The organism is Thioalkalivibrio sp. ALgr3, assembly GCF_000377325.1.
In the GTDB taxonomy this organism is placed as follows: Bacteria; Pseudomonadota; Gammaproteobacteria; order Ectothiorhodospirales; family Ectothiorhodospiraceae; genus Thioalkalivibrio.
Window position 1 is genome coordinate 113,609 of the sequence record NZ_KB897977.1, and the last position, 55,710, is coordinate 169,318.

The 55,710-nt window shown below is 67.2% G+C and carries 57 protein-coding genes and 1 tRNA gene (2 of these 58 only partly in view); 33 read left to right on the forward strand and 25 right to left on the reverse strand.

Annotated features, from left to right (window positions below; translation table 11 throughout):
* The 8 genes from acpP to C998_RS0103180 all read left to right on the forward strand — a co-directional run.
* On the forward strand, positions 1 to 176 hold the 3' portion of the coding sequence (gene acpP / locus C998_RS0103145; protein WP_018869396.1) for an acyl carrier protein. The gene continues 64 nt to the left of window position 1, outside the view; 176 of the gene's 240 nt are visible here — the last part of the coding sequence; the start codon falls outside the window, past its left edge; the stop codon is at positions 174 to 176.
* A gap of 111 nt (positions 177 to 287) precedes the next feature.
* Positions 288 to 1,508, forward strand: a complete 1,221-nt coding sequence (gene fabF, locus C998_RS0103150; RefSeq protein WP_018869397.1) for a beta-ketoacyl-ACP synthase II — start codon at positions 288 to 290, stop codon at positions 1,506 to 1,508.
* 18 nt (positions 1,509 to 1,526) lie between these two features.
* A complete protein-coding gene (locus C998_RS0103155) occupies positions 1,527 to 2,882 on the forward strand; it encodes an aminodeoxychorismate synthase component I (protein ID WP_018869398.1) in 1,356 nt (451 codons plus the stop codon).
* Positions 2,879 to 3,685 carry an aminotransferase class IV gene (locus C998_RS0103160; RefSeq protein WP_196799371.1) on the forward strand — a complete coding sequence of 269 codons (807 nt, stop codon included), beginning with the start codon at positions 2,879 to 2,881 and terminating at the stop codon, positions 3,683 to 3,685. The genes C998_RS0103155 and C998_RS0103160 overlap by 4 nt, the downstream gene beginning before the upstream one ends.
* Positions 3,672 to 4,715, forward strand: coding sequence for an endolytic transglycosylase MltG (gene mltG / locus C998_RS0103165; RefSeq protein WP_026279456.1), 1,044 nt, complete (start codon positions 3,672 to 3,674; stop codon positions 4,713 to 4,715). Before C998_RS0103160 ends, mltG begins: the two co-directional genes overlap by 14 nt.
* The gene (tmk, locus tag C998_RS0103170) at positions 4,715 to 5,350 is read left to right on the forward strand and encodes a dTMP kinase (protein ID WP_018869401.1); all 636 of its coding nucleotides are present in this window, start codon (positions 4,715 to 4,717) and stop codon (positions 5,348 to 5,350) included. Before mltG ends, tmk begins: the two co-directional genes overlap by 1 nt.
* Positions 5,347 to 6,372: a DNA polymerase III subunit delta' gene (locus C998_RS0103175; RefSeq protein WP_018869402.1), complete on the forward strand. Its 1,026-nt coding sequence runs from the start codon at positions 5,347 to 5,349 to the stop codon at positions 6,370 to 6,372. The genes tmk and C998_RS0103175 overlap by 4 nt, the downstream gene beginning before the upstream one ends.
* A gap of 40 nt (positions 6,373 to 6,412) precedes the next feature.
* On the forward strand, positions 6,413 to 6,751 hold the full coding sequence (locus tag C998_RS0103180; RefSeq protein WP_018869403.1) for a PilZ domain-containing protein: 339 nt from the start codon (positions 6,413 to 6,415) through the stop codon (positions 6,749 to 6,751).
* A 6-nt stretch (positions 6,752 to 6,757) separates the two neighbouring features.
* Here C998_RS0103180 and C998_RS0103185 read toward each other — a convergent pair whose 3' ends face one another.
* Positions 6,758 to 7,888 carry an aminotransferase class V-fold PLP-dependent enzyme gene (locus tag C998_RS0103185; RefSeq protein ID WP_018869404.1) on the reverse strand — a complete coding sequence of 377 codons (1,131 nt, stop codon included), beginning with the start codon at positions 7,886 to 7,888 and terminating at the stop codon, positions 6,758 to 6,760.
* A gap of 265 nt (positions 7,889 to 8,153) precedes the next feature.
* Between C998_RS0103185 and C998_RS0103190 the strand changes: the two genes are divergently transcribed.
* From C998_RS0103190 to C998_RS0103230, 9 genes are all read left to right on the forward strand, one after another.
* Positions 8,154 to 9,524, forward strand: a complete 1,371-nt coding sequence (locus C998_RS0103190; protein WP_018869405.1) for a KamA family radical SAM protein — start codon at positions 8,154 to 8,156, stop codon at positions 9,522 to 9,524.
* A gap of 3 nt (positions 9,525 to 9,527) precedes the next feature.
* Positions 9,528 to 10,886, forward strand: coding sequence for an adenosylmethionine--8-amino-7-oxononanoate transaminase (locus tag C998_RS0103195; RefSeq protein ID WP_018869406.1), 1,359 nt, complete (start codon positions 9,528 to 9,530; stop codon positions 10,884 to 10,886).
* 251 nt (positions 10,887 to 11,137) lie between these two features.
* Positions 11,138 to 11,827 carry a LuxR C-terminal-related transcriptional regulator gene (locus tag C998_RS0103200; RefSeq protein WP_018869407.1) on the forward strand — a complete coding sequence of 230 codons (690 nt, stop codon included), beginning with the start codon at positions 11,138 to 11,140 and terminating at the stop codon, positions 11,825 to 11,827.
* Positions 11,824 to 12,360 (forward strand): CsgE family curli-type amyloid fiber assembly protein, encoded by a 537-nt coding sequence (locus tag C998_RS0103205; protein ID WP_019022055.1) that lies wholly within the window; start codon positions 11,824 to 11,826, stop codon positions 12,358 to 12,360. The genes C998_RS0103200 and C998_RS0103205 overlap by 4 nt, the downstream gene beginning before the upstream one ends.
* A gap of 154 nt (positions 12,361 to 12,514) precedes the next feature.
* On the forward strand, positions 12,515 to 12,949 hold the full coding sequence (locus C998_RS0103210; RefSeq protein WP_018869409.1) for a hypothetical protein: 435 nt from the start codon (positions 12,515 to 12,517) through the stop codon (positions 12,947 to 12,949).
* 18 nt (positions 12,950 to 12,967) lie between these two features.
* Positions 12,968 to 13,384: a curli assembly protein CsgF gene (locus tag C998_RS0103215; protein ID WP_018869410.1), complete on the forward strand. Its 417-nt coding sequence runs from the start codon at positions 12,968 to 12,970 to the stop codon at positions 13,382 to 13,384.
* Between the two features lie 24 nt (positions 13,385 to 13,408).
* Entirely contained in the window at positions 13,409 to 14,251 is an 843-nt protein-coding gene (locus C998_RS0103220; protein WP_018869411.1) for a CsgG/HfaB family protein, read from the forward strand.
* A 272-nt stretch (positions 14,252 to 14,523) separates the two neighbouring features.
* Positions 14,524 to 15,267, forward strand: coding sequence for a hypothetical protein (locus C998_RS0103225; protein WP_018869412.1), 744 nt, complete (start codon positions 14,524 to 14,526; stop codon positions 15,265 to 15,267).
* A gap of 176 nt (positions 15,268 to 15,443) precedes the next feature.
* A complete protein-coding gene (locus C998_RS0103230) occupies positions 15,444 to 15,725 on the forward strand; it encodes a hypothetical protein (protein ID WP_018869413.1) in 282 nt (93 codons plus the stop codon).
* Positions 15,726 to 15,829: 104 nt separating this feature from the next.
* Here the strand turns inward: C998_RS0103230 and C998_RS0103235 are convergent, their stop codons facing one another.
* The 5 genes from C998_RS0103235 to uvrB form a co-directional block, all read right to left on the reverse strand.
* Entirely contained in the window at positions 15,830 to 16,582 is a 753-nt protein-coding gene (locus tag C998_RS0103235) for an S-methyl-5'-thioinosine phosphorylase (RefSeq protein WP_018869414.1), read from the reverse strand.
* A gap of 12 nt (positions 16,583 to 16,594) precedes the next feature.
* Positions 16,595 to 17,146, reverse strand: a complete 552-nt coding sequence (locus C998_RS0103240) for a hypoxanthine-guanine phosphoribosyltransferase (protein ID WP_018869415.1) — start codon at positions 17,144 to 17,146, stop codon at positions 16,595 to 16,597.
* A gap of 131 nt (positions 17,147 to 17,277) precedes the next feature.
* Positions 17,278 to 17,646 carry a DsrE/DsrF/DrsH-like family protein gene (locus C998_RS0103245; protein WP_018869416.1) on the reverse strand — a complete coding sequence of 123 codons (369 nt, stop codon included), beginning with the start codon at positions 17,644 to 17,646 and terminating at the stop codon, positions 17,278 to 17,280.
* 129 nt (positions 17,647 to 17,775) lie between these two features.
* Positions 17,776 to 18,819, reverse strand: a complete 1,044-nt coding sequence (nagZ, locus tag C998_RS0103250; RefSeq protein ID WP_018869417.1) for a beta-N-acetylhexosaminidase — start codon at positions 18,817 to 18,819, stop codon at positions 17,776 to 17,778.
* Positions 18,820 to 18,859: 40 nt separating this feature from the next.
* Positions 18,860 to 20,941: an excinuclease ABC subunit UvrB gene (gene uvrB, locus C998_RS0103255; RefSeq protein WP_051076715.1), complete on the reverse strand. Its 2,082-nt coding sequence runs from the start codon at positions 20,939 to 20,941 to the stop codon at positions 18,860 to 18,862.
* 62 nt (positions 20,942 to 21,003) lie between these two features.
* Between uvrB and C998_RS0103260 the strand changes: the two genes are divergently transcribed.
* The 13 genes from C998_RS0103260 (at position 21,004) to C998_RS0103320 (ending at position 31,848) form a co-directional block, all read left to right on the forward strand.
* The gene (locus C998_RS0103260) at positions 21,004 to 22,194 is read left to right on the forward strand and encodes a pyridoxal phosphate-dependent aminotransferase (protein ID WP_018869419.1); all 1,191 of its coding nucleotides are present in this window, start codon (positions 21,004 to 21,006) and stop codon (positions 22,192 to 22,194) included.
* A gap of 36 nt (positions 22,195 to 22,230) precedes the next feature.
* Positions 22,231 to 22,306 (forward strand) — tRNA-Asn (locus C998_RS0103265).
* Between the two features lie 408 nt (positions 22,307 to 22,714).
* A complete protein-coding gene (locus tag C998_RS0103270) occupies positions 22,715 to 23,245 on the forward strand; it encodes a Na+/H+ antiporter subunit E (protein WP_018869420.1) in 531 nt (176 codons plus the stop codon).
* A complete protein-coding gene (locus tag C998_RS0103275) occupies positions 23,238 to 23,525 on the forward strand; it encodes a monovalent cation/H+ antiporter complex subunit F (protein ID WP_018869421.1) in 288 nt (95 codons plus the stop codon). The genes C998_RS0103270 and C998_RS0103275 overlap by 8 nt, the downstream gene beginning before the upstream one ends.
* Positions 23,522 to 23,821, forward strand: a complete 300-nt coding sequence (gene mnhG, locus C998_RS0103280) for a monovalent cation/H(+) antiporter subunit G (protein ID WP_018869422.1) — start codon at positions 23,522 to 23,524, stop codon at positions 23,819 to 23,821. Before C998_RS0103275 ends, mnhG begins: the two co-directional genes overlap by 4 nt.
* A complete protein-coding gene (locus C998_RS0103285; RefSeq protein WP_018869423.1) occupies positions 23,822 to 24,766 on the forward strand; it encodes a hydrogenase subunit MbhD domain-containing protein in 945 nt (314 codons plus the stop codon).
* A complete protein-coding gene (locus C998_RS0103290; protein ID WP_018869424.1) occupies positions 24,763 to 25,065 on the forward strand; it encodes an NADH-quinone oxidoreductase subunit K in 303 nt (100 codons plus the stop codon). Before C998_RS0103285 ends, C998_RS0103290 begins: the two co-directional genes overlap by 4 nt.
* Positions 25,062 to 26,531, forward strand: coding sequence for a complex I subunit 5 family protein (locus C998_RS0103295; protein WP_018869425.1), 1,470 nt, complete (start codon positions 25,062 to 25,064; stop codon positions 26,529 to 26,531). Before C998_RS0103290 ends, C998_RS0103295 begins: the two co-directional genes overlap by 4 nt.
* Positions 26,528 to 28,375 carry a complex I subunit 5 family protein gene (locus C998_RS0103300; RefSeq protein WP_018869426.1) on the forward strand — a complete coding sequence of 616 codons (1,848 nt, stop codon included), beginning with the start codon at positions 26,528 to 26,530 and terminating at the stop codon, positions 28,373 to 28,375. The genes C998_RS0103295 and C998_RS0103300 overlap by 4 nt, the downstream gene beginning before the upstream one ends.
* Entirely contained in the window at positions 28,372 to 29,052 is a 681-nt protein-coding gene (locus tag C998_RS0103305; protein WP_026279458.1) for a class II aldolase/adducin family protein, read from the forward strand. Before C998_RS0103300 ends, C998_RS0103305 begins: the two co-directional genes overlap by 4 nt.
* 73 nt (positions 29,053 to 29,125) lie before the next feature.
* Positions 29,126 to 29,446: a heat shock protein HspQ gene (gene hspQ, locus C998_RS0103310; protein WP_018869428.1), complete on the forward strand. Its 321-nt coding sequence runs from the start codon at positions 29,126 to 29,128 to the stop codon at positions 29,444 to 29,446.
* A 7-nt stretch (positions 29,447 to 29,453) separates the two neighbouring features.
* Positions 29,454 to 31,139, forward strand: coding sequence for a dihydroxy-acid dehydratase (ilvD, locus tag C998_RS0103315; RefSeq protein ID WP_018869429.1), 1,686 nt, complete (start codon positions 29,454 to 29,456; stop codon positions 31,137 to 31,139).
* Between the two features lie 22 nt (positions 31,140 to 31,161).
* On the forward strand, positions 31,162 to 31,848 hold the full coding sequence (locus C998_RS0103320) for a rhomboid family intramembrane serine protease (protein ID WP_018869430.1): 687 nt from the start codon (positions 31,162 to 31,164) through the stop codon (positions 31,846 to 31,848).
* 18 nt (positions 31,849 to 31,866) lie between these two features.
* On the opposite strand, the gene galU is transcribed toward C998_RS0103320, so the two are convergent.
* The 17 genes from galU to C998_RS0103405 all read right to left on the reverse strand — a co-directional run bounded on the left by galU (position 31,867) and on the right by C998_RS0103405 (position 51,392).
* Positions 31,867 to 32,754: a UTP--glucose-1-phosphate uridylyltransferase GalU gene (galU, locus tag C998_RS0103325; RefSeq protein WP_018869431.1), complete on the reverse strand. Its 888-nt coding sequence runs from the start codon at positions 32,752 to 32,754 to the stop codon at positions 31,867 to 31,869.
* Between the two features lie 59 nt (positions 32,755 to 32,813).
* Entirely contained in the window at positions 32,814 to 33,056 is a 243-nt protein-coding gene (locus C998_RS0103330) for a helix-hairpin-helix domain-containing protein (protein ID WP_051073616.1), read from the reverse strand.
* 122 nt (positions 33,057 to 33,178) lie between these two features.
* Positions 33,179 to 33,919, reverse strand: coding sequence for an orotidine-5'-phosphate decarboxylase (gene pyrF / locus C998_RS0103335; RefSeq protein WP_018869433.1), 741 nt, complete (start codon positions 33,917 to 33,919; stop codon positions 33,179 to 33,181).
* Positions 33,920 to 35,146 (reverse strand): tetratricopeptide repeat protein, encoded by a 1,227-nt coding sequence (locus C998_RS0103340; protein WP_018869434.1) that lies wholly within the window; start codon positions 35,144 to 35,146, stop codon positions 33,920 to 33,922. It abuts the gene before it with no gap.
* Positions 35,147 to 35,152: 6 nt separating this feature from the next.
* Positions 35,153 to 35,470, reverse strand: a complete 318-nt coding sequence (locus C998_RS0103345; RefSeq protein ID WP_018869435.1) for a lipopolysaccharide assembly LapA domain-containing protein — start codon at positions 35,468 to 35,470, stop codon at positions 35,153 to 35,155.
* A gap of 13 nt (positions 35,471 to 35,483) precedes the next feature.
* Positions 35,484 to 35,780, reverse strand: coding sequence for an integration host factor subunit beta (locus tag C998_RS0103350; RefSeq protein WP_018869436.1), 297 nt, complete (start codon positions 35,778 to 35,780; stop codon positions 35,484 to 35,486).
* Between the two features lie 85 nt (positions 35,781 to 35,865).
* Positions 35,866 to 37,536 carry a 30S ribosomal protein S1 gene (rpsA, locus tag C998_RS0103355; RefSeq protein WP_018869437.1) on the reverse strand — a complete coding sequence of 557 codons (1,671 nt, stop codon included), beginning with the start codon at positions 37,534 to 37,536 and terminating at the stop codon, positions 35,866 to 35,868.
* A gap of 55 nt (positions 37,537 to 37,591) precedes the next feature.
* The gene (gene cmk, locus C998_RS0103360; RefSeq protein WP_018869438.1) at positions 37,592 to 38,317 is read right to left on the reverse strand and encodes a (d)CMP kinase; all 726 of its coding nucleotides are present in this window, start codon (positions 38,315 to 38,317) and stop codon (positions 37,592 to 37,594) included.
* Positions 38,314 to 39,618: a 3-phosphoshikimate 1-carboxyvinyltransferase gene (gene aroA, locus C998_RS0103365; protein ID WP_018869439.1), complete on the reverse strand. Its 1,305-nt coding sequence runs from the start codon at positions 39,616 to 39,618 to the stop codon at positions 38,314 to 38,316. The genes cmk and aroA overlap by 4 nt, the downstream gene beginning before the upstream one ends.
* Positions 39,619 to 39,622: 4 nt before the next feature.
* Positions 39,623 to 40,504, reverse strand: coding sequence for a prephenate dehydrogenase/arogenate dehydrogenase family protein (locus C998_RS0103370; RefSeq protein WP_018869440.1), 882 nt, complete (start codon positions 40,502 to 40,504; stop codon positions 39,623 to 39,625).
* The gene (gene hisC / locus C998_RS0103375; RefSeq protein ID WP_018869441.1) at positions 40,501 to 41,652 is read right to left on the reverse strand and encodes a histidinol-phosphate transaminase; all 1,152 of its coding nucleotides are present in this window, start codon (positions 41,650 to 41,652) and stop codon (positions 40,501 to 40,503) included. The genes C998_RS0103370 and hisC overlap by 4 nt, the downstream gene beginning before the upstream one ends.
* Positions 41,653 to 41,661: 9 nt before the next feature.
* Complete coding sequence (gene pheA, locus C998_RS0103380) at positions 41,662 to 42,747, reverse strand: prephenate dehydratase (RefSeq protein ID WP_018869442.1); 1,086 nt, start codon at positions 42,745 to 42,747, stop codon at positions 41,662 to 41,664.
* Between the two features lie 3 nt (positions 42,748 to 42,750).
* Positions 42,751 to 43,914, reverse strand: a complete 1,164-nt coding sequence (locus tag C998_RS0103385; protein ID WP_018869443.1) for a phosphoglycerate dehydrogenase — start codon at positions 43,912 to 43,914, stop codon at positions 42,751 to 42,753.
* 13 nt (positions 43,915 to 43,927) lie between these two features.
* Entirely contained in the window at positions 43,928 to 45,010 is a 1,083-nt protein-coding gene (gene serC, locus C998_RS0103390; protein ID WP_018869444.1) for a 3-phosphoserine/phosphohydroxythreonine transaminase, read from the reverse strand.
* A complete protein-coding gene (gene gyrA, locus C998_RS0103395; RefSeq protein WP_018869445.1) occupies positions 45,007 to 47,655 on the reverse strand; it encodes a DNA gyrase subunit A in 2,649 nt (882 codons plus the stop codon). The genes serC and gyrA overlap by 4 nt, the downstream gene beginning before the upstream one ends.
* A gap of 77 nt (positions 47,656 to 47,732) precedes the next feature.
* On the reverse strand, positions 47,733 to 48,821 hold the full coding sequence (gene mtnA, locus C998_RS0103400) for an S-methyl-5-thioribose-1-phosphate isomerase (protein ID WP_018869446.1): 1,089 nt from the start codon (positions 48,819 to 48,821) through the stop codon (positions 47,733 to 47,735).
* A 312-nt stretch (positions 48,822 to 49,133) separates the two neighbouring features.
* A complete protein-coding gene (locus C998_RS0103405; RefSeq protein WP_018869447.1) occupies positions 49,134 to 51,392 on the reverse strand; it encodes a ComEC/Rec2 family competence protein in 2,259 nt (752 codons plus the stop codon).
* Between the two features lie 95 nt (positions 51,393 to 51,487).
* On the opposite strand from C998_RS0103405, the gene C998_RS0103410 reads away from it, so the two are divergent.
* Complete coding sequence (locus C998_RS0103410) at positions 51,488 to 52,165, forward strand: DUF2062 domain-containing protein (RefSeq protein ID WP_018869448.1); 678 nt, start codon at positions 51,488 to 51,490, stop codon at positions 52,163 to 52,165.
* A gap of 18 nt (positions 52,166 to 52,183) precedes the next feature.
* Here the strand turns inward: C998_RS0103410 and C998_RS0103415 are convergent, their stop codons facing one another.
* Together C998_RS0103415 and C998_RS0103420 are read right to left on the reverse strand one after the other, a co-directional pair.
* Positions 52,184 to 52,885, reverse strand: a complete 702-nt coding sequence (locus C998_RS0103415; protein WP_018869449.1) for an ABC transporter ATP-binding protein — start codon at positions 52,883 to 52,885, stop codon at positions 52,184 to 52,186.
* Positions 52,878 to 54,128 carry a lipoprotein-releasing ABC transporter permease subunit gene (locus C998_RS0103420; protein ID WP_018869450.1) on the reverse strand — a complete coding sequence of 417 codons (1,251 nt, stop codon included), beginning with the start codon at positions 54,126 to 54,128 and terminating at the stop codon, positions 52,878 to 52,880. The genes C998_RS0103415 and C998_RS0103420 overlap by 8 nt, the downstream gene beginning before the upstream one ends.
* A 243-nt stretch (positions 54,129 to 54,371) precedes the next feature.
* Between C998_RS0103420 and C998_RS0103425 the strand changes: the two genes are divergently transcribed.
* On the forward strand, positions 54,372 to 54,653 hold the full coding sequence (locus C998_RS0103425) for a hypothetical protein (protein WP_018869451.1): 282 nt from the start codon (positions 54,372 to 54,374) through the stop codon (positions 54,651 to 54,653).
* Between the two features lie 7 nt (positions 54,654 to 54,660).
* Positions 54,661 to 55,710, forward strand: partial view of an agmatine/peptidylarginine deiminase gene (locus tag C998_RS0103430; RefSeq protein WP_018869452.1) — the 5' portion only. The gene runs 30 nt beyond the window's last position; only the first 1,050 of its 1,080 coding nucleotides appear in the window; it begins with the start codon at positions 54,661 to 54,663; the stop codon falls past the right edge of the window.

The following is a 55,710-nucleotide window of genomic DNA, read 5'->3' on the forward strand; positions in this document are numbered from 1 at the left end:
ATGTCACGAACGCCGCCGCTTTCGTCGACGATCTGGGCGCGGACTCGCTTGACACCGTCGAACTCGTGATGGCGCTCGAGGAGGAATTCGAAACGGAAATCCCCGACGAGCAGGCCGAAAAGATCACCACCGTGCAGCAGGCGATCGACTACATCAACGAGCACGCCAAGGACTGATCCGGTCCATGGTCGCGGCGATGGGGTGCGCGCCCGCGCCGGGCGCCCCCTTTTCGTCGTCTGCGTGCAGCCGTCTTTCGAGGGAGAACATCATTGGCTAAGCGACGTGTTGTGGTCACCGGCCTCGGCATCGTGTCCCCGGTCGGATCCACCATCGACCAGGCCTGGTCCAGCATCAAGGCCGGGAAGAGCGGGATCACGCCCATCGACGTGTTCGATGCCTCGGACATGCCGGTCAAGATTTCCGGCGCGGTGCGGGACTTCAATGCCAATGACTATGTCCCGGTCAAGGACCAGAAGAAGATGGACACGTTTGTCATCTATGGTCTGGCGGCGGGGCTCCAGGCCCTGGATGATTCCGGTCTGTCCGCGGACAGTTCCGATCCGGAGCGGATCGGTGTCGCGATCGGTTCCGGCATCGGGGGACTGCCCTACATCGAGCGTTCCTACGGTGCCTACCTGAAGGGCGGGGCCCGCAAGATCTCTCCGTTCTTCGTGCCCAGTGCCATCATCAATATGGTGGCGGGGAATCTCTCCATCATGCGGGGACTGGAGGGGCCGAACATCTCCATCGTCTCCGCCTGCGCCACCGGCACCCACAACATCGGCGACGCCGCGCGCATGATCGCCTATGGCGATGTCGACGCGATGGTTGCAGGCGGGGCCGAGATGGCCACCACGCCGCTGGGCATTGGCGGCTTTGCCGCGGCGCGCGCGCTGTCGACCCGCAACGACGATCCCGCCCGCGCCTCGCGGCCATGGGACGCCGACCGGGACGGTTTCGTACTCAGTGACGGGGCCGGGGTGATGGTCCTGGAGGAGTACGAGCACGCGAAGGCCCGCGGCGCGAACATCTACTGCGAGATCGGCGGCTTCGCCTGGAATTCCGATGCCCATCACATGACCCAGCCGGTCGAGGATGGCAGCGGGGCATCCAAGTGCATGGTCCGGGCCATGAAAGACGCGGGCGTTGAGCCGGAGGAAGTGGGGTACGTGAACGCCCACGGAACCTCTACCCCGGCCGGGGATCTGGCCGAGACCGAGGGGCTCAAGCGGACCTTCGGCGATCATGCGAAGAACCTTCTGGTCAATTCGACCAAGTCCATGACCGGGCACCTGCTGGGTGCCGCGGGCGGGATCGAGGGTGTGTTTACCGCGCTGGCCCTGCGTGATCAAGTCTCGCCGCCAACCATCAACCTGGACAACCCGGGCGAAGGCTGCGATCTGGATTATGTCGCCAACGAGGCCCGTGACATGAACACCCGCGTGGCCCTGTCCAACTCCTTCGGATTCGGCGGCACCAACGGAACCCTGGTGTTCCGCGCCATCTGACGCCGGCCTCGCGCGGGCATGGCCGTCGAAAGGCTGCCCTCGGGGATCGATCTGGCGGTCCTCGCAGGGCGTTTCCCCCAGCGTTATCCGCATCTGCTGGAGTCGGCCCTGATCGGGCAGGCGCCGGCGCGCTTTTCCATCCTGTTTGCGTTCCCCGGGCGCACGCTGGACGCCGGCGATGGCGACGCATTGCTGTCGGCGGCCGATGTCGATCTGGGGTCTCCGCCGACGGCGTACACGCCGGCCCCCGAACATGCCCACCTGCCGTTCTTCGGGGGCTGGTTCCTGTATGTGGGCTACGAATTCGCCTGGTACCTGGAACCGGCGCTGGGACACTGCGCACCGGATCCGTGGTTGCCGACGGCCGTTGCGACGCGGTTTCCCGCCGCGCTGATCCGCGATCATCACGAAGGGGTCACCTGGTGGGTGGATGCCGGGGATGATCGCGCGCGACGCGAGCAGCTGGAGGCCGATCTGGCGGTGGTGGCGGCGGATGCCGCGGCGGGCCCGGGTGGCGGCCACCTGCCGGCGCTGCAGATCGAGGAGGACGATCCCGAATATTACCGCGCGGCGGTGCGCGGGGCGCTGGAGTACATCCGCGCCGGGGATACCTTCCAGGCCAACCTGTCACGCGAATGGCACGCGCGTGCGAACCGGCCCCTGGATACCGGCGAGCTCTATCGGCGCCTGCGGGGTGCCAACGCTGCGCCGTTCGCGGCCTGGCTGCGGCTGCCGGGAGCGGAGGTGATCAGCTCCTCGCCGGAACGCCTGGTGTCGGCGCAGGACGGTGTGGCCGAAACCCGGCCGATCGCCGGGACCCGCAGGCGCGATCCGGATGCGCGGGCCGATCGTGAGCTGTATGGCGAACTGGAGGTCAACCTCAAGGAGCGCGCCGAGCACGTCATGCTGGTGGACCTGGAACGCAACGATCTGGGTCGTGTGGCACGCACTGGCAGCGTGCGGGTCGCCGAGCTGATGACCATCGAGAGCTACCGCCGGGTCCATCACATCGTCTCCAGCATCACGGCCCGGCTGCGGCCGGGGACGCGCGCGGAACAACTGCTGCGCGCGACCTTCCCCGGCGGGACGATCACCGGATGCCCCAAGATCCGCTCCATGCAGGTGATCCAGGAACTGGAAGGCCGTGTGCCGCGCGGCGCCTACACCGGATCCTGTGGTTATGTCAGTGATCATGGTCGCATGGATACCAATATCCTGATCCGTACCCTGGTGGTTCGGGGTCGGGAACTGCGTTTTCGCGCCGGTGCCGGGATCGTCGCCGATTCGGACCCCGACCAGGAGCTGGAAGAGACGCGGCACAAGGCGCGCGGGCTCCTGGATGCACTGGGTGCCGATGTGGAGCGCGCGGGGTGAGTCGGGCGAACGGTGGTTCCGGATCGGAGGTGACGGCCGACGATCGCGGCCTGCTGCTGGGCGACGGGCTGTTCGAGACGGTGCTGGTACGTCGGGGGCATGCCTGCCTGTGGCCCTGGCATCGGGCGCGCCTGGAGCTGGGGCTGCAGCGCCTCGGCTTTCCCGCACAGGACCCGGAACGGCTGCGCGAAGAAATCGAAGCGGCGGCGGGGCCGGGGGAACGGCTGGTGCGTCTGACGCTCACCCGGGGCCGCGGCCCGCGGGGCTATGCGCCTCCGGCGCAGCCGGCGGTCACCCGGCTGGTCCGTGCCGGGCCGGAGCTGTCGCGTCCGGACCCGGCGGAGGCGACGCCGCTGCGCATCGGGTTTTCGACGATACCGGCCAGCGTCAATCCGGCCCTCGGCGGGATCAAGCACCTGGGACGCCTGGAAAACGTGCTGGCGCGCATGCACTGGCGCGAGGGCGAGGACGAGGCGATCCTGCAGGACGCGGTCGGCCGGATTACCTGCGCCACGCAGGGGAACCTGTGGTTGCGCGAGGGGACTCACCTCGTGACACCGCCGGTCGACGAGGCCGGAATCGCCGGCACGCGGCGTGCCTGGGTGCTGGAAAACGCCGAGGCATTCGGCGTCAGCACCGAGGTCGCCTGGCCGACGTACGAGCGTCTGGAGGCCGCCGACGGACTGTATGTAAGCAACGCGCGGCTGGGGCTGGCCGCGGGCGTGTTGATCGGGGGCGGGGCGGCGAGGACCGAGCCTGCGGCCCTGCAGGCGCTCAGGAGGGCACTGCATGAAACGGATTAGGAAGATCATGGCGGTAACGGGCGTACTGACGCTCGTTGCGGTCGCGGCCGGGGCGCTGTGGCTGGCCGACTGGTATCGGGGCCAGCTGGAACGGCCACTGGCCCTGGAGGAGTCGCAGCGCTTCGAGCTGCAGCCGGGGACCGGGTTGCGCAGCCTCAGCCGGGAGTTCGAACGCCGCGGCTGGGTGGAGTCGGCGCGGGTGGTCGAGGTGTATGCGCGGCGACAGGGTGTGGCGGGCCGGCTCCAGGCCGGCGAGTACGCGGTGGATGCCGGGATGACCCCGGCGGAACTGGTCCAGGCCATGGCACGTGGCGACGTGGTCCGGCACCGTCTGACACTGCCGGAAGGCTGGACCGTGCGCCAGGCACTCGCTGCGGTGCGCGGGCATGATGAACTGGACCCGCCGGCGGAGTCGGTAGGGGTCCATAATCTGCCGGATGTTCTGGGCCTCGACGACATCGAGCATCCCGAAGGCTGGTTCCTGCCGGATACCTATTTCTTCGGCTCCGGGACCGACTCGCTGGACGTCCTGCGGCGTGGCCACGAGGCAATGCGGGCCACGCTGGATGCGGCCTGGGCGGGGCGTTCCGAGGATCTGCCGCTGGAGGATCCGTACGAGCTGCTGATCCTGGCCTCGATCGTGGAACGCGAGACCGGGCGCGGCGACGAGCGTGATCGGGTGGCGGCCGTGTTCGTGAATCGCCTGCGCGAGGGGATGCGGCTGCAGACCGATCCCACGCTGCTGTATGTGCAGGAGACCGGCGTGCAACGACTGACGGGCGCGGAGCTGGAGCGGGATCATCCGTACAACACCTATACCCGGCCAGGGCTTCCGCCGACGCCCATCGCACTGCCGGGCCGGGCCGCCATCGAAGCGGCCGCGCGGCCGGCGGACACCCGGGAGTTCTTTTTTGTCTCGCGCAATGATGGAAGCCACCATTTTTCCGAGACCTATCGCGAACATCGCGAGGCCGTGATTCGCTATCAGCTGGATGGCGACGCGAGCCGCTACGGCCGAAGGGGACGTTGATGACGGGGCAATTCCTGACCCTCGAGGGCATCGAAGGGGCCGGCAAGACCACCCAGATGGGAACCCTGGTCGAGGCACTGGAGGCGGCCGGCCAGCGGGTGTGCGCGACCCGCGAGCCCGGGGGCACCGGGCTGGGCGAACGCCTGCGCGGCCTGTTGCTGGATCCGGACCTGCCGGAGATGATCCCTGAAGCGGAGCTGTTGCTGATGTTCGCGGCGCGCGCGCAGCATCTCGCCGAAGTGATCCGCCCGGCCCTGGATGCGGGACAGTGGGTGGTCAGCGACCGTTTTACCGATGCGAGCTTTGCCTACCAGGGCGGCGGGCGCGGTCTGGGCGACACTCGGGTTGCAGCACTGGAGGACTGGGTGCAGGGCGATCTGCGCCCGGATCTGGTGATCCTGCTCGACATCGACCCGGCAACCGGGCTGGAGCGGGCCGTGCAGCGGGGACGTCGGGACCGCATCGAGCGCGAGGCAGAGGAATTTTTCGAACGTGCCCGCGCGGCTTACCGGCGCCGGGCCGATGCAGAACCGCAGCGCTACCTGGTGGTGGATGCCTCGGCGGATGCCGCCACCGTGGCACAGCGGATGCTCGAGGGGCTGCGCTGCCGCGGTCTGCTGGAGGCGTCCACGTGAACGAGCCGGGCGCGGTGCCGCCGTGGCTCGCGCAGCCCTGGGAGACGCTGGTGCAGCGTGCGGCGGCCGGGCATCTGCCCGGTGGCCTGCTGGTCACCGGCGCCGAGGGCGTGGGCAAGGGCCTGCTGGTTACGGCCCTGCTCCAGCGCCTGTTCTGCGAACGGGCTGCGGGCACGCAGCCGGCCTGCGGGGAATGTGGCGGGTGCCGCAGTTTTGTCGGGGGCGTGCATCCGGAGCTGCACGACGTGATGCCGCCGGAGTCGGGCAAGGACATCCCGGTGGATGCCGTGCGCGAAGCCGGTGAGTTCCTGGCGCTCAGCGGCTCCGGTGACTGGCGCGTGCTGCGGCTGCATCCGGCGGACGCCATGAACGCGAGTGCGGCCAATGCGCTGCTCAAGACACTGGAAGAGCCCCCGGCGGGCGGGCTGATCGTTCTCGAGAGCGCGCGACCCTCGGCCCTGCCGGCCACCATTCGCAGCCGCTGCCAGGATCTGCATCTTCCGTCGCCGGATCTCGAGGCCGCACGTGACTGGCTGGCCGCCGGCGCGCCGGAGCCTGCGGCGGTGGACGAGGCCTGGGCGGCCAGCCTCGGACGCCCGGTGGTCGCGGCCGAACTCCTGGCGGATCCCGAGCGTCACGCCGCCTGGCGACAGGAACGTGAGGCCCTCGCGGAACTGTTGCAGGCTCGTGAGCTGCATTCGGCGGTCACGCAGCTGGCGCGCTGCAACCTGGAGACCCTGCTGCCGCGCTGGCAGGCCCTGCTGTTGTCGGCCCAGCGCTGGCTGGCGAGCGGCGAGGTGGATCGATTCGGCGCGCAGTTCCCGCAGGACCGGCTGCAGGCCTTTGCCCGCGAGCGCGGGGCGCGGGGACTGGCCTCGCTGGTCCAGGAATCGCGGCGCTGGCAGCGCCAGGCGCGCGCGCAGCTGAACCCGCAGCTGCGGCTGGAAGACATGGCGGCGGCCATGCTGGCGCAGACGACGGCGGGGCGGCTGGCATCCCGGGGGCGCTCCGGGGCATACTGAGCGCCGCTGCAAAAACCACTGTGGAAATCGGGGAGGGCTCATGGCCGGGCAAGGGATGCTGACCTTGGCAATCAAGGAAAAACCCGCGCTGTATGCGGCGTACATGCCCTTTGTGAGCAACGGCGGGCTGTTCATTCCTACCGACAAGTCGTACAAGCTGGGCGATCAGGTCTTCCTGCTGCTGTCCCTGCTGGACGACGGCGATCGCCTGCCAACGCCCTGTACGGTGGTGTGGATCACCCCGCCACGGGCCCAGGGCAACCGCCTGCGCGGTATCGGAGTCCAGTTCAACACCTCCGACAAGGGGCAGACCCGCCGCCGCATCGAGGATCACCTGGGCGGCATGCTCAATTCGGATCGCAAGACTCACACCTTCTGAACGGCCTTACCGGACCGGCAGGGCCTCGCGCAGTCCCTCCACCGCGCGGTCCAGGTCCGCGGTCTCGTGGTAGAAATGCGGGGAGAAACGGATCCCGCCGCCGCGCATGGCGCACAGGATGCCATCCGCCTGCAGCCGGTGGTAAACGGTCTCCAGCGGGGTGTCCCCCAGCAGCCCCGCGGAGGGCCGGAAGGTCAGGATGCCGGCGCGGCGGTGGCGGGCACTGAGGATTTCGCAGCCCAGCCCGCGCAGGCGATCCTCGAGATGCAGCCAGTGCTCCCGGATCTCTTCGTCCACCCGGTCCATGCCGGTTTCCAGCAACAGCGACAGACTGCCGTGGAGCGCCTGGATGCCCAGCATGTTGGGGCTGCCGGGCTCGAAACGCCGGGCGCCGGGCGAGGGCGTCAGCGCGGGATTGTCGAAGTCCCCGGCGTGCTCGAGCATGTGCCAGCCGTATTCGTTCAGCTCCAGGCGATCACGGACCTCGGGATTGACGTAGAACAGACCGATGCCCTCCGGCGCGAGCATCCACTTGTGCGCGTCGGCCATCACGAAATCGGCACGGCATCCCGGCGCGTCAAAGGGCAGGGCGCCCAGATGCTGGATGGCGTCCACGCAGAACAGAATGCCGCGCCCGTGCAGCTCGTTGCCGAGGAACTGCACGTCCATGCGCAGGCCCGAGTCATAGCGCACCGCACTCGCGGACACCAGGGCCGTGGCATGGTCGCAGGCCCTTAGCAGATCCAGCTCGGGCTCCTCTCCGATGGCGACCTCCCGGACTTCCAGGTCGTAACGTTCGGCAGCGGCGTGCCATACCACGCGGTTGGAGGGAAACTCCCCTTCGGGAATCACGATGTTCTGCCCCGATCGCCAGGGCAGACCGAAGGCCACCATGGACAGCGCCTCCGAGGTGTTCTTCACGAACGCCACGTCTTCCGCCTCGGGGGCACCGATCAGTTGCCGCGCCAGCTCCCGTGTGGCGGCGATGGTTTCCAGCCAGCGTCCATAACCCCGCGAGCCGTGATACAGGTTCTCGCGGGCGAAGGCCTCGACCGCTTCGGCGGTGCGCCGGGGCCACGGTCCGACCGCGGCATGGTTGAGGTGAATGATGTCCTCGTGGGGGAATTCCGGGTGCATGACGCCCTCCTTTCAGGTTCGGCGAGGGTAACCCACACTGCCGCAGGGGTGGTAACCTGAGAGTCACGCGAAATCTCTTGTCCGCCCGCAAGGTGCTTGATAACGTACGCGTCGCTGTTTCCCTGACGCCGCTCACCACCGAGGCGGCAGCCCTCGCCCCGAAGGCCCGCCGTGTGACCGCCTCGGTCCCGAAGCAACTGTATTCCCACGATCGCGACGGCCCGGGGGCCGGAGCGGGCGCATCGACCGTCGACAGGAGGCACGGATGAATTCCGTTCTCAAGTTCTACCGGGACCCGGAGATGGGCTCGATCGAGCCACGTGACTTCAAGGTCTACAACGATCGCAATCTGGACCGGATCGAAGCCCTGGAGCGCGTGCCCGAGTCCATGCGTTTCGACATGCGCGTGGTGTCCAGCGTGCTGCCATTCCGTATCAACGAGTACGTGATCGACGAGCTGATCGACTGGGACAATATCCCGGACGACCCGATGTTCCAGCTGACCTTCCCGCAGCGGGAGATGCTGTCCCCGGAGGCCTACGAGCGGATGGCTGCGCTGCATCGCCGCGGGGCCGAGCGCAAGGAGATCGCGGCCCTGGCGAAGGAGCTGCGGGATGAGCTGAACCCGCATCCGGCCGGCCAGATGGAACTGAATCGGCCCAGCGAGGATGACGGCGAGGTCATGAACGGCCTGCAGCACAAGTATCGCGAGACGGTGCTGTTCTTCCCCAGTCAGGGGCAGACCTGCCATTCGTACTGCACCTTCTGCTTCCGCTGGGCCCAGTTCGTGGGGGACAAGGAACTGCGTATCGCTTCTACCGATGCCGATCTGCTGCACCAGTACTTGCGCCAGCACCCGGCGATCTCCGATCTGCTGATGACCGGCGGCGATCCGATGGTCATGAAAACCAGGAACCTGCGCGGCTATCTCGAAGCCCTGCTGGACCCCGGGCTGGAGCATGTCCAGACGGTACGCATCGGAACCAAGGCGCTGTCCTTCTGGCCCTACCGTTTCGTGACCGAAAGCGATGCCGATGACCTGCTGCGGCTGCTGGAACAGCTGGTCGAAGGCGGCAAGCACGTGGCGCTGATGGCGCATTACAACCATCCCAACGAGCTGCGCACGCCGATCGCCCGCGAGGCGATCCGCCGGGTGCGTGACACCGGCGCCGAGATCCGCGCCCAGGGCCCGCTGCTGCGCCACATCAACGACGATCCGCAGGCCTGGGCCGATCTGTGGCGCGAACAGGTGCGGCTGGGGATCATCCCGTACTACATGTTCGTGGAACGCGACACCGGCGCGCGGCGCTACTTCGAGGTGCCCCTGGCGCGCGCCTGGGAGGTCTATCGCGAGGCCATGCAGCAGGTCTCGGGGCTGGCTCGCACCGCGCGCGGGCCATCCATGAGCGCCGATCCGGGCAAGGTGGAGATCCAGGGCGTGACCGAGATCCGCGGGGAGAAGGTCTTCGTGCTGCGCTTCATCCAGGGCCGCAACTCGGACTGGGTGCAGCGTCCGTTCTTTGCCCGTTACGACGAGAACGCCACCTGGCTGAATCAGCTGAAACCGGCCTTCGGTGAAGAGAAGTTCTTCTTCGAGGACGAATTCGAGGCGATGAAGGCCGGCCACGGGGTCTGATCCATGAGCAATGAAGACGTGCGCCGGCGCGACCTGCGGGCCCTGTGGCACCCCTGTACCCAGATGAAGGATTACGGGGAGGAGGGCACGCTGCCCCTGCTGCCGATCGAGCGGGGCGAGGGTGTGTGGCTGTACGACTTCGACGGCAACCGTTACCTCGACGCGATCAGCTCCTGGTGGGTGAACCTGTTCGGTCACGCCAATCCGCGCATCAACGACGCGCTCAAGGAGCAAGTCGACCGCCTGGAGCACGTAATCCTGGCCGGCTGCACCCATGAGCCGGTGGTGGAGCTGAGCGAGCGTCTGATCGACATCACTCCGGCAGGGCTCGACCGGGTGTTCCTGGCCGACAACGGCTCGGCCGGCGTGGAAGCCGCGCTCAAGATGAGCTTCCACTACTGGCGCAATGTCGGCCAGCCGCAGAAGACCCGCTTCATCGGGGTCTCCAACGCCTATCACGGCGAGACCATCGGCGCCCTGTCGGTCAGTGACGTGCCGCTCTACCGGCATACCTACGAGCCGCTGATGCTGGACGTGATCAACGTCCCGGGGCCCGACTGCTTCCACCGCGAGCCGGGCGAGGACTGCGCCGATGTGGCTCGCCGCCAGTTCGCGCACATGGAACGGGCCCTGGAACGCCACGCCCACGAGGTGGCCGCGGTCATCATCGAGCCGCTGGTGCAGTGCGCCGGTCACATGCGCATGTTCGACCCGGAATACCTGCGCCTGCTGCGCGACGCCTGCGACCGCCATGGCGTGCACCTGATCGCCGACGAGATCGCGGTGGGCTTCGGCCGTACCGGGCCCCTGTTCGCCTGCGAGCAGGGACCGATCACGCCCGACTTCCTGTGCCTGTCCAAGGGCCTGACCGGCGGTTATCTGCCGATGGCCGCGCTGCTGACCACCGATACGGTCTATCAGGCGTTCTACGACGATTACGAAAAGCTCAACATGTTCCTGCACTCGCATTCCTACACCGGGAACCCGCTGGCGTGCCGGGCCGCGCTGGCCACGCTGGACATCTTCGAGTCCGAACCGGTGCTGGAGCGCAATCGCGAGCTGGCCGCGCACATTGCACGGCGCCTGGAACCGCTCAACGATCACCCGCACGTGGCCGACGTGCGCCAGCACGGCATGATCGCCGCGGTCGAGCTGGTGCAGGACAAGGCCAGCCGGACCCCGTATCCGTGGCAGGAGCGGCGGGGCCTCGATATCTATCGCCACGGTCTGACCCGCGGGGCGCTGCTGCGCCCGCTGGGCAACGTCTCCTATCTCATGCCCCCCTACGTGATCACCGAGGAGCAGATCGACTTCCTCGTGGAGGTCATGGGCGAGGGCATCGACATCGCCACCCGCGACTGAAGCGGACCGGCATCACGCTTTCACTCCAGGGGCTTGACCACGCCGGAAGAGCGGCGCATAAAGAACCTGTACCCGCACCATGCGGACGTTTTCGTAGTCATTCATTCATTTTCGATAATTTTCGAATGACCTTCGTAACCCGTTCGCGCGCCGACGTACCAGATTTCTACTACCCGCGAACGATCGGCGCAGGGTGGCGGCCAGGAGTTTTCCGGAAAAGCGGCCGTTCTGCGGCCAAGGAGCTGACCGCGATGAGTGACGTCGATGCCGAGCGTTCCATCGTTTTTATCACCCCGATCACGCCACAGGCACAACTGTTTTTTGATTACGTATCCGAGCAGACCGGGATGCCGGTCACGGGGGTGGAGCCCCGGGCCCCGCGCTGGACCGAGCAGCTGCTGGATTCGGCCCTGATCCTTTTTGACGCAACCGCATTGACGATGGATGACATCGCCTTTGTGGAGCAGGCCCTGGTGCACAATGACGATCTGACCATGGCGGCCTTCAACGTCCGGGACGAGGACGAGGCCGTCGATTTGCTGGATCGGCTCTACCTGCAGGGTGTCTTTTACCGAACCGACCGGGCGGAGTTGATCTGTAAGGGCATTCAGTCCCTGTTGCATGCCGACTGGTGGATGTCCCGGCACCTGATGACGCGGCTGATCCGGACGTACCGCCGTCGCCGGATCAACGTCTTCCGTCCCTCTTGTGGCCTGACACAAAGGGAGGTCCAGATCCTCCTGATGCTGGGGTCGGGAGCCACCAACCTGGAGATTTCAAAGCAGCTCTTTATCTCGGAACATACCGTAAAATCACACCTTTATAACGTGTTTCGAAAAATCGAAGTCAGGAACCGCACCCAGGCGATTGCCTGGGCGAGGGAGAATCTGGGTGTGCCGCCGGTCAACCTGACAGAAACCTGTCAGGCGATGCACGCATGATTCCCCCGGTCCGTTCTTCGCCGGGCGTTCTTGCGGGCTTGGTGGTGGCCGGGATTGTGTGCCTGGTCCCCTGGGCTTCGGTCGGGGCCGGGGAATCCTCCCCGGTGGAGGTCGATGCCCCCACGGACCTGGAAGGCGAGCCGGAGGCGGAGGCCAACGAGGGAGCCATTCTTCCATCCCGCCCTCCGCGCCCGGCCGGCGAGCCCGGGCTGGGGGCGGTGGTGGTGGACCGCACCATTACCATGATGGGCAAGACGTTCTTTCGTCGTTTCGCTCAGCTGCGGCTGGAAAGCGGCGTTTTGCAGAGTACCGATCTCACCATCGTGGAACGACCGTCGGCACGCTTCGGTAGTCAGATCTGGGTGACGACCCGGGGCAGCGAGGTGCTGTTCGCGGCGACGCTCCCGCCACGCCCGTCGGAGATCATGGACATTGCCGACTCCGCCGCCGAGCAGGTGGAAACTGCGCTGGTGCAGCGGGAGCTCGAACGGCTGTTCCGCGACGGCAGCGACCTGGCCGACGAGGAATTCTGACCCCCGGCGGGGGGTATGAAAGACCTGCTACTTCCGCGGGCTGAACAAGTGGGAGAAAGTCCATCCGCCGCTCCATGCCTTCGGCGGATGGGCCCGCGCCCCGCATGGCACCACACTCGATACCGAGTCCATTCACTTCGAGAAGGAGTGTGCCATGAAGCCCGAACGTATCCTGATTCCCCTGGCCCTGGCGGCGGCGTTATTCGCGTCACCGGCGATGGCGGCCGATCTCCACGCCGTGGACGAACTTGCCCCTGCCAGCAGTCTGACACAGAGCGGCAGCCAGGGATCCCTGGCCATGATCGATCAGCGCGGCCGCAACAACCACGCCACCGTCGTGCAGTCCGGGGCCGGCAACGACGCCCGAGTACGCCAGCTGGGGGGCAGCCACGAGGGCACCATTGTGCAGTACGGCGTCGGCCATCAGGCCGGTCTGGATCAGGCCGGCTATGGCAAGCAGGCCTTTCTCCGCCAGACCGGTGTCGGCGGACATCTGCATGTCGACCAGCGCGGAAACGGCAGCGCGTCTCCGGTGCAGGTTCACCAGCATGCCCGCGGGCATGCGCGAGTCCAGGTCATCCAGCACTGACCCGGGAGGAGGACCATCATGCGTGTCACGACGATTTTCGCCGGCGGGCTGCTGCTCGCCTGCGCCGGAGCCGTTCAGGCTCAACAACTGATCTACGAGCCCCGTAGCCCGAGTTTCGGCGGCGATCCGCTGAACGGCAGCTTCCTGCTTAACAAGGCGCAGGCTCAGGACACTTACACCGATCCGAATGCACCCGATTTCGGGTCGTTCTCCGAGACGGATTTCTTTCTCCAGGACCTGCGTAATTCGCTGGTCAACGATGCCATTTCCGATGCCGTCGAGGGTGAGGAGGGGCGTTCCAGCCTGATTGAAAGTTCCACCCTGAGGATCCGCATTGACAGTACCGGCCAGGGCGGGTTCGTGATGACCATCCTCGACCGCCGCACCGGCGAGACGACGACCGTGAATCTGGGTCAGGTCAATGGCCAGTTCTGACCACGAAGCGACAAGGAGATGGTCATGAAACAGCTTTCGCGTATCGGCGTCATGCTGGGCGCAGCCCTGATCCTCTCGGGGTGTGCCTCGTTTGCTGCGCAGCCAGGCAACCTGGAGGGGACCGAGGCGACCCTGATGCCCCGGGCCGGAACCTATTTCGATCTCCTGGAATTGCCCCGACCAGCGGCTCCCGTGGACGCGGCTGTCTACGACTTCCGCGACCAGACCGGCCAGTACCGGCCGGCACCGGCGAGCACGTTTTCCACGGCGGTGACTCAGGGTGGTAGTGCCATGCTCAGTGCGGCCCTTGCCGAATCGGGCTGGTTTCGGCCTCTGGAGCGCGAAGGTCTGCAAAACCTGCTGACCGAACGGCGCATCATTCGCGCCAATCTGGAACGGATCGGCCAGGAAGACAGCCTCGATAACCTGCGTGCCGCGCGAATCGTGTTCGAGGGCGGGATCATTGCCTACGATTCCAACCTGCGCACCGGGGGTGCCGGTCTTGAATATTACGGTGTGGGGGCGTCCGGTGAGTTCAAGTCGGATCAGGTCACGGTGAACCTGCGGGCCGTGGACGTAGCCACCGGTGATGTCCTCCTGAATGTCAATGCCAGCAAGACGATCTACTCTCAGGAGATCCGTGCCGGGGTTTTCCGGTTCATTGATTTTCGCCGATTGCTGGACGCCGAAATCGGGTATACCCGCAACGAGCCGGTACAGCTGGCTGTGATGTCGGCCATCGAGTCCGCGGTCCTCCATCTGATTACGCAGGGCGTGGACAAGGGCCTGTGGAATGTTGATGATCCGACGGACATGGAACACCCCGTGTTTCAGGCTTACCGCTCGCACCAGGTTCCCATAATGTAAAAGAAGGGTCGGGTAAAAGAAGGTTGGATCGAGAGCAGGGCGGGCCTCTTACGGGGGGGGTCCGCTTTTTTGATTCAGGTGCATGAAGAAAGTACTAAAAAGTTCACCTCGACAATCATCCATCCGGCTGATTCCCGGGGGTTATAGGGGCGTGCAGAATCCAGGGTGAAGGCGGAAAGAAACGCTTCCACCTTCAGGGAATTCCTCCCAGTGATGGGGGACCCGATGACTCAACTGCGTGTTCCTAACTCAACCCTCAGGGGGTAGTCATTATGAAACTCAAATATTCCATGATTGCGATCGCGATGGGCGCTCTGTTTTCCGGTTCCGCCATGGCGGCCAACAACGATTCCACGATTGACCAGGCGGGCATGTTCAACAATGCCGACGTTTCTCAGATCGGATATTCCAACATGTCCGACATTGACCAGGAAGGCATGAAGAACAGTGCCAGCGCCTTCCAGAAAGGCTGGGGCAACCGTGCCACCCAGGAGCAGACCGGTATCCGCAACTCCAGCGATGTCCGTCAGGAGGGTGTCAAGAACCGTGCGGACGTCGAACAGGACGGTTACCGTCTGTCTTCCGAAGTGGATCAGCGTGGCAACTATAACCGCGCCGATGTCTCGCAGTCCGGCCAGAAGAACCATTCGGAAGTGACTCAGCGTGGCAACCTCAACAAGGCCAACGTCGAGCAGTCCGGGCGCTTCAATCAGTCGGACATCTCCCAGCACGGAGAATGGAACCGTGCGGACACCTACCAGAGCGGCTTGGGTAACCGGGCCAAGGTGTCGCAGAACGGAACCAAGAATTTCTCCGATATCGAACAGACCGGCTACAACGACCGGGCCAACGTGAAGCAGACCGGCTTTGGCCATCGCTCCTACGTGACCCAGACGCTGGGCGGCTGGGGCAGCATTGCCAGCAACCACGCGACCGTTCAGCAGGTCGGTCATAGCAACGTGTCGACGGTCAACCAGGCGGGTGGCGGTAACATGGCCAACGTCTTCCAGAACTGATCGAAGAACGGACTTGTCCGGCCCCGGTTTCTCGGGGTCGGATTTTTCCTTCCCGCAAGGGGTGGTGGTTCATGAATCGATGCCGGGTGTTACGGGTCCCGCGGAATGGAGGCGCTGGCGGGTGGAAGGCCGGATTGGCGGCCGCAACGTTGCTGATAACTGGGGGCGTCAGTGCCATGGGCACAACAACCGATACCCGGATCGCGCTGAGTGCGCAGGGTCCGGAAGGCACCGGATATTCCATCGAGTGCGCGGTCATGGAAGACGGCGAGCTGCATCAGATGGAGTTCGAGGGCGAAGTCCCGCTGACCATTGAATTCAAGGGCGATTCCGTCGACTGCCGCGTGGTCCAGACCCACGGCAACGGGGTGCTCGAGATCATGCTGAAGAAGAACGGCAACGTGACACGCTCACGCAGCCAGGGACCCAACAGCACGATGAATATCCGGATACGCTGACGATGGGAGATGATCCATGACGTCGCATAATGGATATTATGTTAAATTAGGTAATGGACCTGGAAAGGCCCTGGATTGCAGGCCTCTCCTTCACTCACTTCCACTCACTTCAGGGTTGCGATGACCCGGGCCAGGAGCTGCTTGACCTGCTCCATGCCGGTTTCCAGGTTACGGCCGATTTCGTCCATCGTGATCTCGCCGCCGCTGCGCCCTGCGGCACGGTTGGCAATCACCGCACACGCTGCATAGCTCAGGCCCAGCTCCCGCGCCAGGGCCGTTTCCGGCATGCCGGTCATGCCCACCAGGTCGCAGCCGTCGCGCTCCATGCGATCGATCTCCGCGGCGGTTTCCAGGCGTGGCCCCTGAGTGGCGCCATAGGTGCCCTGCTCGCAAATCGGCAGGTCCAGTTCACGGGCCGCCTCCAGGAGCCTCCGGCGCACTTCGGGACAGTACGGCCAGGTCATGTCCACGTGGGTCACTTCATCGAGATGGCCACCTTCGAAATAAGTGTTCGCACGCGACCAGGTGTAATCGATGATCTGGTCCGGAATCGCGAGTCGCCCGGGCTGCATGCACTCGCTGATGCCGCCGACCGCGGCCACCGCGATCGCCGTCTCCACGCCCGTGTTATGCAGCGCCCAGATGTTGGCGCGATAGTTCACCTGGTGCGGCGGGATGGTGTGTCGCGCCCCGTGGCGCGGGAGAAAGACCGTTTCGATGCCGTTCAGCCGCCCGAACACCAGGGGTCCGGAGGGTTCGCCGTACGGCGTATGCATGACCCGGCGGTGGGTGATCTCCAGGTCCTTCAGTCGGGTCAGTCCGGTGCCGCCAATGATGGCCAGTCGGGGTGCGGTCATGGCACGCGTCCTTCAGTGGTCGGCCACGGCAAAGATGCCGGGCGCGTTGCGCAGGTAATCCTGATAATCCATGCCGTAACCGAACAGATAGCGGTTCGGTGCTTCCAGTGCGGCATGGTCGACGGTGATCGAGGGGTCCCGCTCGGGGTTGGCCTTGTCCACCAGCACGATGGTCACCACGCGACGGGCGCCCTGCTCCTGACAGAAGCTCTGGATACCGGCCAGGGTGATGCCGCCGTCGAGGATGTCGTCGACGATGACGACGGTGCGTCCCTGCATGGACTGGTGCGGGAGGGACAGCCAGTGCAGCTGTTCTTCGCCGCGGGTGGCCCCGCGATAGCGGGTGGCGTGCAGGTAGTCCACCTGCATCGGGAAGGACCAGCGTGTGAGCAGGCCGCCCAGCAGCACGACCCCGCCGTTCATCACGCCCAGCACCAGCGGATTCTCGTCCGCCAGTTCCCTTGCGGTGCGTTCGGCCAGGCGGTCAATGGCGGTTTCCACCGCGTCGCGGCTGTAGAGGCAGTCGGCGTCGCGCAGCGTGGCTCGTGCCTGTTCGGGATTCATGCGGGCCCCCGGGGTTCATCTGGGGCCGGGGCTGTGAGCCCGGCCTGGCGGCGTGGCGAATGCCCCGCCCCGAAACAGAACCGGCCGGCACAGGGGCCGGCCGGTCGTTCGACGGATTCCGTCGCTTCGCCTCAGTAGGTGAAGGTGACGGTGTCGTCGTCCATCGCCTCGGAGATCACGTAGGCACCGCCCACGGTCTCGTCCACTTCGTCGATCAGGTCGTTGCCCCACAGGTCCAGCGTCGGGGTGCAGACCTTCATCACGACGCCGGCTTCGTGGGCATCCTTGATGAAGTCGTAGACGCTCTTGCTGCTGCCTTCCTGCACGAACAGGTTTTCCGCCACGCCCTTCTTGGCCAGTTCACCGGCCCGGCCGGTCATCACGACTTCGACGTCGTATTCCATGGCGGCGGCCACGGTCGCCTGGAAGAACGGGGCGCCGAGTTCGGACGGATTGTTCGGGTCGGTGTTGACCATGACGATCATGAGCTTATCGGCCATGACGATTCTCCATCATTGTGGGATTGGTTAACTATATTATTAGCAGCTCAGTGTCGAACCGGTGGCGCATTATAGGCGGGTCGGAAGCGCGGCGCCAACGGTGCTTGCGGCACAAGGTCGCGAAGGGGGTCATGCCCCGCCACTGCCCGCCTTCAGCCAGGCATGCAACTGGGCCTGAAGCGCGGTGCGGTGCTGCGCGTCGTCCGACACCGCACGCGCGTGCATGCGCCGCAGGCGGGCCCGGGTATCGGCGTTCTGGCGGTAGTCGGCGAGGTGATCGAGGATGACGTCCGCCTCCTCCGGCCGATTGCAGATCAGGATCATGTCGCAGCCGGCCTCCAGTGCCGCGTCGGCCCGCTCCGCGGGCGAACCCATCTGTTCGGCACCGGCCATGGCCAGGTCGTCGGAAAAGATCGCGCCCTGAAAACCGATCCGGCCGCGCAGGATGTCCTGCAGCCAGGTGCGCGAGAACCCGGCCGGTCGGTCGTCCACCGCGGGATACACCACGTGGGCCGGCATCATTCCCTCGAGGTGGCCGGCCAGCGGCCGGAACGCCTCGATGTCGCTGGCCTCGATCTCGGCCAGCGGGCGCGGGTCCTCCGGCACCGCGACATGCGAATCCGCGGCCACCGCGCCGTGTCCGGGAAAGTGCTTGCCCACCGAGGCCATGCCGGCCACCGTCAGGCCGCGCACGAACGCAAGCCCCAGATCGGCGATCACCGCGGGATCATGATGGAACGCCCGATCGCCAATCACCTCGCTGATCTCGAGATCGCGGTCGAGGACCGGCGCGAAACTGAAGTCGATCCCCACCGCCTGCAGCTCCAGCGCCAGCAGCTCGCCCGCCCCGCGCGCCAGCTCGCGTGCCCGCGCCGGCACCTGATCGTGCAGGTGGCCGAGACTGCGCATCGGCGGGAAGCGGGTGAAGCCCTCGCGCAGACGCTGCACCCGCCCTCCTTCCTGGTCCACCGCGATCAGCAGTTCCGGGCGCAGGCGGCGCATGTCTGCGGTCAGGGCTTCGACCTGTTCCGGGCCGTGTACGTTGCGGTCGAACAGGATCACCCCGCCGGTCGCGGGGTGCTGCAGGCGTTCGCGGTCTTCCGCCTTCAGTTCGGGGCCGGACACGTCGAGCATGACCGGACCGGGCGGACGGGGATCGGGCTGATAACGCATGAAGGGGGCAGTCCCTTGTCAGACGGGTGTCAGAGGCGCGTCAGGATAGCGAAGCCTCGGGCAGAAAGGCGAGCGCCTTGAGCTTCTCGATACGGTCGCGCAGACGCGCCGCCTCCTCGAATTCCAGGTCGCGCGCCTTCTGGAACATCTCCTGTTCCAGGCGCTCGATCTCGCGCGCCGCATTCTGTGGCGCGTCGACGTAGTCGGCGGCCTCCTCGGCCACCTTCTTGTCCGCGCCCTTGCGCTCGCCGGACTTGCGCCGGGTGCCGGGCGCGGCCTGCCCGGTCTCGAGGATGTCCGCCACGCTTTTGTGGATGCCCTCGGGGGTGATCCCGTGGGCTTCGTTGTGCTCGATCTGGCGGGCGCGGCGGCGTTCGGTCTCGTCGATCGCGCGGCGCATCGAGCCGGTGATGGTGTCGGCGTACAGGATCGCCTTGCCGCGCACGTTGCGCGCCGCGCGGCCGATCGTCTGGATCAGCGAGCGGTCGGAGCGCAGGAAGCCCTCCTTGTCGGCGTCGAAGATCGCCACCAGCGAGACCTCGGGCATGTCCAGGCCCTCGCGCAGCAGGTTGATCCCCACCAGCACGTCGAATTCGCCCAGACGCAGGTCGCGGATGATCTCCATGCGCTCGACCGTGTCGATATCCGAGTGCAGGTAGCGCACGCGCACGCCGTGCTCCGACAGGTAGTCGGTCAGATCCTCGGCCATGCGCTTGGTCAGCGTGGTGATCAGGGTCCGTTCGTCGCGCTCCACCCGGTCGCGGATCTCGGACAGGCAGTCGTCCACCTGGGAAGCCACCGGACGCACCTCCAGTTCCGGGTCCAGCAGCCCGGTGGGCCGCACCACCTGGTCGATGATGGCGCCGGCATGTTCGCGCTCGTACGGCCCCGGCGTGGCCGAGACGTGGATGGTCTGCGGCATCAGCTGCTCGAATTCCTCGAAGCGCAGCGGGCGGTTGTCCAGCGCCGACGGCAGACGGAAGCCGTACTCCACCAGGGTCTCCTTGCGCGAACGGTCGCCCTTGAACATCCCACCCACCTGCGGCACGGACACGTGGGATTCGTCGATCACCAGCAACGCATCCTCCGGCAGGTAGTCGAAAAACGTCGGCGGTGGTTCGCCCGGCGCACGTCCGGAAAGATAGCGCGAGTAGTTTTCAATCCCGTTGCAGTAGCCGATCTCCAGGATCATCTCCAGATCGAACTGGGTGCGCTGCTCCAGCCGCTGCGCCTCCACCAGGCGGTTCTCCTGGCGCAGGAAGTCCAGCCGTTCCTTCAGCTCGTCGCGGATCTGGTCCACCGCCTCCAGCAGGGTCTCGCGCGGGGTCACGTAGTGGGTCTTGGGATAGATCGTCAGGCGCGGCACCGTGTTCAGCACCTCGCCGGTCAGCGGGTCGAAATACGACAGCCGCTCGATCTCGTCGTCGAACAGCTCGACGCGCACGGCCTCCCGCTCGGATTCCGCCGGATGGATGTCGATCACCTCGCCGCGCACCCGGTAGGTCGCGCGGCGCAGCTCGGTATCGTTGCGGGTGTACTGCAGCTCCGCCAGGCGGCGCAGCAGATCGCGCTGGTCGATGCGCTCGCCACGCTTGAGGTGCAGCACCATCGACAGATACTTGCGCGGATCGCCCAGACCGTAGATCGCCGAGACCGAGGCGACGATGATCGCATCGCGCCGCTCCAGCAGTGCACGCGTGGCCGAAAGGCGCATCTGCTCGATATGGTCGTTGATCGACGCGTCCTTCTCGATATACGTATCCGAGGACGGGACATAGGCCTCCGGCTGGTAGTAGTCGTAATACGAAACGAAATACTCCACCGCGTTATTGGGGAAGAACTCCTTGAACTCGCCGTAGAGCTGCGCGGCCAGCGTCTTGTTGGGCGCCAGCACGATCGTCGGACGCTGCAGGTTCTCCACCACGTTGGCGATGGTGAAGGTCTTGCCCGAACCCGTCACACCCAGCAGGACCTGGTGCGCCAGGCCGTCCTCGATGCCCCGGGTCAGTTCGCGAATGGCCTGGGGCTGGTCCCCCGCCGGCTGGTATTTCGACACCACCCGGAACGTTCCGTCTTCATGTTCCGCCAACCGCTTATCCTCCGCGTCTGATTTCAGTATCATTTCGGGCCGCGAGCCGGCCGGCCACTCCGCCTGCTCGACCCCATCCACATCGAGGCAGTCCCTTGGAAATCCAGCTATCCGATCGTGTACAGCGCATCCAGCCCTCCCCCACCCTGGCCGTGACGGCCCTGGCCGCCCGGCTGCGCGCCGAAGGCCGCGACATCGTGGGGCTGGGGGCCGGCGAGCCGGACTTCGATACGCCGGAGCATATCAAGCAGGCGGCGATTGATGCGCTTGCCCGCGGCGAGACCAAGTACACCGCGGTCGACGGCACGGCCGGTCTGAAGGACGCCATCATTCGCAAGTTTGAACGTGATAACGAGCTCACGTTCACTCCCGGGCAGATCCTGGTCTCCTCCGGCGGCAAGCAGAGCATCTTCAATCTGTGCCAGGCCCTGCTCAATCCGGGTGACGAAGTGATCGTGCCGGCCCCCTACTGGGTCTCCTACCCCGACATCGCGATGCTGGCCGGCGCGCGGCCCGTCATCGTGAGCGCCTCGCAGGAACAGGGCTTCAAGCTCCGCCCCGAGGCCCTCGAAGAGGCCATCAGCGAACGCACCCGGCTGATCTTCCTCAACAGCCCCTCCAACCCCACCGGCGCGGCCTACTCACGCGGTGAACTGGAGGCTCTGGCCGAGGTCCTGCGGCGCCATCCGCAGATCGTCATCGCCACCGACGACATGTACGAACACATCCGCTTCGGCGAGACCGAGTTCGTCAACATCGTCAATGCCGCGCCGGATCTCGTCGAACGCAGCGTAGTGCTCAACGGAGTGTCCAAGGCCTACGCCATGACCGGCTGGCGCATCGGCTACGCCGGGGGGCCGGCCGACCTGATCGGCGCGATGAAGAAGATCCAGTCGCAGAGCACCTCCAACCCGAGCTCCATCGCCCAGGCAGCCGCCGAAGCCGCCCTCAACGGCGACCAGACCTGCGTGCGCCAGATGTGCTCGGCGTTCGCCCAGCGCGCGCGGCACGTGGTGGACGGCCTCAACGCCATCGACGGCATCGAATGCCGCATGCCGGACGGAACCTTCTACTGCTTCCCGCGGGTCACCGGCCTGATGGAACGTGCCGGGGTCGACAGCGACGTAGCTCTGGGCGAGCGGCTGCTGGACGAGGCCGGCGTGGCCCTGGTTCCGGGCAGCGCGTTCGGCGCCCCGGGGCATCTGCGCGTGTCCTTCGCCACCAGCCTGGAGATGCTGGACAAGGCACTGGAACGCCTGCGCGAGTTCGCCTCCCGAAACGCTTGACGGACCCCGGATCGGGCTATACGATACGCGGCTAATTCCCCGGTAGCTCAGTCGGTAGAGCGGGTGACTGTTAATCACTAGGTCGGCGGTTCGAGCCCGTCCCGGGGAGCCAGATAAAATAACGACTCAGGCCAGCCTTCGGGTTGGCCTTTTTCGTTTGTGTACCCGGATTTGTACCACTTCGCGAGTCGTGTACAGGAGCGTGTATCAACGGTCGCTCTGCGGGTTACCAACGCCATCGCGGACACGGACGATGTTCCGACCCCAAAAAACCGCCGTAGCGGGGACGAAGGGTATCGGCGTTGGTTTGGTTCCAATGGGTCACTCCAGGTTGAGTCGCTGGTCTTGTCCCGCAGCGCGAACCCCACGCCCTGCATCCGCCCGAGCACCACGATATCGTTCCCGATTCCACCCCGCCACGACCGAGCCACCAGGGCATGATGGTCTCCGCCCGCTGGCGCGATGCGGCCCGGGTGCGGGAAACTGGCGGGCATTGGCAACTTGGGTACGGGGATGGAGCATGGACGGATCCGGCGGCGGGTTGCGGGAAAACCATGCGGGGGCCGCCCGGGCGCGCTGGTCGGGCCGGGTGCTGCGCGTGGCAGCCTACGCCGGGATCTGGTGGATTCTGACCGAGGGCGATCCGGGGGCCTGGTGGTGGGGCGTGCCGGCGATCCTGGCGGCGGCCTGGTTCAATCCCTTCGCGCCGGGATGGACGGGTGGCTGGCGTATCCGCGGGATCATCACCTTCGTGCCGGTGTTTCTGTTCTTTTCGCTGCGCAGCGCGCTGGATGTGGCCTGGCGCGCGGTGCATCCGCGCTGCCCGCTGGAGCCGGCCCTGCTGGATTATCCCTGGGCGCTTCCGGCGGGGACCCCGCGCCTGCTCTTCGCGAATCTGGTGAATCTGATGCCCGGGACCCTGTGCGTGCGCATCTCGGAACAGGCGATTACGCTACACGTGCTGGCCCGTCCCGGCCGTACTCAGGACACCCTGGAGCGTCTGGAGGGGCATGTGATGAACATGTTTCGGCCGGAACCGCCCAATGACTGACCTGTTCCCGTTCCTGGTGATCCTGCTGATGCTCAACATCGTGGTGGGACTGATGCGGGTGTTGCGCGGGCCGACGGCCGCCGATCGCATGCTGGCCGCGGAGATGTTCGCGACCTCGGCCATCGCCATCGCGCTGCTGATGGCGGTGCTGACGCAGCGCGAGGCCCTGGTGGATCTGGCGCTGGTGTTCGCGCTGCTGTCGGCGCTGGCGGTGGTCACGTTCGTGAACCGAGCCTGGTCCAACCGCGCCCGTTCCAGCGACGAGGAGGGCCGGCCGTGAGCCTGACCGGCGTGATCGGAGGGATCCTGACGGTGGGCGGTGTGCTGTTCCTGCTGCTGGGCACGCTGGGACTGCTGCGTTTCCCGGATGTGTATACCCGCCTGCATGCCCAGCCCAAGGCCGACAACATCGGCCTGGGCATGATCTGCCTGGGGCTGGGGGTGTATTCGGGGAGCCTCGCACTGACCCTGAAACTGCTGCTGGTGTGGCTGCTGATGCTGGTCGCCACGGCGGTGGGGGCGGGTCTGATCGCACGCGCCGCGCTGCGCCGCGGAATCCGCCCGTGGGGGCTGTGAATGGGCACCCTGGGTCTGGCATTCGACGGGATTCTGGTTACGGCGCTGCTGTGGACCGCCTGGCAGGCAATCCACGCGGCGGGACTGTTCCGCGCGGTGGTCAGTTTCATGGTGTTCGGGCTGCTGATGGCGCTGGCCTGGGTGCGTCTGGAGGCGCCGGACATCGCTCTGGCCGAGGCGGCGATCGGCGCAGGCATTACCGGTGCACTGCTGCTGTCCGCGCTGGGGCGGCTGGACTGGGAGTCGGGGCGCGCGTCGGATGTGTGTCTGCGCGGGCGCGACCGGGCGTTCTGGCTGCCGATGGGCCTGTTGCTGCTGGCCGGTCTGGGCGGGGCGGCGTGGCTGCTCCCGGCCCCGGGGCTGGGCGAACCGGTGGCCGCGGAGCTCGGGCATTCCGGGGTGGAAAACCCGGTCACCGCGGTCCTGCTCAACTTTCGCGCCTTCGACACCCTGCTGGAGATTGCCATTCTGCTGCTGGGCGTGGTCGTGCTGTGGTCGCTGGGTCCTACTCCCTGGCCTTCTTCGCCCGAACTGGTGTCGCCCGCCCTGCCCGCTCTGGGCCGCGTGCTGTTCCCGGCGTTCGTGCTGGTTTCGGCCTATCTGCTGTGGCGCGGCAGTCATGCGCCGGGGGGTGCCTTCCCGGCAGGTGCGGTGATGGGCGCCGGCGGGGTGCTGATGCTGCTGGCCGGCGCCCGGCCCTGGCTGTCGGGTGACGTCTACGGCCCGTGGCGCTGGGCGCTGGCGCTGGGGATGACCGCGATGCTGGGGGTGGCCTTCGCGGTGATGGTCGGGGGGCACGGGTTTTTCGAGTATCCGGTCGAGCTGGCCGGGCCGCTGATCCTGCTGCTCGAACTGGCTGCGGGGCTGTCCATCGCGCTGCTGCTGTTCGCGCTGTATCTGGGCGGCGAGCCCCCGGCCGACTGGGACACCCGGAGGCCGGCATGACCCTGTACCTGCTGCTGGCCGTCGCGCTGCTGATCATCGGCCTGCACGGGCTGTTCGTCTGTGCGCAGCTGATGCGCAAGATCCTCGCGCTGAACGTCCTGACCACCGCGGTCTTCCTGCTCCTGGTGGCGCTGGCACATGCCGCCGAGGTGCTGGACCCCGTGCCCCACGCGATGGTGCTGACGGGCATCGTGGTGACGGTGTCGACCACGGCGGTGGCACTGGGGCTGATGGTCCGCCTGCTGGAGCGCCGTGGCGGGCCGGTGAGTGGCCACGACCGGGACTCGCGCAACCCGTGAACACCACGCTGGCCACGGCCGTGGTGGTGGGGCTGCCGCTGATGGCCGCGGCCGTCGCGTTCGCACATCCGCGCCGGGGCCGCATGGCGACGCTGGGGACCGGGCTGCTGCTGTTGCCGGTCCTGGCCGTTCTGGTCCTGGAAACCCGGCGCACCTGCCCCTGGCGCCTGGACCTGGGGGGCTGGGCCGCGCCGCTGGGGATCGGCTGGCAGGTCGATGCCCTCGCCCTGACCCTGCTTGTCCTGACCACCATGGTCGCGCTGGCCGCGGCGATCTATCGCCTTGCCGAGCGCCGTCTGGTGCCGGACAGTCGCCAGAGACGTTATTTCTGGCCGTTGTGGCTGTTCCTGTGGGGCGGGCTCAATGCCTTGTTCCTGTCTGCCGATCTGTTCAATCTCTACGTGATCCTGGAGATGGTGGCCCTCGCCGCGGTGGCGCTGATCGCCGCCGCCGGGCCGGCGCTGGCCGCGGCATGGCGCTACTTCCTCGCAACGCTGCTGGGTTCCACGCTGTATCTTCTGGGTGTCGCCCTGCTCTACGGCCAGTACGGCGCACTGGACATCGCCCTGCTGACCGGCCGGGCCGCGGAGGAACCCGTCACCCTGGCGGCCGCGGTGATGATCACTCTGGGTCTGTTGCTGAAGGGGGCGATCTTCCCGCTGCACTTCTGGCTGCCCCCGGCCCATGGCCGGGCCCATGCGGCGGTCAGTGCGGTGCTTTCCGCTGTGGTGGTGACCGCGGCGTTCTATCTGCTGGTGCGTCTGTGGTTCGGCCCGTTTGGCGGGATGCTTCCGGGGCTGCCGGCACAGCTGCTGGGCCTGCTGGGGGCGGCGGCGGTCATCTGGGGCGGTGTGCTGGCCATGCTCCAGCGCCACCTGAAGATGGTGATCGCGTATTCGACCGTCTCGCAGCTGGGCTTCGGCCTGCTGGTGTTCCCGCTGGCGGCCGCCGGGGCCCTGCCCGGCCAGGCCCATGCGGGCATGCTGATGCTGTTGCTGGCCCACGGCCTGGCCAAGGGCAGCCTGTTCCTGGCGGCGGGCTGCCTGGCGTGGCAATGGGGCAGCGACCATCTGCGCCGCATCGGCCCGCCGATGGCCGGTGGCAGCCTGCTGGCCTGGATCGCGATCGCGCTGGCGGCGGCGAGTCTGGTGGGCCTGCCACCCAGCGGAGGCTTCGTCGCCAAGTGGTGGCTGCTGGAGTCGGCGCTGGCCGCGCGCGCCTGGCCCTGGGCGGCGGTGATCGTGCTCGGGACGTTCATCACCGCCGGATACCTGTGGCGCATCCTGCGGGATCCGTTGCGGTTGGGAAGCGATGACGCGGCCGCGGCGCCCGCGCAGGGGCCACCGCTGCCCATTCCGCTCGCCATGCCCCGGGCCGCACTGCTGCTGGCCCTGGCGGCGATCGCAAGCGGCCTGTTCGCCACGGCGCTGCGCTCGGCCTTTGCGGCCGGGGGGCTGGCCGGATGAACGCCACGCAGCTCGCACTGCTGCTGGCCGTGCTGGCGCCATGGCTGGCCCTGACCGCGCTCGCGCTCCCCGCCCTGCGTCGCCGGGCCACCATCCTGCTGCCGCTGGCGGCCCTGCCGGCGCTCTTGCTGGCCCTGGCAGGCCCCGACCCCGATGCCGGGATCGTGCTGCCCGGGCTGCTGGATCAGGCCCGTCTGGCGCTGGATGGCACGGCCCGCGCCTTTCTGTTGCCCGGCGCCCTGTTGTGGCTGCTCGCCGGGGCGTACGCCCATCGACACCCGCTGACACACCCGCTGCGGTTTGCCGTGTTCTGGCTGCTGACCCTGGCCGGCTACCTGCTGCTGGTGCTGGCGGCGGATCTGCTCACCTTCTATGCCGGCTTCGCGCTGATGACCTTCGCGGCCTACGGTCTGGTCACCCACACCGGCGGCGTGACGGCCCTGCGGGCCGGACGGCTCTACCTCGGCCTGATGCTGATCGGCGAGGTCGCGCTGTTCACGGCGGTGGCCTGGACCACCATGCTCGCCGGTCCGGGGAATTCGCCGGATCTCGTCGGACTGGGTGCGGGCATGGAACCGGCCGCCGCCCTGCTGTTCGCGATCGGCTTCGGCCTGAAGCTGGGCGCGCCGGGGCTGCATGCCTGGCTGCCCCGGGCCCACGCGGTGGCGCCGGTGCCGGCCAGCGCGGTGCTGAGCGGGGTAATGATCAAGGTCGGCGCCCTGGGGGCATGGCGACTGCTGGAAGGCGGTCTTGAGATCCCCGGGCACGGCGACCTGATCCTGACCGCGCTGGGCCTCACGGGCACCTTTTATGCCGTGGCCGCGGGTCTGCGCCAGTCCGAACCCAAGACCATCCTCGCCTGGTCCAGCGTCAGTCAGATGGGCCTGGTGGTCGCCCTGCTCGGCATGGGCGCGGCCGGGACGTCGCCGGGAGCGCCACCGGCGGCGGTCTGGGCGGGCCTGGCGGTGATGCTCGCTCATCACGGCCTGGCCAAGGGGGCGCTGTTCCTCGGGACCGGGCTGCTGGCGACGGCGGCGGATCGCTTCACCCGGAGGACGATACTGCTCGGTCTGGCGCTGGCCGGGGCCGCGCTCGCGGCCGCTCCGCTCTCCGGCGGAGCCCTGGCCAAAGCCGCCCTCACGTCCGGCATGCCCGACTGGCTGGCGGGCCTGACCGGCACCGCCACCGCCCTGCTGATGCTGCATTTCCTGCGGCGCGCGGCCAGCCACGCTCCGGAGCCAGAACCGGAGCGGTCGACCGGCGGCAATGACCGCCACGGGGGCATGATGGGGGGCATGATGCTCTGGTGGGTGACCCTCGCTGCCGGACTTGTGCTGCCCTGGTGGGTGGCCGATGCTTCCCTGCGCGGATACGCCCTGACCGCATCGGCCATCGGGAACGGTCTCTGGCCGCTGTTGCTGGCCGGGGTACTGGCAGGCGGGGCATGGTGGCTGCGATCCCGGTGGCCCGCCGGGATCGGCCGGGTCGCGGTGCGGCAACCCGGACCCGACCGTAGCGCCCCGCGCCCGCTGCCCGGCATGGCTCGGCTGGCCCACTGGTGGACCTTGCGCGAACGCCAGCTGCATCGCTGGCCGGTCATCGGGCGCGTGGCCACCACCATGATCCTGCTGCTGGCGCTCGCGCTGGCCTTTTCGGCGACTCCGGCGCTGTTCGCCTGCAAGCAGGCTCCTGCAGATGCGGGAGCAGGTGTGGGAGTGGCCTTGGCCGCGAACGGACGGGTGCTTGTCCGGGGCGAACTCCCCGGAACCCTTGCGGCCGGATGCCCCGAGCGCGGCCGTCAGGCAGAATGCGCGGGACGGTTCCGGACGAAGGCAGGCGCATGAACGAGCAACAGTTGCGCGAGGCGGTGATCGACACGGCGCTGGGAACCAACCGGCGCGGCCTCAACCAGGGTACATCCGGTAACGTCAGTGTACGCTGCGGTCACGGCCTGCTGATCACCCCCTCCGGCGTGGCATACGAGGACCTGGCGCCGGAGGACCTGGTGTACATGGATGCCGACGGACGCTGGCCCGCGCACCAGAAGCCTTCCAGCGAATGGCATTTCCATCGCGCGATCCTGCGGGAACGCGAAGATATCCATGCGGTGGTGCACGTGCATTCGGTGTACGCCAGCGTGGTCGCGATCCAGCAGCGCGACATCCCACCGCTGCATTACATGATCGCAGCCGCCGGCGGCGACTCCATCCGCTGTGCCCCGTATGCCACCTTCGGGACCCCGGAACTCTCGCGACATGCGCTTGCCGCACTGGAGGACCGCTACGCCTGTCTGCTGGCGAACCACGGGATGATCGCCACCGGGCCGGACCTCGCACGCGCGCTGTGGCTCACCGAGGAGGTCGAACTGCTGGCGCAGCAGTACGTGCTGAGCCTGTCCATCGGCGGCCCCGCCCTGCTGGATGCCGCGGAGATGCAGCGCGTGCGGGAGGCCTTCAAGCAGTACGGCCCGCGGCGGGAGGCGGCCCCGAGCGGATCCGGACAGGAACCGGACGAACCCTGAGACGGCGTGACGCGCCCCGGGCTCGCCCGGTCTATTCTTTTGTTTTCACCCCTGCGAGCAGAGAGATTGCACCATGGCCAGCGGCACCCGTTTTTCGGTGGGCGAGATCGTCCATCACCTGAAGTATGATTACCGCGGCGTCATCGTGGATGTCGACCCGGTCTACAACGGCTCGGACGAATGGTATGAGACGGTCGCGAAGAGCCGGCCGCCCAAGGACCAGCCGTGGTACCACGTGCTGGTGGATGGCTACACCCACAGCACCTATGTGGCCGAGCGTCATCTGGAAAGCGACACCTCGGGCGAACAGATCGATCACCCGGACCTGGGCAAGTTCTTCGACCGTTTCATGAACGGGCGTTACAGTCGCGAAAACCAGACCCGGACACACTGAGGACACCATGAGCCAGGACAACCGCCGCTCGCGCGTGGTCACCGAAGGGCCACGCCGCACACCCAATCGCGCCATGCTGCGCGCCGTCGGGTTCGGAGACGACGACTTCCAGCGTCCCATCGTCGGGATCGCCAACGCGCACAGTACGATTACCCCCTGCAACACGGGGATCGGCGCGCTTGCCGAACGCGCGGAACGGGCGGTGCGTCAGGCCGGCGGCATGCCCCAGACCTTCGGCACCATCACCATCTCCGACGGGATCTCCATGGGCACCCCGGGGATGAAATACTCGCTGGTCTCGCGCGAGGTGATCGCCGACGCGATCGAAACCGTGGTCAACGGGCAGAGCATGGACGGGGTGCTGGCCACCGGGGGATGTGACAAGAACATGCCCGGGGCGATGATCGCCCTCGCCCGCCTCAACGTGCCGGCCATCTTCGTCTATGGCGGCACCATCAAGCCCGGCCATTACAAGGGCCAGGAACTGACCATTGTCAGTGCCTTCGAGGCCGTGGGACAGCACGGCGCCGGTCGGCTGTCCGACGAGGACCTGCAGGGGGTGGAGCGCAACGCCTGTCCCGGCGCGGGTTCCTGCGGGGGCATGTACACCGCGAATACCATGTCCTCGGCCTTCGAGGCGCTGGGGATGAGCCTGCCGGGATCCTCGACCCAGGCCGCCGAGGATCCGGAAAAAGGCGAGTCCGCGGCGCGCTCCGGCGAGGTCCTGCTGGAGGCGATCCATGCCGATCGCAAGCCGCGCGATATCCTCACCCGGCCGGCCTTCGAGAATGCCCTCGCGGTGGTCATGGCCCTGGGCGGCTCCACCAACGCGGTGCTGCACCTGCTGGCGATCGCGCACGCCGCCGAGGTGCCCCTGGATCTGGACGATGTCGAACGGATTCGCCGTCGCACCCCGGTCCTGTGCGATCTCAAGCCCTCCGGGCGGTACGTGACCACCGCCTTCCATCAGGCCGGCGGCACCCCGCTGGTGATGCGCCTGCTGCTGGACGCCGGGCTTCTGCACGGGGAGTGCCTGACGATCACCGGCGAGACCCTGGCGGAAACCCTTCGCAATGCCCCCGCCGCCCCGCCGGCGGAGGCCGCAGACATGGTCCGCACCCCGGCCGACCCGCTCTATCCACAGGGCCACCTGGCGATCCTCAAGGGCAGTCTGGCCCCCGAGGGGGGCGTGGCCAAGGTGACCGGCCTCAAGCGGCGCAGTATTCGCGGACCCGCCCGGGTCTTCGACTCCGAGGAGGCCTGCCTGGACGCGATTCTCGCCGGCTCGATCCGCGAAGGGGACGTGATCGTCATTCGTTATGAAGGGCCGCGCGGCGGACCCGGGATGCGCGAGATGCTGGCCCCCACCGCGGCGCTGATCGGTGCCGGTCTGGGAGATGCAGTAGGCCTGGTCACCGACGGACGGTTCTCCGGCGGCACCTACGGCATGGTCGTGGGTCATGTCGCGCCCGAGGCGGCCGCGGGTGGTCCCATCGCGCTGGTGCAGGAAGGCGACCCGATCGTGATCGACGCCGACCGGAACCAGCTGGATCTGGACATCGACCCCGAGGAACTGGAACGCCGCCGGTCGGCCTGGAAGGTCCCGGAGCCCCCGGTGGCCCGCGGAGTGCTTGCCAAATACGCGCGCACGGTGGGATCGGCCAGCCGCGGCGCCGTGACCGACGACTTCTGAGCCGGACCGGCGCACCCTCCGCATGACCCATCCTGATCCGCGCTCGCCGCGCTTCAGCATGATGCCTCCGGTGATCGGTTTCCTGCTGGTCACCAACGTCCTGCTGTTCCTGGCCATGCCCGCGCTGGGCAACTGGCTGATGGCCCATTTCGCCCTGTGGCCGATCGGCACCCCGTCCACCATCATGCAGGACGGCTCGATGATGCGCGTGCCGGATTTCCAGCTCTGGCAGCTGGTGACCTATGGCTTCCTGCATGGCGGGCCGCTGCACCTGTTCGTCAACATGTTCGTGGTATGGATGCTGGGCGTTCAGGTCGAGAATTCATGGGGTTCGCGCATGTTCGCGACCTATTTTCTGATCTGTGTGATCGGGGCCGGTCTGGTGCAGCTGGTGGTCACTGCAGGGGGCAACGGTGATGCCATCTACCCCACCGTGGGGGCCTCCGGCGGGGTGTTCGGGGTGCTGCTGGCATTCGGGATGATGTTCCCCAACCAGCGCCTGTTCCTGATCTTCCTGCCGATTCCGATCAAGGCCAAGTACTTCGTGATCGGTTACGGCATCCTCGAGCTCTATCTGGGGGTATCCGGGACCATGTCGGGGATCGCCCATTTCGCGCATCTGGGCGGCATGGTGGTGGGGCTGCTGATGATCCAGTACTGGCGCGGGCGGTTGCCGGTTCGGCCCCGGCATCGGCGGCTTTGGTGGTGAGCGCCGGGCCCGGACGCGTCAGCTGTCCGTCCGCGTGCGCAGGTATTCGCGGAAATCGTCCTTGAGTTCGGGGTGGTCGAGGGCGAACTCGACCGTGGCCTCGAGATAGCCCAGCTTGCTGCCGCAGTCGAAACGCCGCCCGGAGAACTCCCAGGCCGTCACGCGTTCCTCCTCGCGCAGGCGATCGATGGCATCGGTCAGCTGGATCTCGCCGCCGGCCCCGGGTTCCTGCCGTTCCAGCAGATCGAAGATCCGCGGCGTCAGCACATAGCGCCCGACCACGGCTACGTTCGACGGTGCAAAGGCCGGATCGGGCTTTTCCACGATGCCCTTCACGTCCCAGCTGCGGGGACCGGTGCGTTCCGGATCGATGATGCCGTACTGATGGGTGCGGTCTTCGGGCACCTCCTCCACGCCCAGCACGCTGCAGCCATGGCCGTTGTACTGCTCCACCATCTGCGCGGTGGCCCCGCCATCCACGGCCTCGATCAGGTCATCCGCCAGGATCACGGCGAACGGTTCTTCGCGCACCACGGGGCGCGCACAGGCGACCGCATGCCCCAGCCCCAGGGCTTCGGCCTGGCGCAGGTACACGCAAGTGACGCTGGATGGAACGATGTTGCGGATGCGTTCGAGGAGCTCGGTCTTGCCCCGCTCCTCCAGCTCGTTCTCCAGCTCGTAGGCCTTGTCGAAATGATCGGGGATGGCGCGCTTGTTGCGTCCGGTGACGAACACCAGGGTATCGATCCCCGCCGCGACGGCCTCTTCGGCGGCATACTGGATCAGCGGCTTGTCCACTACCGGGAGCATTTCCTTGGGGTTGGCCTTGGTCGCCGGCAGAAAGCGCGTCCCCATGCCGGCCACGGGAAAGACCGCGGTACGGATTCGTTTGCTCTTTTCGGTCATGTGCCCTCCGGGCCGCGGGGCATGGCCGCGCGATGGCGGTCATGCCCCGGCCGCTCTCCCTATTCCAGTTCAATCCGATCCAGATTCATTTCCACCGTCCGTTCGCCAATGCCGGACACCTCGGTCAGGGCCTGCACGGATTCGAAATCCCCGTGTTCTTCCCGGTGTTCGAGGATGGCACGCGCCGTGACCTCACCGACATTGCTCAGGGTGACCAGCTCCTCCAGCGGTGCCGAATTGACGTTGACGGGCACCTGTTCGCCGGCAGTGACCGGCGAGCCGAGGCTCAGCCCCAGCGCCATGGCAGGCAGCAACACCCGGGCGGAACGGAACATGGATACAGTACGGATCATGGTGAACCTCCTTGTCTTTTCAATGGTGGCGAGCGCCGTCTCCCATGCGCTCACCATGGATCCTAGCCCGATCACTGCGTCGGGGAAACCCCCTGCATGCGTCCCGCGATCGTCCGCATCGCAGCGGCGGGATCCTGCGCACGGGTGATCGGCCGGCCCACCACAATGGCACTGGCGCCGGCCTCCAGTGCCCGTTCCGGCGTCATCACCCGTTTCTGGTCGTCGTCCCCGGCCGTTTCCAGGCGAATCCCGGGCGTCACCAGCCTGGGTGCCGCCCCCAGCTCCTCGCGCAGCATCGCCGCTTCGCGCGCGGAACATACCAGCCCGTCCAGCCCCGCCTGCTCCACCGCCAGGCGCCCCAGGCGCATGACCTGGCCATCCGGGGTGTCCTGCACGCCGGTCTCCTCCAGGGTCGCGCGGTCACTGGAGGTCAGCACCGTTACGGCCAGCAGGGCCGTCCGTTCATTGACCTCGCGGACCGCGTCACGGGCTGCCCGCATCATCGCCAGGCCGCCGGAAGCGTGCAGGTTCACCAGCCACACATCCATGCGGGCCGCCGCGCGACAGGCGGCCGCAACCGTGTTGGGGATGTCGTGAAACTTGAGGTCCAGGAACACCCGGAAGCCGAGCCCGTGCAGCCGTTCGACCAGATCCGGTCCGGCGACCACGAACAGCTCGAAACCCACCTTCAGCGCACACTGGTGGGGGTCCAGACTGCGGGCGAAGGCCAGCGCCTCGTCGCCGGAGGCGAAGTCCAGGGCGACGATCAGCCGCGGCTCCTGGAGGTTCGGGGTTTCCGTTACCGGGTCCATTCAGTGGCTCTCCTCGCGAATCAGCGCCGCTTCGGCGTCTTCAGTGTTCTGATCGATATCGAAATCCAGCCCGCGCAGGGTGTCCCAGCGCCGGCAGCTGGGGCATTGCCAGACATGGCCGCGGCCCTGGTACCCGCAGTTGGTGCATTGATACAGGTGCTGACTGCGCAGCTGGTCCGACAGAGCCTTCTCGAAGGCCGTAAATTCGCTTACGTAGCTCTGCACCGCGGGCAGTACCTTCATCCAGCGCACCGCCTCCAGCAGCCCCGAGGTGGGTACCGGGCGCTGGGCCAGGATGACCCCCAGCTCATGCAGCGCCCGGTCCATGCGTCCGGTCCGTCGATACAGCCGCATCAGCGCGATACGCGCCATGGTCACGCCGCGGGTCTCGGCGAGGTCGGTCAGTACTTGTTCCAGCGCCGCCAGACGATGCTCGCCCGGCAGGGCCTGATGCAGCTGCTCCAGCCGCGGGACCAGCAACGGTGCCAGCCGCGGCGTGCGGGCCACTGCATCACTGCCGTAATCGATGGCCTCGCGAATGCGTCCCTCGCGTTCGGCGATTTCCGATTTCAGCAGCAGGGCCCGCGACAGACCCGGTACCAGGGCTTCGGCCTGACCTGCCCGCTCGGAGGCCTCGGCCAGGTCATTGCGTTCCAGCGCCTCGCTCGCCAGTTCGCAATGGTAATGCGCAACCCGCAGGGGTTCCTGTGGCGAGCCCTCGGCGCGCAGCCGGTTGCCGACCTCGATCGCCTTGTCCCACTCGCGCTGCGTCTCGTAGACGTGCCGCAGGCCTTCCAGTGCCTCGGAGGCCTGGTTCGGCGAATTCATCAATTCGCGGAACACCCCCTCGGCCCGATCGAGCACCCCCGCCAGCAGGAAGTCCTGGCCCAGTTCGCACAGCGCCTGTGCCCGCTGGGCATCGGTCAGCGCCGGGCGCGCCACCAGGTTCTGGTGAATGCGGATCGCGCGGTCCACCTCGCCCCGCCGCCGGAACAGGCGCCCCAGGATCACATGGGTTTCAAAGGTTTCATGGTCGACCTCGACCATCTCGATGAAGGTCTGCAGGGCGTCGTCGGTACGATCGTCCAGCAGGTATCGTACGCCCTGGAGATAGCGGTCCAGCGCGGGATCGCGGGTTTCTTCCTCCTCGGGAACCCCTCGGCGCGCGGCCCACCAGCCACTGGCGGCGGCAACCGGCAACAGCAGCCAGAACCAGTCCTCAATCATTCCGGTTCAGTAGAAATCCCGCATCGGCGCGGTCCGCAGCTGTTCCACCTCGACCCGCAGCGCACGGTTCTCATCCCGTAGCCGGTCGATCTTGTGTTGCAGACGCCGCAGCCTGAGCCAGAAGATCAGGGATGCAATCAGTACACCCGCCAGGGCGCTCAGGCCCAGGAGCACGATCAAGGGGGCCTCGAGGGTGAGACCGGGGAGATGAAGGGTGGCGGCGCCCTCGTTGAACACCACCAGGATCCCGATGCTCGAGGAGATCAGGATCAGGGCCACGAATGCGACCCAATGCCGCAGCCGGGACTTTCCGCGCTCGGCCATTCGTCGTATCCGCCTACTGGTCCTTTTGCGCGCCGTCATTGACGCGTTCCCGCAATTCCTTGCCGGGCTTGAAGTGAGGGACATATTTGCCGGGCAGGGCCACGCCCTCGCCGGTCTTGGGATTCCGGCCCATACGCGGGGGCCGGAAATGCAGCGCAAAGCTGCCGAATCCGCGAATTTCCACCCGCTCGCCACTGGCCAGTGCCTGACTCATCCGCTCCAGCAGGGCCTTGACGCTCAGTTCGACGTCGCGTGGCGGAAGGTGCGGTGATTTGCGGGCAAGATTGTCGATCAATTCCGATTTGGTCATCTGGCACTCGCAGCAAAGGGGGAGGAAAGACAAAAAAAGGCCCGCACCCGCGGTTGCGACGCGGATGCGGGCGGTGGAACGGGGCTTAGTCGTTCTTGCCCATCTGTTCCTTCAGCAGGTCGCCCAGCGAGGTGGTGGCGCCGCCGCCCTGCCCGTATTCGGACACGGCTTCGGCCTCCTCGGCACGATCCTTCGCCTTGATGGACAGGCTGATCGCACGGGTCTTCTTGTCCACGCCCATGAACTTGGCCTCGACCTCGTCGCCCACGTTGAGCACCGTACGCGCGTCTTCCACGCGGTCCTGGGAGATGTCGGCGGCGCGCAGGATCCCGTCGATCCCATCGGCCAGTTCGATCACGGCGGCCTTGGCGTCCACTTCCTTGACCGTACCCTTCACGATGCTGCCCTTGCTGTGTTCGGCCACGAAGTTGGCGAACGGGTCGCGGTCCAGCTGCTTCAGGCCCAGGGAGATGCGCTCGCGTTCCGGATCCACGGACAGGACCACGGCCTCGACCTCGTCACCCTTCTTGAAGTTGCGGATGGCCTCTTCGCCCGATTCGCTCCAGGAAAGATCCGACAGGTGGATCAGGCCGTCGATGCCGCCTTCCAGGCCCACGAACACGCCGAAATCGGTGATCGACTTGATCTGGCCACGGACCTTCTCGCCACGGTTGTGGTTGGCGGCGAAGTCGTCCCACGGGTTGGACTGGCACTGCTTCATGCCCAGCGAGATACGGCGACGCTCTTCGTCCAGGTCCAGGATCATCACCTCGACCTCGTCGCCAATGGCCACGACCTTGCCCGGGTTCACGTTCTTGTTGGTCCAGTCCATTTCGGAGACGTGCACCAGGCCTTCCACGCCGTCTTCGATTTCGACGAAGCAGCCGTAGTCGGTGATGTTGGTGACCTTGCCGAAGATGCGGGTGCCGGTCGGGTAACGCCGGGTGATGTTCTCCCACGGATCCTCGCCCAGCTGCTTCAGGCCCAGCGAGACACGCATGCGCTCGCGGTCGAACTTGAGCACCTTGACTTCGACTTCCTGGCCGATTTCAACGACATCGGACGGATGCTTGACGCGCTTCCAGGCCATGTCGGTGATGTGGAGCAGGCCGTCGATGCCGCCCAGATCCAGGAACGCACCGTAGTCGGTGAGGTTCTTGACGATACCCTTGACCTGCGCACCTTCCTGCAGGTTCTTGAGCAGTTCCTCGCGCTCGGCGCTGTATTCCTGCTCGACCACGGCGCGACGCGACACGACCACGTTGTTGCGACGGCGATCCAGCTTGATGAGCTTGAACTCCAGCTCCTTGCCTTCCAGATACGCGGTATCGCGCACCGGACGGACATCCACGAGTGAACCCGGCAGGAATGCACGGATGTCGCCCAGTTCGACGGTGTAGCCGCCCTTGACCTTGCCGGAGATCTTGCCGGTGACGTATTCCTCGTCTTCCATCGCCCGTTCGAGGCGATCCCAGGCCTTGGCACGCTTGGCCTTCTCGCGAGACATGCGGGTCTCGCCGAAGCCGTCTTCCGGGGTTTCCAGGGCAACTTCCACGACATCGCCCACGGCGACTTCGAGTTCCCCTTCGTCGTTCATGAACTGCTCGGTGGGGATGACTCCCTCGGACTTCAGGCCCGCGTTCACCACGACGACTTCCGGGTTCACCTCAATGACGGTGGCACTGAGGATGGCACCCGGCTGCATCTGGGTGTAGGCCATGCTCTCTTCGAGCAGTTGCGCGAAACTTTCACTCATGGATTTAAAAACCTGTTAAATTAAATGCGGTTACAGAAACTTCCTGAAACCGGTTTCAAGTGTTGTCGATCCCGCTGCCCGGGGTTTCGTCGGCAGGGGGGCGGTCTTCCGGGAGTACGTCCCGCAGGCGCTCCAGGATGAGATCGACCACGGCGACGATGTCCAGATCCGTGGTATCCAGGACCCAGGCATCCTCGGCCGGCTTGAGCGGCGCCACGCTGCGTTCGCGGTCGCGACGGTCGCGTTCTTCCATCTCTTCCCGAAGTTCTTCAAGGCTAGCACTAAGTCCTTGTTCCAGCAACTGCAGTTGGCGACGCCGCGCACGTTCCTCGGCACTGGCATCGAGAAAGATCTTCAGATCCGCTTCGGGGAACACGATGGTCCCCATGTCGCGCCCGTCGGCGACCAGGCCGGGCGGCACCGCGAAATCGCGCTGGCGCTGCAGCAGTGCCTCGCGTACGGCGGGAATGGCTGCTGCACGCGAGGCGTCGTTGCCCGCCTGCTCGGTGCGCAGCTCCTCGTCGACGGGGTCGCCTTCCAGCAGGGTCGTGACCCGTGTGGCATCGCGGTCGATTTCAAAGCGTACGTCCAGCGCCTGAGCCAGGTCGGGGACGGCCGCCGCGTCGTCCGGCTCCACACCCTGCCGGCGTGCGGCCAGGCCCACCAGGCGGTACAGCGCGCCGCTGTCGAGCAGGTGCCAGCCCATGGCCGCCGCGATGCGCATGCAGACGGTACCCTTGCCTGCGCCGCCGGGACCGTCGATGGTCAGTACCGGGGTCATTGGGCCTCCAGATGCAGTCCGGTCTGCCGCGCCAGGTCGGCGAAGTCGGGGAACGACGTCGCGACGTTGCGGCAATCGTGAATGGTGACGGGCGCGTCGGCGCGGAGTGCGGCCATGGCGAAGGCCATGGCGATGCGGTGATCTCCGTGGCTCTGGATCTCGCCACCCTGAAAACCGTCGCCCCCCTGAATGCGGATGCCGTCCGGCCGAACCTCGCAGTCGACGCCGAGGGCCGCGAGGCCGTCGGCCATCACCTGGATGCGGTCGCTTTCCTTGACGCGCAATTCCTCGGCGCCGGTCAGCACGGTCTCGCCGTGGGCGCAGGCGGCGGCGATGAAGATGGCCGGGAATTCGTCAATGGCCAGCGGCACCTGATCCTCCGGGATCTCGATCCCGCGCAGCTCGTGCGACAGCACCTCGATGTCGGCCACCGGCTCGCCACTGACCTCGCGCAGATCCAGCAGACGAATATCGGCGCCCATGCGGCGGAGGATCTCGATCACGCCGGTCCGGGTCGGGTTGACCCCGACGTGGCGCAGGATCACGTGGGAACCCGGCGCGATCGACGCCCCGACCATGAAGAAGGCGGCCGAAGAGATGTCCGCGGGTACGTCCACGTCGCCACCGCGCAGGCGCCCGCCGCCGGCCACGCAAGCCGTGGCCCCGTCGCGTTCCACTTCGATGCCGAAGCCTTCCAGCATGCGTTCGGTATGATCACGGGTTGGCGCGGGTTCGGTCACGCAGGTGCGGCCCTCGGCCCACAGGCCGGCGAGGAGCAGTGCGGACTTGACCTGGGCCGAGGCGACCTCGAGGGCGTATTGCGTGCCCTGCAGCGGCTTTCCGCCCCGCACCCGCAACGGCGGGGTGCCGCCTTCGGCGGTGTCGATCTGCGCGCCCATGCGCGCCAGTGGCTCGGTGACCCGGCGCATGGGCCGACGCGACAGGGAGGTGTCTCCGGTGAGCTCGCTGTCGAACGCCTGCCCGGCGAGCACACCGCACAAAAGTCGCATGGCGGTACCCGAATTGCCCATGTCCAGCGGACCATCGGGCGCACGCAGGCCGTGCATCCCGACCCCCTCGATGACGACCTCGCCCGGCCCTTCGCGGCGGATGGGGACACCCATCGCGCGAAACGCTTCCAGGGTAGCGAGGCAGTCCTCCCCTTCGAGGAAGCCGGTCACGTGGGTGGTGCCTTCGGCCAGCGCCCCCAGCATGATGGCCCGATGCGAAATCGACTTGTCGCCGGCGACCCGCAGGGTCCCGCTGAGGACGCCGCCGGGTTGAACGGTCAGGGTATCCATCGGTTCAGGTATCCAGTTGAGCTCGGGCGGGATCACAGAAACGATCCCGCGTGGTCTTGGCGTGGGTGAATTCCTGCTCCAGGCGCTGCCCGTCGCCCTGCTCGATCGCCTGCCGCAGGGATTCGAGATCGGCCTGGTAACGTTCGATCACCTCCAGGATGGAGGGCCCGTTGGCAAGACAGATGTCGCGCCAGACGACCGGGTCGCTGGAGGCAATGCGGGTGAAGTCACGAAAACCGCCCGCAGCATAATGGAAGATCTCGTCGCGGTCGCTCATCTTCGACAGGGACGCCACCAGGGTAAAGGCCAGCACGTGCGGGAGGTGGCTGGTGGCTGCCAGCACGTGATCGTGATGCGCCGGCGTCATGAATTCGACCCGCGCGCCGGCGGTCTGCCACATCGCGGTCACGCGGTTGGTCGCCATTACGCTGGTGGCGTCGGCCGGCGTCAGGATCACCAGCCGTTCGCGGAACAGTTCGGGAAAGGCGGCCGCCACCCCGCTCTGCTCGGTGCCCGCGATCGGATGCCCGGGGACGAACTGCCGCGGAACCTCGCCGAACCCCCGCGCCAGGGCCTCCAGCACCGCCTGTTTGCTGCTGCCCACGTCGGTCAGCGGCGCATCCTCCGGCCAGATCCCGGCGAGCGATGCCGCCAGCCCTTCCATGGCCCCCAGCGGTACGGCCAGCACACCCATGTCGGCCCCCCGGGCGGCCTCGGCGGGATCGGTGGTCCATTCGTCGATCACACCCAGGCGTTCGGCCTCGCGCAGATTGTCCGGATTGCGCGAACAGCCCACGACCGTCCCCACCTCCCCGGCCTCGCGCAGCGCCAGCGCCAGCGAACCGCCGATCAGGCCGACTCCGAAAATGACCAGCCGGTCGATCATGCAAGGGCCTCGCGCAGGGCAGCCAGGAATCGTTCGTTATCCTCCGCGGTCGAGACCGTGACGCGCAGATGCCCGGGCAGCCCGTAATTTTCCACCGGCCGGGCAATGACCCCACGCCGCTGCAGGCGGTCATGTACCGCGTTGACGTCGGTGCCGGTGTCAAAGGTAATGAAATTGCCGACCGAAGGGATGACCCGCAGGCCCATGGCCCGGAGTTCGCGATCCAGCTGCACCAGGCCTTCCCGGTTGACCGCCACCGAGTGCCGGATGTGGTCGCTGTCCTCGAGCGCGGCCAGACCGGCCGCCTGAGCGACCGCGTTCACGTTGAACGGCTGACGCACCCGGTTGAGCATGTCGGCCACCGGCGCCGAACTCACGGCATAGCCCAGGCGCAGCCCCGCCAGCCCCTGGATCTTGGAAAAGGTCCGGGTGACGACCACGTTGGGATAGCGGTCCAGCCAGCGCGTGGCATCCGGATAACCGTCTTCTTCCACGTATTCGGCATACGCCTCGTCGATCACGACCACCGTCTGCGGCGGCATCGCCGCCACGAAGGCCTCCAGCGCCTGCGCATCCACCCAGGTACCGGTCGGGTTGTTCGGGTTCGCCACGAACACCACCGCGGCGTCGTCATCCACCCGGGCGCGCATCGCATCCAGATCGTGCCCGAACGGCTGGCGGGCATCGTCCGCCGACACGGCCGGGACCACGCGCGCCTCGGCCCCGGTGGCCTGCGTCACCAGCGGGTACACCGCGAAGGCGTGGGCGGAAAACACCGACGCCCGCCCCGGCGCCAGCCAGGTCCGCGCGATCAGCTCCAGCACTTCGTTGGAGCCGTTGCCCAGGGTGATCTGCGCCGGATCCACTCCATGACGCGCGGCCAGCGCCGCCTTCAGCTCGAACGCATTGCCGTCGGGGTAGACATGGGCCTCGCCCAGCACGCCCCGGGCCGCCTCCACGGCGCGCGGCGACGGGCCCAGCGGGTTTTCGTTGGAAGCGAGCTTGACCGCCTCGCTGATGCCCAGCTCGCGTTCTAGCTCGGACACCGGCTTGCCCGGCTGATACGGCTGCAGTCCCTGCACGCCGGACACGGCCCGGGTGGCCGGACCCGGCCCGGGGGCTGCGGATTCGGAAGGATTCGTTGCCATGGATGCCTCTCAGGTTGCGGCCTGGGGGTAGCTGCCCAGGATCTTCACCGTGTCGGCGGTCTCCCTCAGCTGTTCCAGGCACCCGGCGATTTCCGGGTCCTCCTGGTGTCCCAGCAGGTCGAGGAAGAACACGTAGGTCCACTGCGCACAGCGCGAGGGACGGGATTCGATGCGCGTGAGGCTGATGCCGGCCTCGGCGATCGGCTTCAGCAACGCATACAGCGAGCCCGGCCGGTTGGCCGTGCTCAGCATGATTGACGTACGGTCCGCGCCGCTGGGACGGGTGGTGGCCGTCCCGATGATGAGGAACCGGGTGGTGTTGTCGGCGCGGTCCTCCACGTGCTCCACCTGTACCGGAACCCCGTAGTGCTCCGCCGCCACGCGCGATGCAATCGCCGCCGCGGACCCATCTCCGGCCGCCAGTTCCGCCGCGCGGGCGTTGCTGGCCACCGCATGGCGCTCGGCGTGGGGCAACCATGTATCCAGCCACTCACGGCACTGCGCCAGCGCCTGAGCGTGGGCCAGTACCCGGCGGACCTCGCCGAGATCGGAACTTTGCGACAGCAGGTGATGGTGGATCGGCGTCACGACCTCGCCGCAGATCTGCAGCGACGAGTCCATGAAGCAGTCCACCGTATGCGTGACCACACCCTCGGAGCTGTTCTCGATCGGAACGACGCCGAACTGCGCCCGCCCGGTTTCCACCGCGCCGAACACGGCGTCGATGGACGCCAGCGGCGTGGTCGTGACCGCATGGCCGAAATGCTTGCGCGCGGCCAGGTGGGTGAAGGTCCCTTCCGGCCCCAGATAAGCCACCGTGAGCGGATGCTCCAGGGCCAGACATTCGGACATGATCTCCCGGAACAGCCGGACGATCACGTCATCCGCCAGCGGCCCCGGATTTTCCTCCCGCACCCGACGCAGGATCTCGGCTTCGCGTTCCGGCCGGTAGAACACCGGCTCCTCGCCGTTGTCGCGCTTGACCCGCGCGACCGATTCCGCGCAGCGGGCCCGCTCGCTGAGCAGGGCCAGCAGCTCGCCGTCGATCGCATCGATCCGCGCGCGCAGCGACGCGAGGGACTCCCTTTCGCTCACGACCTAGAGCACCCGCGCCCGCAGTACACCGTCGATGCCATACAGCGCATCCAGCGTGGTCGGACTGGGATGTCCGTCCACGTCCAGCATGGTGTAGGCGATGTCCCCGCGGGAGTCATTCATCAGATGGAGGATGTTGATGTCGGATTCACCGATGACATGCGAGATCTGCGCCACACGGTCCGGCAGGTTGCGGTTGACCACCGCGATGCGCGCCTGCCCCTTGCGCTCCAGCACCAGGGTCGGCAGGTTCACCGAATTGACGACGTTACCGTTTTCGAGATAGTCACGCAGCTGATCGGCGATCATCACCGCGCAGTTCTCTTCCGACTCGGTGGTCGACGCGCCCAGGTGCGGCAGCGTGATCACCCGCGGGTGATCCAGCAGCCCGGGGACCGGGAAGTCGGTCACGTAGGCGTGCAGGTGGCCCTCGTTGAGGGCCTCGCCGGCCGCGGCATCATCCACAATCCCGTCGCGGGCCATGTTCAGCACCATCGCACCGGGGTTCATCGAACGGATGCGCTCGGCGTTGACCAGGTTCTGCGTGTTTTCGGTCAGGGGCACGTGCACCGTGACCGCATCCGCCCCTTCCAGTGCCGCATCCACCGACCGCGCACGTTCGATGTCCGAGGCCATCTGCCAGGCGCTCTCCACGGTGATCTTGGGGTCGAAGCCGACGACCTCCATCCCCATGGAGCGGGCGGCGTTCGCCACCTTGACCCCGATCGCTCCCAGGCCGAGCACGGCCAGCCGCCGTCCCGGCAGTTCGAAGCCGCTGAAGCGCTTCTTCCCGTGTTCCACCGCCTCGGTGAAGCTCGAGTCATCGGGATCCAGGGACTGCACGTAACCCGCCGCGGGGACCAGATTGCGAGCCCCGAGCAGCAGCCCCGCGATCACCAGCTCCTTGACCGCGTTGGCGTTGGCCCCCGGGGCATTGAAGACCGCGACGCCGCGCTCGGTGAGATCCTGCACGGGGATGTTGTTCACCCCGCTGCCGGCGCGCCCGACGGCCAGCACGGAATCCGGGATGGTCTCCCCGTGCAGGTCATGCGAACGCAGCATGATCGCATCCGGGTCTTCCAGACCGGAGGCGACTTCGTAGGTTTCGCGCGGGAAGCGTTCCAGCCCCCGCAGCGCAATGTTGTTGTAGGTCTTGACGCGGTACATCACGACCTCCTTTTCAGGCGTGGCGTTCCTCGAAATCCGCCATGAATTCGATCAGGGCGTCGACGGCCTCTTCCGGCACCGCGTTGTAGATGCTCGCGCGCATGCCGCCCACCGAGCGGTGGCCCTTCAGCGAGGACAGACCGGCCGCGTCGGCTTCCTTCAGGAACGGACCGTCGAGGCTGTCGTCGGCGAGGATGAACGGCACGTTCATCCACGAACGCGCACTCGGCTCCACCGGGTTGCGATAGAACGCCGAGTTGTCGATGAAACGATAGAGCTTGTCTGCCTTGCGCTGGTTGATCTCGGCCATCTTTTCCAGCCCGCCCTGTTCCAGCAGCCATTCGAAGACCAGGCCGGCGAAATACCAGCCGAAGGTCGGCGGGGTGTTGTACATGGAGTCGTTGTCGGCCTGCAGCTTCCAGTCCAGGACGGCGGGTACCTGGCCCTTCTCGCGTTCCAGCAGGTCCTTGCGCACGATCACCACGGTCACGCCGGCCGGACCGATGTTCTTCTGGGCGCCGGCGTAGATCACGCCGAACTTCGAGACATCGATCGGACGCGACAGGATGGTGGAGGACATGTCCGCCACCAGCGGCTTGTCGCCCACGTCGGGCACCTCGTGGAATTCCACCCCGCCGATGGTCTCGTTCGGCGTGTAGTGCACGTAGGCGGCGTTCGGATCGAGTTTCCAGGTCGAACGCTCGGGGATGGACGCATAGCCCTCGGCCTGGGAACTGGCGACGATGTTCACCGGGCCGACCTTCTGCGCTTCCTTGATCGCCTTTCCGGACCAGGCCCCGGTGTCGATGTAGTCCATCGGCTGGCCACCCGGCTGCAGGTTCATCGGGATCGCGGAGAACTGGCCGGTGGCCCCGCCCTGCAGGAACAGCACCGCGTAGTCGTCGGGGATGCCCATCAGCTTGCGCAGATCGGCTTCCGCCTTTTCAGCGACTTCCATGAAGGGTTTGCCGCGATGACTCATCTCCATCACGGACATCCCGGCACCGTGGAAGTCCAGCATCTCGTCGCGTGCCCGTTCCAGCACCGCCTGCGGCAGGGCCGCGGGACCGGCGCTGAAGTTCCAGATTCGGCTCATTCTTCATCTCCCTTTTCGCTGGGTTCGCGGCCGCCCTGCGGCTCGTCCTCGTGCGTTTCCGGGGCGGCCGACTGTTGATTCTCCGCGTCGGCTTCCGCGTCAGTATCGTCTTCGTCGCCGGCGAAGCGCGCCACCCGTGCCAGTTCCACCAGCTGTTCGCCGGAATCCAGACGGATCAGGCGTACGCCCTGGGTGTTTCGGCCGATCAGCGGAATCTCTTCCACCGGCATGCGCACCAGCGTTCCGCCATTGGTGATCAGCATCGCCTCGTCGTCTTCCTGCACCCGGGCGGCTCCCACCAGGGCGCCGTTGCGCCCTTCGGTCTGGATCGCGATCACGCCCTGGCCGCCGCGCCGGTGGACCGGGAACTCGTCGAAGCGGGTGCGCTTCCCGTAGCCGTTCTCGGTGGCAAACAGCGCCGCTCCTTCGTCCACGTTCAGCAGCGCGATCACCCGCTGGTCGTCGTCCATGCGCACGCCACGCACCCCGCAGGCCGTGCGACCCATGGCGCGCACGTCGGTCTCGGAGAAGCGCACCGCCTTGCCCGCGGTGGTCACCAGCATCACGTCCTGGCTGCCGTCGGTCAGCGATACGTCCACCAGGTGGTCGCCCTCGCGCAGATCCACGGCGATGATGCCGCTGGCGCGCCGTCGCGAGAAGTCCGTCAGTGGGGTCTTCTTGACCGTGCCCTGGGCGGTGACCATGAACACGTAATGATCCGGATCGTAGCTGCGCACCGGGAGGATCGCATTGATGCGCTCGTCGGATTCGAGAGGCAACAGATTGACGATGGGCTTGCCCCTGGATGCGCGCGAGCCCTGTGGCAGCTCGTAGACTTTCAGCCAGTACACCCGGCCGCGGCTGGAGAAACACAGCACCGTATCGTGGGTGTTGGCCACCAGCAGGCGGTCGATGAAGTCCTCTTCCTTGAAGCTGGCCGCCGCCTTGCCGCGGCCGCCGCGGCGCTGCGCGCGGTAGTCCGCCACCGGCTGGTACTTCACGTAACCGGCGTGCGACAGCGTGACGACCACGTCCTCCTCGCCGATCAGATCCTCCAGCGTCAGGTTGGCCTGCTGCTCGCGGATCTCGCTCATGCGGTCGTCGCCGAAGCGCTCGGCCACGCCCAGAAGCTCGCCCCGGATCTCCTGCTGCAGGCGTTCGGGCGAGCCGAGAATGTCCAGCAGGTCCTCGATGGTATCCAGCAGCTGGCGATATTCGTCGACGATCTTGTCCTGTTCCAGACCGGTCAGGCGGTGCAGGCGCAGGTCGAGGATCGCCTGGGCCTGGGTCTCGGACAGGCGGTAGCCGTCCTCGCCCATGCCGAATTCGGCTTGCAGGTCTTCCGGGCGCGAGGCCGCGGCCCCGGCGCGGTCGAGCATCCCTTCCACCATGCCCGGCGGCCAGCTGCGCGCCAGCAGGCCGGCTTTCGCTTCGGCCGGATTGGGCGCGTTGCGGATCAGTTCGATCACCGGGTCGATGTTGGCCAGCGCGATCGCCAGCCCTTCCAGTACATGGGCCCGCTCGCGTGCCTTGCGCAGATCAAAAATGGTCCGGCGGGTCACTACCTCGCGGCGGTGGCGCAGGAACGCCTCGAGGATCTGGCGCAGGTCCAGGACCTTCGGCTGGCCGTCGACCAGCGCCACCAGGTTGATGCCGAACACGTTCTGCATCTGGGTGTGCATGTACAGGTGGTTGAGCACCACCTCGCTCATCTCGCCGCGCTTGAGTTCGATGACCAGGCGCATGCCGTCCTTGTCGGACTCGTCGCGCAGCTCGGAGATGCCCTCGATGCGCTTTTCCTTGACCAGCTCGGCGATCTTCTCGGTCAGGCGCGCCTTGTTCACCTGGTACGGCAGCTCGGTGACCACGATGGCCTCGCGCTGCCCGCCTTCCAGCGGCTCCACGTGCGAACGCGCACGGATCACCGCCCGACCGCGCCCGGTGCGGTAGGCCTCGCGGATCCCCTCGACGCCGTTGATGATCCCGGCGGTGGGGAAATCCGGGCCCGGCAGGTATTCCATCAGGCCGTCGACATCGATCTCGGGGTGGTCGATCAGCGCCACGCAGGCATGGATGACCTCGCGCAGGTTGTGCGGCGGGATGTTGGTCGCCATGCCCACGGCGATCCCGGAGGAGCCGTTCACCAGCAGGTTGGGGAACTTCGCGGGCAGGACCGAGGGCTCCTGTTCGGAGCCGTCGTAGTTGTCGACGAAATCGACCGTTTCCTTGTCGATGTCGGCCAGCAGCTCGGTGGCGATGCGCGCCATGCGCACTTCGGTATAGCGCATCGCAGCCGGCGAATCGCCGTCGATCGAGCCGAAGTTGCCCTGTCCGTCGGCCAGCATGTAGCGCATCGAGAACGACTGCGCCATGCGGACGATGGCGTCGTATACGGCCGAGTCGCCGTGCGGGTGGTATTTACCGATCACGTCACCGACCACGCGGGCCGATTTCTTGTACGGCTTGTTCCAGTCGTTGCCCAGTTCCCGCATGGCGTAGAGCACACGACGATGGACGGGCTTGAGGCCGTCGCGCACGTCGGGGAGTGCGCGTCCCACGATCACGCTCATCGCGTAATCGAGGTAGGACTGCTGCATCTCGTCTTCGAGATTGACCGGGAAGATTTCCTTGGCGAATTCAGCCATCGATGGGTCACGCCGTCCGTTAGAACAAGCCCGCGATCATACCATATTCCCCCGCCGGAGGCGCCCTGCCGGGGCGGTCAGGTTCCCTCGTGAACGCCTCGCGGTTCGGGGGTATCTCCGGGGTCCGGCCGCCAGGCCGCCAGGCGTTCGGCGTCGGGGTTCTCGACCACTCCCCGCTCGGTCACGATGGCGTCGATCAGCCCGGCGGGAGTGACATCGAATGCCGGGTTGTAGGCGGCGGCCCCGGCGGCTGCCAGGGGCTGGCCCGCGAGCGTCAGTACTTCACCCGCATCGCGCTGCTCGATCGGGATGGCATCGCCGGCGGGGGTTGCATAATCGATGGTGGCGACCGGAGCGGCGACCATGAAACGCACGCCGTGCGCTCGCGCCAGCAATGCCAGCCCGTACGTACCGATCTTGTTGGCGGTGTCGCCATTGGCCGCAATGCGATCCGCGCCCACCACCACGCAGCCGACCTCGCCGCTCTGCAGCAGCCGCGCCGCGGCGCCTTCGCACAGCAGGGTCACCGGAATCCCGTCATGCACCAGCTCCCAGGCCGTAAGCCGGCTGCCCTGCATCCAGGGACGGGTCTCGTCGGCGTAGACCCCGGTGATGCGCCCCTGGTCCCAGGCGGCGCGAATCACTCCCAGCGCGGTCCCGTAGCCCCCGGTCGCCAGGGAGCCGGTGTTGCAATGGGTCAGCACGGCGCGGCCCGGTTCGATCAGCGCGGCGCCATGGGCGCCGAGCTCGCGATTGCCGGCGATGTCGGCTTCCAGCATCGCCATGGCTTCCTCGCGCGTCGCGGTCAGCGCGGCCCGGGCGCTTCCGGCGGCCGCGACCACCGCCTGCATCCGGTCCAGCGCCCAGAACAGGTTCACGGCGGTGGGTCGTGCCCCCCGCAGGGTCGCGATGTCGGCGCCCACGCGCTCGCGCCAGTCCGCGGCCTGCAGCGCTCGATGACAGGCCAGCACCACCCCGAACGCCGCGGTGATGCCGATCGCCGGTGCCCCGCGCACCACCATCTCGCGGATCGCGTCCGCCACCGCCGGGGCATCATCCAGAGCCAGGAAGGTTTCCTCCGCGGGCAGACGGCGCTGATCCAGCAGCCAAAGACGGTCGTCGGCAAAGCGGACGGGGCGAATCGTATCGGAAGCAAAATCATTCATCCGCCCAGTCTAGGGAAACTCTGATCAATGTACACACTCGCGCTCGAGTCGCTTTTGCGTGCGAACAAGGCGCGGTGACCGCCGTGCAGTCATTCTGCACAAGGGAGCCGCAACGCCGTGCGCGCTCAAAAGCGGCCGAGCCCCTTCGGGGTTGGCACCCCGGGTTCCCCGATCCTGCGTTGCGGCACTTGCCGGTAGAACCACTACCGGCTGCGCGCCACGCCTTGTCTCGGAAAACCCGGGGTGCCAACGCGAGCGTGTACATTGATCAGGGTTTCCCTGGCTTGGAGTGACATGGCTTGCCTCGGTCATTCAGGGGTGCGGGCGTTGCCAGAACCGGCGACGTTCGTTCCGCCAGCCCGCGCCCGCCTCCCAGGCGGTTCCGGCCCGCAGGCGCAGGGCCCCGTCCGTGGCCGTGGCACGCAGGTCGACGGGGCCCGGCCTGTCGGGACCGTCGGGCATCGTGCCCGCTACCCAGCGGGTGGGTGCCCGCACCCCGGCCAGCCCCTCCCCGTTGTCGATGGCCATCGCGGGTTCGGCGGTCACCAGCAGGCGTGCCTGCAGGTCCTGGTCGGGCGTTTCGTGGCCCAGCACCGCCGCACCGAGTCCGCGCAGCCCGCCGGTCAGCAGCAATGCGCCACCGGCGCTCTCGATCCGCAGCACGCAACTGGCGGCGCGCGAGGCATCCCAGCCGCGTGGTGGATGCAGGACGCGAAACACTACCCCGTCCCGTTGCCACTGCTGCCCGGCCCGGCAGGCCCGATAGACCGGACCGGACTCGCGGATCCGTCGGGGGTGTCGCTCGTCACGGTGCAGCACCCGCTCGACCTCCACGGCCGCGGTCATGGCCTGCAGTGCGGCGGCGCGCGACCCGCTGTCGTCAAGCAGCCCGTCGGCCACGATGACCCGGTCGATCCGGTTTCGCTGGCGTGCCCGCAGGGCAGGCAGCAAGGCCGATTCCACGTCGCGGGCACGTCCCGGGCCGTAGACCACCACGTGGTTGCGGGTCTCCAGCAACACCACTGCCTCGCGCCCGGTATCCAGCAGTTCCGCCCGCAGCTCGCCGTGGGACAGGTCCGGGCGCAGGGGCAAGCCCAGGGGCAGGGCCGCCAGCAGCACCCAGGGGGCCATCCGGCGACGTCCGGGCAGGAGCAGAAGAATTACCGCCAGGCCGGCGAGCAGGGCCGCCGCCAGCGGAACGCCCCGTTCGGCCACCGCGGCCGGCAGGTCGGCCAGGGCCTGCAGCAGCGTGACCAGCAGCCCCAGCACCGCATCGCCGAGCCACAACGGCGGGCCGCCCAGGGGCGGCCACAGCATGGCCAGTCCGGCCCCTGTCAGCAGTGCCGGGAGCACCACAAAGGAGATCAACGGGACGGCCACGATGTTGGCCAGCGGCGCGATCCACGATCCCAGCTGGAACCATGCCAGCGCCAGCGGCAGCATGGCGAGCGCCAGCAGCACCTGGATCGCCATGGCTTCGCGCAGCCCGGGGCGAGCGCGGCGCCCCTGAAGCAGGCCGAGGATCACCGCCACGGCACCAAACGAGAACCAGAAGCCCGGCGCCAGTACGCCGGGCGGGTCACGGATCAGGATGATGAGCGCTGCCAGCACCAGCGCCCGCCACGGGGCTCCGCCCCGCCCCAGCAGCAACGCAGCCAGCACCGCCAGCAGCATCAGCAGAGCGCGCTGGGTGGGGATGCTGAAACCCGCCAGCGCCGCATATCCCAGCGCGGCCAGGGCCGCCGCGGTGGCCGCCAGCACGCGGCGGGGCCAGCGTTCCCGTACGCCGGCCACATGACGCCAGAGCAGCGTGGCCAGCAGGGCTGAGAACCCCGCCACCAGGCCCACGTGCAACCCCGAGATCGCCATCAGGTGATTGGTGCCGGTCTGCAGGAAGGCGGTCCATTCGGCATCCGTCATGCCGCTGCGCTCGCCGATCACCAGCGCCTGCACCAGTCCCGGGTGGCGCAGTTCCGGAGCGGCGGCCTGCAGGCGGTCCCGGAGCGTGGCGCGCTGTCGGTGCAGGGCTCCGCGCAGGCCCCCCGGGGCCGTGTCATCGGCCGCGTGACGCAGGTCAGCGGCCGAGACGTTCAGGCGACCATGGAGGCCTGCGCGATAGAACCACGCCTCACGGTCGAAGCCGGCACGATTGGCACGGCCCTGCGGTGGATAGAGGCGCCCCTTCAGGCGCAGCACGTCCCCGGCCCCGACATCCGCCCGCGGGGGGTAGACCGAGACCTCCAGCCGGCGCGGTGGGTCGCCATGCGTCGCCAGATGGAATCGCGAGCTCCGTTCGCCGTGGCGCGGCAGGTCCACGACCCGGCCACTCAGCGTGGACTCCGGTTCGACCTGCGTCACCACCCGGTCCAGCCAGGTCGTGGCATGAACGGTTCCCAGCAGCAGCCCCGCGAGGCTCCCCGCCAGGACCGCGGACAGTGCCACCGGACGGCGCGTTATCATGGAAGCGACCAGAGTGGTGGCGAGCGCCACGAAGATCCACGGTGGCGGCAGGGCCGGCAGCTGGTGCACCAGCCACAGAACGGCCACAAAACCCGCGGCGAAGGGAATCATGTCCGCCCCGGCATTGTCCGCGGGGCATCCACGGGGTAGGGTCCACCTGCCCCAGGCGGTGACGCGCAAGGCCGGCAGGAGTCGAACCCGAGACCATGGCCCGACACATCATCAAGAAGCTGTTCCCCGGCATGGATCGCCTGCGGGGACACCGTGCGCTGGCCCCGCTGGGGCCACGCCTGCGCTCGCCGGATCTGTGGCATCTCAACCGCCGCTCCGTGGCCGGTGCTTTTGCCGTGGGGCTGTTCGTGGCCTTCCTGCCACTACCGATGCAGATGCTGATCGCGGGGGCGATCGCCATTCTGGCCCGGGTCAACCTGCCCATCTCGGTCATCCTGGTGTGGATTTCCAACCCGGTGACCATGCCCCCAATGTTGTATACGGCCTATACCGTGGGCCGCAAGCTCCTGGGCGAAGAACGGCGCGAATTCAGCACCGAGATCACCTGGGAATGGTTCGCCACCGAGATGCTGACGGTATGGAAGCCGTTGACGACCGGGTCACTGGTACTGGGCGCGGTGGCAGGCCTGGCCGGCTATCTGCTGGTGCGAGGTCTCTGGCGCCTGAACGTGATCCAGCGCGTGCGCCATCGGCGCTATCTCGCACGCCAGCGGCGCGAGCGCGAGGCCGAGCTGCGCGAGGTCTTCTCCCGCACCCCGGTGGATCCGGAAGCCCCGCGGGAATCACGCGAGACGAAGGCCGCCGAACCGGAAGCGGACTCCCGGGCTTCCGGCACTCGTTCCGACGGCGACGACCATTCGCGCCCGCATTGACCCGGCGTACCGCCGTGCTCAGTCGCCGTTGCCCTGCAGGTGTCCCTTGACCAGGTGAACCGAACGGTCCATCTGCGCGGCCAGCGTGGTGTCGTGGGTCACCAGGGCCAGCGCCGTGCCCGTGGCGCGGTTCATTTCCCGCAGCAGCGCGAACACGTGCTGTGCCCGTTCCTGGTCGAGATTGCCGGTGGGCTCGTCCGCGAGGATCGCCGAGGGTCGTGTCACCAGCGCCCGGGCAATGGCGACGCGCTGCCGCTCGCCACCGGAAAGCTCCGCGGGCTTGTGCTCCGCACGATCACCCAGGTCCACCTGTTCCAGCCAGTGCAGCGCCTCGCGACGTGCCTGCGGCCCCGGGGTCCGGCGGATCAGCAGCGGCATGGCGACATTTTCCGCCGCCGTCAGCTCGGGCAGGAGATGGTGGAACTGGTACACGAAGCCCAGATGGCGGTTGCGCAGGCGCCCGCGACGGGCCTCGCTCATCCCGGACCAGGGCGTGCCCAGCAGCCGGACTTCGCCGGCGGTCGGACGGTCCAGGCCGCCGAGCAGATGCAGGAGCGTGCTCTTGCCGCTGCCGGAGGCGCCGATGATTGCCACCAGCGCGCCGGGCTCCAGGGCGAAATCCACCCCGCCGAGCACGGTCACGTCCAGCTTGCCGTCGCGAAAGCGGCGCTCCAGACCCCGCGCCTCCAGCACCGTTGCATGCACGTCGTGATCAGTCATGGCGCAGCGCCTCCGCCGGCTGAGTCCGTGCCGCGCGCCAGGCCGGGAACAGGGTCGCCAGCACGGTCAGCAGGAACGCCACCCCGCCCACGCGCAGCACATCCGCCGGATCCAGTGCCGATGGCAGATCGCTGATGTAATAGACATCGGCGGACAGGAATTCGACCCCGGTCACCTGCTCGATGAACGGCACGACCACGTCGATGTTGAGCGCCAGCGCAACACCCGCCGCCGTCCCCAGAAGGATCCCGAACAGACCGATCACCATCCCCTGAACCACGAATACCGCCATGATGCCGGAGGGTGGCATCCCGAGGGTGCGCAGGATCGCGATATCGCCCTGTTTGTCGGTGACCAGCATGATCAACGTGGAAACGATGTTGAAGGCCGCCACGGCGACGATCAGCGACAGGATGATGAACATCACCATCTTCTCGATCTGGATCGCCCGGAACAGATTCGCATGCTGCCGGGTCCAGTCGGAGATGAAATAGGCGCCGTTGAGTTCGCGCGTCAGGTCCTGAGCGATCCGGCCCGCCTGCATCATGTCGTCCACGCGCAGGCGCAGCCCGGAGACATCCTCGCCGGTGCGGAACACCGCGCGGGCGTCGTCCAGATGGATGAAGGCCGTACCCCGGTCGTATTCATACATGCCGACCTCGAACAGCCCGACCACCTCGAAGCGCCGCATGCGCGGCATCACCCCGGCGGGAGACACGCTCGCCTGCGGGGCCATCAGGATCAGCGATTCACCCACCCGCACCTGCAGTTCCGCGGCCAGCTCGCGGCCCAGGATGATGCGGTAGGCGCCGCCTTCGAGCTGTTCCAGCGCCCCCTCCTCCATGTGCTCGCCGATCGGCGCCACTTCCAGCTCCAGTGCCGGATCCACACCCCGGATCATGCCGCCGGAAATCCGGTTGCGTGCACTCAGCATGGCCTCGCGCTGGACGTAGGGGGCCGCGGCCTGCACGCGTTCGTCGGCGGCGAGCACGCGCTCCTTCACGCTTTCCCAGTCCGCCAGGGCCCGTCGGCTCTCCTCCAGTGTGGCGTGCGACGCCATGCCGAGGATCCGCTCGCGCAGCTCCTTCTCGAAGCCGTTCATCACCGACAGCACCGTGATCAGCGCCATCACGCCCAGGATCAGGCCAAGGATCGAGACCACGGAGATGAACGAAATAAAGTGATTGCGACGTTTGGCGCGCGTGTAGCGCAGGCCGATCGCAACGGACAGGGGTCGGAACATTCGGCAAGAATGCCAGAACTGCGAACGTCCGCCCATACCCCGGAGAAACACTGATTGATGTACACGCTCGCGCCAGGCACCCCCCGGGTTTTCCGGGACAAGGCGCGGATGCACAAAATGCCGTATTCCCCTACTATAAGTGCGAGCCAGCCCGGTCCGACCCGGGACCCACATCCAGACGGAGACATGGCCATGCCAGGGAAACGCGTTGCCTCCCGATCCCCGATCCACCGTGCGTCCGGAGTGCTTGTCGCCCTCCTTCTCGCTGGCGGCGCGGGGCTTGCCGGAACCGCCCAGGCCGACATCCTGCGGCTCGAGGACGGTTCGTTCACCATCAAGGAACGCGAGAGCGTGCCAACTCGCGGGCAGACCAAGGAAACGGTACGCGGCCGTTACGGCGAGCCGGCAACCCGGCACCCGACCGTGGGCGAGCCACCGATCACCCGCTGGGACTACGACAGTTTTTCGGTGGTGTTCGAGGATCGCTGGGTGATCCACACCATCGTGCACGGCAACGACGACTGACGCCGCCTTGGAAACCGGACACGAAAATATCCGCCGGCTGCCGGCGGAATGGGAGCCGCATGCGGGTATTCAGCTGACCTGGCCGCATGCGGACAGCGACTGGGCCGACAGCCTGGAGGAGGTCGAGCCGGTGTTCGCCCGACTTGCGGCCACCATCAGCCAGTACGAACCGGTCCTGATCGTGGCCCGCGATCCCGAACATATCGAGTCGTTTTCCGGGCTGCTGGTGGAAGCCGGTATCCGCAGCGACCGTCTGTGGTTCGCGCTCGCCGATTCCAACGACACCTGGGCGCGCGATCACGGCCCGATCACGGTGTATCACCAGGGCCGGCCACATCTGCTGGACTTCACCTTCAATGGCTGGGGCGGCAAATATCCGGCCGACCGGGACGATGCGATCACCGCCGCGCTCGCCGCGCAGGGGGTCTTCGGCACCAGCCCGGTGGAAGATGTCCCCCTGGTGCTGGAGGGGGGCAGCATCGAGAGTGACGGTCAGGGCACCCTGCTGGTGACCCGCTCCTGCCTGCGCCACGCCGGTCGCAATCCGGAGCTCGACGATGCAACCATCGAGGCCGCGTTGCGCCAGCACCTGGGCGCCCGGCGGATCCTCTGGCTGGAGCACGGCCATCTGGAAGGCGATGACACCGATGGCCACATCGACACCCTGGCGCGCTTCTGCGCCCCGGACACCATCGCTTACCAGCACTGCGACGACCCCGAAGACCCGCACTACGCGGAACTGGCGGCGATGGAGCGACAACTCGAGGCACTGCATCAGGCCTCGGGTGAGCCCTACCACCTGATCCCCCTGCCCTGGCCGCGGCCTCTGGAGCATGCCGGCCGGCGCCTGCCGGCCACCTACGCCAATTTCGTTCTGCTCAACGGCGCGGTGCTGGTGCCGGCGCACGATGATCCGGCCGATGCCGTGGCCCGCGAGCGTCTGGCCGAGGCCTTTCCCGGACGGGACATCCTGCTGCTGGACGCCCGTGCGGTACTGCGTCAGGGTGGCAGCCTGCACTGTCTGACCATGCATTATCCGCGGGGCGCCCTCGGCATC

Bases quoted from the DNA above. Each gene is read 5' to 3' on its own strand.
- C998_RS0103155 (WP_018869398.1), top strand. From the start codon at position 1,527: ATGGCCGTCGAAAGGCTGCCCTCGGGGATCGATCTGGCGGTCCTCGCA.
- mltG (WP_026279456.1), top strand. From the start codon at position 3,672: ATGAAACGGATTAGGAAGATCATGGCGGTAACGGGCGTACTGACGCTC.
- tmk (WP_018869401.1), top strand. From the start codon at position 4,715: ATGACGGGGCAATTCCTGACCCTCGAGGGCATCGAAGGGGCCGGCAAG.
- C998_RS0103180 (WP_018869403.1), top strand. From the start codon at position 6,413: ATGGCCGGGCAAGGGATGCTGACCTTGGCAATCAAGGAAAAACCCGCG.
- C998_RS0103185 (WP_018869404.1), bottom strand. From the start codon at position 7,888: ATGCACCCGGAATTCCCCCACGAGGACATCATTCACCTCAACCATGCC.
- C998_RS0103190 (WP_018869405.1), top strand. From the start codon at position 8,154: ATGAATTCCGTTCTCAAGTTCTACCGGGACCCGGAGATGGGCTCGATC.
- C998_RS0103195 (WP_018869406.1), top strand. From the start codon at position 9,528: ATGAGCAATGAAGACGTGCGCCGGCGCGACCTGCGGGCCCTGTGGCAC.
- C998_RS0103200 (WP_018869407.1), top strand. From the start codon at position 11,138: ATGAGTGACGTCGATGCCGAGCGTTCCATCGTTTTTATCACCCCGATC.
- C998_RS0103205 (WP_019022055.1), top strand. From the start codon at position 11,824: ATGATTCCCCCGGTCCGTTCTTCGCCGGGCGTTCTTGCGGGCTTGGTG.
- C998_RS0103210 (WP_018869409.1), top strand. From the start codon at position 12,515: ATGAAGCCCGAACGTATCCTGATTCCCCTGGCCCTGGCGGCGGCGTTA.
- C998_RS0103215 (WP_018869410.1), top strand. From the start codon at position 12,968: ATGCGTGTCACGACGATTTTCGCCGGCGGGCTGCTGCTCGCCTGCGCC.
- C998_RS0103220 (WP_018869411.1), top strand. From the start codon at position 13,409: ATGAAACAGCTTTCGCGTATCGGCGTCATGCTGGGCGCAGCCCTGATC.
- C998_RS0103225 (WP_018869412.1), top strand. From the start codon at position 14,524: ATGAAACTCAAATATTCCATGATTGCGATCGCGATGGGCGCTCTGTTT.
- C998_RS0103230 (WP_018869413.1), top strand. From the start codon at position 15,444: ATGGGCACAACAACCGATACCCGGATCGCGCTGAGTGCGCAGGGTCCG.
- C998_RS0103235 (WP_018869414.1), bottom strand. From the start codon at position 16,582: ATGACCGCACCCCGACTGGCCATCATTGGCGGCACCGGACTGACCCGA.
- C998_RS0103240 (WP_018869415.1), bottom strand. From the start codon at position 17,146: ATGAATCCCGAACAGGCACGAGCCACGCTGCGCGACGCCGACTGCCTC.
- C998_RS0103245 (WP_018869416.1), bottom strand. From the start codon at position 17,646: ATGGCCGATAAGCTCATGATCGTCATGGTCAACACCGACCCGAACAAT.
- nagZ (WP_018869417.1), bottom strand. From the start codon at position 18,819: ATGCGTTATCAGCCCGATCCCCGTCCGCCCGGTCCGGTCATGCTCGAC.
- uvrB (WP_051076715.1), bottom strand. From the start codon at position 20,941: ATGATACTGAAATCAGACGCGGAGGATAAGCGGTTGGCGGAACATGAA.
- C998_RS0103270 (WP_018869420.1), top strand. From the start codon at position 22,715: ATGGACGGATCCGGCGGCGGGTTGCGGGAAAACCATGCGGGGGCCGCC.
- C998_RS0103275 (WP_018869421.1), top strand. From the start codon at position 23,238: ATGACTGACCTGTTCCCGTTCCTGGTGATCCTGCTGATGCTCAACATC.
- C998_RS0103285 (WP_018869423.1), top strand. From the start codon at position 23,822: ATGGGCACCCTGGGTCTGGCATTCGACGGGATTCTGGTTACGGCGCTG.
- C998_RS0103290 (WP_018869424.1), top strand. From the start codon at position 24,763: ATGACCCTGTACCTGCTGCTGGCCGTCGCGCTGCTGATCATCGGCCTG.
- C998_RS0103300 (WP_018869426.1), top strand. From the start codon at position 26,528: ATGAACGCCACGCAGCTCGCACTGCTGCTGGCCGTGCTGGCGCCATGG.
- C998_RS0103305 (WP_026279458.1), top strand. From the start codon at position 28,372: ATGAACGAGCAACAGTTGCGCGAGGCGGTGATCGACACGGCGCTGGGA.
- hspQ (WP_018869428.1), top strand. From the start codon at position 29,126: ATGGCCAGCGGCACCCGTTTTTCGGTGGGCGAGATCGTCCATCACCTG.
- ilvD (WP_018869429.1), top strand. From the start codon at position 29,454: ATGAGCCAGGACAACCGCCGCTCGCGCGTGGTCACCGAAGGGCCACGC.
- C998_RS0103320 (WP_018869430.1), top strand. From the start codon at position 31,162: ATGACCCATCCTGATCCGCGCTCGCCGCGCTTCAGCATGATGCCTCCG.
- galU (WP_018869431.1), bottom strand. From the start codon at position 32,754: ATGACCGAAAAGAGCAAACGAATCCGTACCGCGGTCTTTCCCGTGGCC.
- C998_RS0103330 (WP_051073616.1), bottom strand. From the start codon at position 33,056: ATGGCGCTGGGGCTGAGCCTCGGCTCGCCGGTCACTGCCGGCGAACAG.
- pyrF (WP_018869433.1), bottom strand. From the start codon at position 33,919: ATGGACCCGGTAACGGAAACCCCGAACCTCCAGGAGCCGCGGCTGATC.
- C998_RS0103340 (WP_018869434.1), bottom strand. From the start codon at position 35,146: ATGATTGAGGACTGGTTCTGGCTGCTGTTGCCGGTTGCCGCCGCCAGT.
- C998_RS0103345 (WP_018869435.1), bottom strand. From the start codon at position 35,470: ATGGCCGAGCGCGGAAAGTCCCGGCTGCGGCATTGGGTCGCATTCGTG.
- C998_RS0103350 (WP_018869436.1), bottom strand. From the start codon at position 35,780: ATGACCAAATCGGAATTGATCGACAATCTTGCCCGCAAATCACCGCAC.
- rpsA (WP_018869437.1), bottom strand. From the start codon at position 37,536: ATGAGTGAAAGTTTCGCGCAACTGCTCGAAGAGAGCATGGCCTACACC.
- cmk (WP_018869438.1), bottom strand. From the start codon at position 38,317: ATGACCCCGGTACTGACCATCGACGGTCCCGGCGGCGCAGGCAAGGGT.
- aroA (WP_018869439.1), bottom strand. From the start codon at position 39,618: ATGGATACCCTGACCGTTCAACCCGGCGGCGTCCTCAGCGGGACCCTG.
- C998_RS0103370 (WP_018869440.1), bottom strand. From the start codon at position 40,504: ATGATCGACCGGCTGGTCATTTTCGGAGTCGGCCTGATCGGCGGTTCG.
- hisC (WP_018869441.1), bottom strand. From the start codon at position 41,652: ATGGCAACGAATCCTTCCGAATCCGCAGCCCCCGGGCCGGGTCCGGCC.
- C998_RS0103385 (WP_018869443.1), bottom strand. From the start codon at position 43,914: ATGTACCGCGTCAAGACCTACAACAACATTGCGCTGCGGGGGCTGGAA.
- serC (WP_018869444.1), bottom strand. From the start codon at position 45,010: ATGAGCCGAATCTGGAACTTCAGCGCCGGTCCCGCGGCCCTGCCGCAG.
- gyrA (WP_018869445.1), bottom strand. From the start codon at position 47,655: ATGGCTGAATTCGCCAAGGAAATCTTCCCGGTCAATCTCGAAGACGAG.
- mtnA (WP_018869446.1), bottom strand. From the start codon at position 48,821: ATGAATGATTTTGCTTCCGATACGATTCGCCCCGTCCGCTTTGCCGAC.
- C998_RS0103405 (WP_018869447.1), bottom strand. From the start codon at position 51,392: ATGATTCCCTTCGCCGCGGGTTTTGTGGCCGTTCTGTGGCTGGTGCAC.
- C998_RS0103410 (WP_018869448.1), top strand. From the start codon at position 51,488: ATGGCCCGACACATCATCAAGAAGCTGTTCCCCGGCATGGATCGCCTG.
- C998_RS0103415 (WP_018869449.1), bottom strand. From the start codon at position 52,885: ATGACTGATCACGACGTGCATGCAACGGTGCTGGAGGCGCGGGGTCTG.
- C998_RS0103420 (WP_018869450.1), bottom strand. From the start codon at position 54,128: ATGTTCCGACCCCTGTCCGTTGCGATCGGCCTGCGCTACACGCGCGCC.